This is a genomic window from Marinifilum fragile JCM 15579 (assembly GCF_001310955.1).
Classification (GTDB): domain Bacteria; phylum Bacteroidota; class Bacteroidia; order Bacteroidales; family Marinifilaceae; genus Marinifilum; species Marinifilum fragile.
In genome coordinates this window covers 1-57671 of sequence record NZ_BAZX01000005.1, presented here as the reverse complement: position 1 = coordinate 57671, position 57671 = coordinate 1, and the positions used below count along the sequence as shown (strand labels likewise).

General features: G+C 35.5%; 49 protein-coding genes (1 of these 49 running past the window's edge). 29 read left to right on the top strand and 20 right to left on the bottom strand.

Annotated elements, in window-relative coordinates; all coding sequences use genetic code 11:
- Both JCM15579_RS06070 and JCM15579_RS06065 read right to left on the bottom strand, forming a co-directional pair.
- Positions 1-164, bottom strand: the 5' portion of a protein-coding gene (locus tag JCM15579_RS06070) for a sensor histidine kinase (protein WP_054717225.1). Its footprint begins 1186 nt before the window's first position; 164 of the gene's 1350 nt are visible here — the first part of the coding sequence; the start codon lies at positions 162-164; the stop codon falls past the left edge of the window.
- Complete coding sequence (locus tag JCM15579_RS06065; protein ID WP_054717222.1) at positions 154-1524, bottom strand: sigma-54-dependent transcriptional regulator; 1371 nt, start codon at positions 1522-1524, stop codon at positions 154-156. Before JCM15579_RS06065 ends, JCM15579_RS06070 begins: the two co-directional genes overlap by 11 nt.
- 180 nt (positions 1525-1704) lie before the next feature.
- Here JCM15579_RS06065 and JCM15579_RS06060 point away from each other — a divergent pair, with 180 nt between their 5' ends.
- The 4 genes from JCM15579_RS06060 to JCM15579_RS06050 are packed head-to-tail and all read left to right on the top strand — an operon-like array spanning position 1705 to position 7266.
- Complete coding sequence (locus tag JCM15579_RS06060) at positions 1705-2244, top strand: ABC transporter ATP-binding protein (protein WP_245625846.1); 540 nt, start codon at positions 1705-1707, stop codon at positions 2242-2244.
- Positions 2244-2414 (top strand): hypothetical protein, encoded by a 171-nt coding sequence (locus tag JCM15579_RS21375; protein ID WP_245625845.1) that lies wholly within the window; start codon positions 2244-2246, stop codon positions 2412-2414. The genes JCM15579_RS06060 and JCM15579_RS21375 overlap by 1 nt, the downstream gene beginning before the upstream one ends.
- 32 nt (positions 2415-2446) lie before the next feature.
- Positions 2447-4804: an ABC transporter permease gene (locus JCM15579_RS06055; RefSeq protein WP_054717220.1), complete on the top strand. Its 2358-nt coding sequence runs from the start codon at positions 2447-2449 to the stop codon at positions 4802-4804.
- Between the two features lie 50 nt (positions 4805-4854).
- Positions 4855-7266 (top strand): ABC transporter permease, encoded by a 2412-nt coding sequence (locus tag JCM15579_RS06050; protein ID WP_054717219.1) that lies wholly within the window; start codon positions 4855-4857, stop codon positions 7264-7266.
- Between the two features lie 52 nt (positions 7267-7318).
- Here the strand turns inward: JCM15579_RS06050 and JCM15579_RS06045 are convergent, their stop codons facing one another.
- Positions 7319-7687: a putative zinc-binding protein gene (locus tag JCM15579_RS06045; RefSeq protein WP_054717218.1), complete on the bottom strand. Its 369-nt coding sequence runs from the start codon at positions 7685-7687 to the stop codon at positions 7319-7321.
- Positions 7688-7705: 18 nt separating this feature from the next.
- On the bottom strand, positions 7706-8866 hold the full coding sequence (locus tag JCM15579_RS06040; protein ID WP_054717211.1) for an adenylate kinase: 1161 nt from the start codon (positions 8864-8866) through the stop codon (positions 7706-7708).
- 242 nt (positions 8867-9108) lie between these two features.
- On the opposite strand from JCM15579_RS06040, the gene JCM15579_RS06035 reads away from it, so the two are divergent.
- From JCM15579_RS06035 to JCM15579_RS06010, 7 genes are all read left to right on the top strand, one after another.
- Complete coding sequence (locus tag JCM15579_RS06035) at positions 9109-10008, top strand: 4Fe-4S dicluster domain-containing protein (protein ID WP_054717210.1); 900 nt, start codon at positions 9109-9111, stop codon at positions 10006-10008.
- A 35-nt stretch (positions 10009-10043) separates the two neighbouring features.
- On the top strand, positions 10044-10868 hold the full coding sequence (gene nrfD, locus JCM15579_RS20685) for an NrfD/PsrC family molybdoenzyme membrane anchor subunit (RefSeq protein WP_218186076.1): 825 nt from the start codon (positions 10044-10046) through the stop codon (positions 10866-10868).
- A 20-nt stretch (positions 10869-10888) separates the two neighbouring features.
- Positions 10889-11386, top strand: coding sequence for an NrfD/PsrC family molybdoenzyme membrane anchor subunit (locus JCM15579_RS20680; RefSeq protein WP_218186075.1), 498 nt, complete (start codon positions 10889-10891; stop codon positions 11384-11386).
- Complete coding sequence (locus JCM15579_RS06025; RefSeq protein WP_054717209.1) at positions 11367-12011, top strand: hypothetical protein; 645 nt, start codon at positions 11367-11369, stop codon at positions 12009-12011. The genes JCM15579_RS20680 and JCM15579_RS06025 overlap by 20 nt, the downstream gene beginning before the upstream one ends.
- Positions 12012-12053: 42 nt before the next feature.
- Positions 12054-12458, top strand: a complete 405-nt coding sequence (locus tag JCM15579_RS06020; protein ID WP_083464560.1) for a c-type cytochrome — start codon at positions 12054-12056, stop codon at positions 12456-12458.
- Positions 12459-12582: 124 nt separating this feature from the next.
- Positions 12583-14277 carry a hypothetical protein gene (locus tag JCM15579_RS06015; protein ID WP_054717191.1) on the top strand — a complete coding sequence of 565 codons (1695 nt, stop codon included), beginning with the start codon at positions 12583-12585 and terminating at the stop codon, positions 14275-14277.
- Between the two features lie 131 nt (positions 14278-14408).
- Complete coding sequence (locus JCM15579_RS06010; RefSeq protein ID WP_054717189.1) at positions 14409-15914, top strand: cytochrome c3 family protein; 1506 nt, start codon at positions 14409-14411, stop codon at positions 15912-15914.
- A 79-nt stretch (positions 15915-15993) separates the two neighbouring features.
- Here JCM15579_RS06010 and JCM15579_RS06005 read toward each other — a convergent pair whose 3' ends face one another.
- A complete protein-coding gene (locus JCM15579_RS06005; RefSeq protein ID WP_054717186.1) occupies positions 15994-18201 on the bottom strand; it encodes a DUF3857 domain-containing protein in 2208 nt (735 codons plus the stop codon).
- Positions 18202-18305: 104 nt separating this feature from the next.
- Positions 18306-20222: a transglutaminase-like domain-containing protein gene (locus JCM15579_RS06000; RefSeq protein ID WP_172677373.1), complete on the bottom strand. Its 1917-nt coding sequence runs from the start codon at positions 20220-20222 to the stop codon at positions 18306-18308.
- Positions 20223-20379: 157 nt separating this feature from the next.
- Between JCM15579_RS06000 and JCM15579_RS05995 the strand changes: the two genes are divergently transcribed.
- Positions 20380-20778 (top strand): DUF8840 domain-containing protein, encoded by a 399-nt coding sequence (locus JCM15579_RS05995; protein WP_054717180.1) that lies wholly within the window; start codon positions 20380-20382, stop codon positions 20776-20778.
- A 10-nt stretch (positions 20779-20788) separates the two neighbouring features.
- Positions 20789-21433 carry a pyridoxamine 5'-phosphate oxidase gene (pdxH, locus tag JCM15579_RS05990; protein ID WP_245625844.1) on the top strand — a complete coding sequence of 215 codons (645 nt, stop codon included), beginning with the start codon at positions 20789-20791 and terminating at the stop codon, positions 21431-21433.
- 182 nt (positions 21434-21615) lie between these two features.
- On the opposite strand, the gene JCM15579_RS05985 is transcribed toward pdxH, so the two are convergent.
- Positions 21616-22539, bottom strand: a complete 924-nt coding sequence (locus JCM15579_RS05985) for a PfkB family carbohydrate kinase (protein ID WP_172677372.1) — start codon at positions 22537-22539, stop codon at positions 21616-21618.
- Positions 22540-22908: 369 nt separating this feature from the next.
- On the opposite strand from JCM15579_RS05985, the gene JCM15579_RS05980 reads away from it, so the two are divergent.
- Positions 22909-26397 carry a PPi-type phosphoenolpyruvate carboxykinase family protein gene (locus tag JCM15579_RS05980; protein ID WP_054717176.1) on the top strand — a complete coding sequence of 1163 codons (3489 nt, stop codon included), beginning with the start codon at positions 22909-22911 and terminating at the stop codon, positions 26395-26397.
- Positions 26398-26958: 561 nt separating this feature from the next.
- Here JCM15579_RS05980 and JCM15579_RS05975 read toward each other — a convergent pair.
- The 6 genes from JCM15579_RS05975 to JCM15579_RS05950 form a co-directional block, all read right to left on the bottom strand.
- Entirely contained in the window at positions 26959-28191 is a 1233-nt protein-coding gene (locus tag JCM15579_RS05975; protein ID WP_054717172.1) for a DcaP family trimeric outer membrane transporter, read from the bottom strand.
- Between the two features lie 193 nt (positions 28192-28384).
- Entirely contained in the window at positions 28385-31207 is a 2823-nt protein-coding gene (locus JCM15579_RS05970) for an FAD-binding and (Fe-S)-binding domain-containing protein (protein WP_054717169.1), read from the bottom strand.
- 229 nt (positions 31208-31436) lie between these two features.
- Positions 31437-33095: an L-lactate permease gene (locus tag JCM15579_RS05965; RefSeq protein WP_054717166.1), complete on the bottom strand. Its 1659-nt coding sequence runs from the start codon at positions 33093-33095 to the stop codon at positions 31437-31439.
- A gap of 170 nt (positions 33096-33265) precedes the next feature.
- On the bottom strand, positions 33266-33457 hold the full coding sequence (locus JCM15579_RS05960; protein ID WP_054717163.1) for a hypothetical protein: 192 nt from the start codon (positions 33455-33457) through the stop codon (positions 33266-33268).
- Positions 33458-33476: 19 nt separating this feature from the next.
- Positions 33477-35621, bottom strand: a complete 2145-nt coding sequence (gene ldhH / locus JCM15579_RS05955; protein ID WP_054717160.1) for an L-lactate dehydrogenase (quinone) large subunit LdhH — start codon at positions 35619-35621, stop codon at positions 33477-33479.
- Positions 35622-35630: 9 nt separating this feature from the next.
- Complete coding sequence (locus JCM15579_RS05950) at positions 35631-36104, bottom strand: LutC/YkgG family protein (RefSeq protein ID WP_054717157.1); 474 nt, start codon at positions 36102-36104, stop codon at positions 35631-35633.
- Positions 36105-36620: 516 nt separating this feature from the next.
- Between JCM15579_RS05950 and JCM15579_RS05945 the strand changes: the two genes are divergently transcribed.
- From JCM15579_RS05945 to JCM15579_RS05905, 9 genes are all read left to right on the top strand, one after another.
- Positions 36621-37364 carry a hypothetical protein gene (locus JCM15579_RS05945; protein WP_157471355.1) on the top strand — a complete coding sequence of 248 codons (744 nt, stop codon included), beginning with the start codon at positions 36621-36623 and terminating at the stop codon, positions 37362-37364.
- A gap of 297 nt (positions 37365-37661) precedes the next feature.
- Positions 37662-38438, top strand: coding sequence for a PKD domain-containing protein (locus tag JCM15579_RS05940; protein ID WP_054717151.1), 777 nt, complete (start codon positions 37662-37664; stop codon positions 38436-38438).
- 154 nt (positions 38439-38592) lie between these two features.
- On the top strand, positions 38593-39696 hold the full coding sequence (locus JCM15579_RS05935) for a TlpA disulfide reductase family protein (RefSeq protein WP_054717148.1): 1104 nt from the start codon (positions 38593-38595) through the stop codon (positions 39694-39696).
- A 220-nt stretch (positions 39697-39916) separates the two neighbouring features.
- Positions 39917-40384: an IS200/IS605 family transposase gene (tnpA, locus tag JCM15579_RS05930; protein WP_054717145.1), complete on the top strand. Its 468-nt coding sequence runs from the start codon at positions 39917-39919 to the stop codon at positions 40382-40384.
- Positions 40385-40523: 139 nt separating this feature from the next.
- The gene (locus tag JCM15579_RS05925; RefSeq protein WP_054717142.1) at positions 40524-41801 is read left to right on the top strand and encodes a DUF4932 domain-containing protein; all 1278 of its coding nucleotides are present in this window, start codon (positions 40524-40526) and stop codon (positions 41799-41801) included.
- Between the two features lie 225 nt (positions 41802-42026).
- Positions 42027-42302 (top strand): hypothetical protein, encoded by a 276-nt coding sequence (locus tag JCM15579_RS05920; protein ID WP_054717139.1) that lies wholly within the window; start codon positions 42027-42029, stop codon positions 42300-42302.
- A 163-nt stretch (positions 42303-42465) separates the two neighbouring features.
- Entirely contained in the window at positions 42466-42723 is a 258-nt protein-coding gene (locus JCM15579_RS05915; RefSeq protein WP_054717137.1) for a putative signal transducing protein, read from the top strand.
- 204 nt (positions 42724-42927) lie between these two features.
- Complete coding sequence (gene lgt, locus JCM15579_RS05910; RefSeq protein ID WP_054717135.1) at positions 42928-43770, top strand: prolipoprotein diacylglyceryl transferase; 843 nt, start codon at positions 42928-42930, stop codon at positions 43768-43770.
- A gap of 11 nt (positions 43771-43781) precedes the next feature.
- Complete coding sequence (locus JCM15579_RS05905) at positions 43782-44003, top strand: hypothetical protein (RefSeq protein WP_054717133.1); 222 nt, start codon at positions 43782-43784, stop codon at positions 44001-44003.
- A gap of 124 nt (positions 44004-44127) precedes the next feature.
- Here JCM15579_RS05905 and JCM15579_RS05900 read toward each other — a convergent pair whose 3' ends face one another.
- The gene (locus tag JCM15579_RS05900; protein WP_054717131.1) at positions 44128-44814 is read right to left on the bottom strand and encodes a hypothetical protein; all 687 of its coding nucleotides are present in this window, start codon (positions 44812-44814) and stop codon (positions 44128-44130) included.
- Positions 44815-44970: 156 nt separating this feature from the next.
- The gene (locus JCM15579_RS05895; RefSeq protein ID WP_054717130.1) at positions 44971-46815 is read right to left on the bottom strand and encodes a helix-turn-helix domain-containing protein; all 1845 of its coding nucleotides are present in this window, start codon (positions 46813-46815) and stop codon (positions 44971-44973) included.
- A 260-nt stretch (positions 46816-47075) separates the two neighbouring features.
- Here JCM15579_RS05895 and JCM15579_RS05890 point away from each other — a divergent pair, with 260 nt between their 5' ends.
- The 5 genes from JCM15579_RS05890 to JCM15579_RS05870 all read left to right on the top strand — a co-directional run bounded on the left by JCM15579_RS05890 (position 47076) and on the right by JCM15579_RS05870 (position 51529).
- Complete coding sequence (locus JCM15579_RS05890; RefSeq protein WP_054717128.1) at positions 47076-47768, top strand: rubredoxin-like domain-containing protein; 693 nt, start codon at positions 47076-47078, stop codon at positions 47766-47768.
- Positions 47713-49407 (top strand): beta-N-acetylhexosaminidase, encoded by a 1695-nt coding sequence (locus JCM15579_RS05885; protein WP_054717126.1) that lies wholly within the window; start codon positions 47713-47715, stop codon positions 49405-49407. Before JCM15579_RS05890 ends, JCM15579_RS05885 begins: the two co-directional genes overlap by 56 nt.
- 112 nt (positions 49408-49519) lie before the next feature.
- Positions 49520-50107, top strand: a complete 588-nt coding sequence (locus JCM15579_RS05880) for a Crp/Fnr family transcriptional regulator (RefSeq protein WP_054717124.1) — start codon at positions 49520-49522, stop codon at positions 50105-50107.
- Positions 50108-50292: 185 nt separating this feature from the next.
- Positions 50293-50856, top strand: a complete 564-nt coding sequence (locus tag JCM15579_RS05875) for a YceI family protein (protein WP_054717121.1) — start codon at positions 50293-50295, stop codon at positions 50854-50856.
- Positions 50857-50917: 61 nt separating this feature from the next.
- A complete protein-coding gene (locus JCM15579_RS05870; protein ID WP_054717118.1) occupies positions 50918-51529 on the top strand; it encodes an FMN-dependent NADH-azoreductase in 612 nt (203 codons plus the stop codon).
- A 61-nt stretch (positions 51530-51590) separates the two neighbouring features.
- Here JCM15579_RS05870 and JCM15579_RS05865 read toward each other — a convergent pair whose 3' ends face one another.
- A complete protein-coding gene (locus JCM15579_RS05865) occupies positions 51591-52259 on the bottom strand; it encodes an NAD(P)H-dependent oxidoreductase (RefSeq protein WP_054717115.1) in 669 nt (222 codons plus the stop codon).
- 137 nt (positions 52260-52396) lie between these two features.
- On the opposite strand from JCM15579_RS05865, the gene JCM15579_RS05860 reads away from it, so the two are divergent.
- Entirely contained in the window at positions 52397-52747 is a 351-nt protein-coding gene (locus tag JCM15579_RS05860; protein WP_054717112.1) for a winged helix-turn-helix transcriptional regulator, read from the top strand.
- Between the two features lie 30 nt (positions 52748-52777).
- On the opposite strand, the gene JCM15579_RS05855 is transcribed toward JCM15579_RS05860, so the two are convergent.
- From JCM15579_RS05855 to JCM15579_RS05840, 4 genes are all read right to left on the bottom strand, one after another.
- A complete protein-coding gene (locus tag JCM15579_RS05855; RefSeq protein ID WP_054717109.1) occupies positions 52778-53293 on the bottom strand; it encodes an LUD domain-containing protein in 516 nt (171 codons plus the stop codon).
- A 291-nt stretch (positions 53294-53584) separates the two neighbouring features.
- The gene (locus tag JCM15579_RS05850; RefSeq protein WP_054717106.1) at positions 53585-55030 is read right to left on the bottom strand and encodes a sigma-54-dependent transcriptional regulator; all 1446 of its coding nucleotides are present in this window, start codon (positions 55028-55030) and stop codon (positions 53585-53587) included.
- A gap of 24 nt (positions 55031-55054) precedes the next feature.
- Positions 55055-56431: a GAF domain-containing sensor histidine kinase gene (locus JCM15579_RS05845; RefSeq protein WP_054717103.1), complete on the bottom strand. Its 1377-nt coding sequence runs from the start codon at positions 56429-56431 to the stop codon at positions 55055-55057.
- Positions 56359-57297 (bottom strand): ABC transporter substrate-binding protein, encoded by a 939-nt coding sequence (locus JCM15579_RS05840; protein WP_054717100.1) that lies wholly within the window; start codon positions 57295-57297, stop codon positions 56359-56361. The genes JCM15579_RS05845 and JCM15579_RS05840 overlap by 73 nt, the downstream gene beginning before the upstream one ends.
- Positions 57298-57671: the final 374 nt, after the last annotated feature.

Here is a 57671-nt window from a genome sequence, read left to right as displayed (position 1 = left end):
ACATAGTGCAATAAATAAACAATTTGCAACACCCAGAACACAGCCAAGCTGTAGGTTGTAACCACCATATATTCTCTCGATTGAACATACAGAAACAATACAGGGGTAAGCGATATAAAAATAACCTGTATTATTATTCCAATATAGAATCGTCTATAAATCATACTTTTTGATTTTATCGTACAAGGTTGAACGATTAATTCCTAACTCTTTTGCTGCCATGCTCATATTTCCTCCCGTAAACTGAATGGCTTTTTTTATCAATATCCGTTCATTTTCTATTAGATTAAAACTATCAGGCATTACTTCAGCTTTTTTTAGTGATTCCCCAATGACAATATCCTCAGCATTCAGTTTAGTCGAATCATTTAAGATTACCGTCTTCTCGATGATATGTTGTAATTCTCTGATATTTCCTGGCCACGCATGCTTCTCCAGCTTCACTATGGCAGATTTATTCATCTTCATGCTTTCCTTAGCATATTGTTTTGTAAATTTTTCCAGGTAAAAATGTGATATTTCAGCGATATCTTCCGATCGTTCTTTTAAAGATGGCAACTCTAGTGATATGGTATTAATACGATACAACAAATCCTCTCGAAACAATCCATCAGCAACCATTTTATGCAAATTGCAATTTGTTGCTGCAATAATTCTAACATCAATCTGTATAGGAGTACTACCGCCTACAGGAATTACTTCCTTTCGCTGAATCACAGTCAACAACTTTGTTTGTAAATGCAAAGGAACATTTCCAATTTCATCTAAAAACAAAGTTCCTCCCGATGCCAACTCAAATCTACCCATCCGGTCTTCTTTAGCATCCGTAAAAGCCCCTTTCCTGTGTCCAAACAATTCACTCTCGAACAAAGATTCTGAAATTGCACCCAAATCAACATGAACAAACACCTGATCATTTCTCGTCGAACGCAAATGCACTTCTCGTGCAATCACCTCTTTCCCTGTTCCATTCTCTCCTGTAATTAGAATATTGGCATCGGTGGCGGCAACTTTATCCACCGTATGAAAAACCTCTTGCATTTTAGCAGATCTTCCGATTACAAAGCTTTTGTTTTTATTGATTTCCTGATTTAATCTCTTCTGCTTCGACTTCAAACTCTTTATCTCCATTTTAGAACAACGAAGTTGATAAGCCGCCAATAGAGTTGATAGAATATGCTTTTCATCCCAAGATTTTTGCACAAAATCAACAGCTCCCTCTTTCATAGCTCTAACTGCCAACTCGATATCACCGTATGCTGTAATAAATACTACACAAGCATTTTTATCGAAATCCAGTATTTGCTTTAACCAATAAAGTCCTTCATTTCCGGAATTAATACCTGCTTTAAAATTCATATCCAGCAGGATAACATCATATTCCTTCTCTCTTAGTTTTGATACAAGAACATTAGGATTCTTAATTGTATCAATCAATTCAAAGTGTGATTTTAAAAATAATTGAAAAGCAAATAACAATTCTTCATTATCATCTACGATTAGAAGTCTTCCTTTTTGTGGCATAAAAAGATGTATCGATTAGTTTCATTTTCAAAGTTAACAGATTGTTGTAATTCACAACATGAGGTGTTGGAAATTCCAACACAAAACATTTCAACAAAACTCTAACTTTTTGATTTTCTGGTATTATTTTATTTGGCACGCCAATTGGCATTAGAAAAGCGAACCTATAAATTGAAAATAATGATAACTACAAAAGACCTTTGCAAAGTTTTTAGAACGGAAGAAGTAGAAACATCAGCGTTACGTGATGTTAATCTTCATATTCAAAGAGGAGAATTTGCAGCTATTATGGGACCATCAGGATGTGGCAAATCAACCCTTTTAAATATTATCGGATTATTAGATAATCCCAGCAATGGAAACTACATTTTTAACAACACTGATGTAACTGAAAAATCGGAGAAGCAAAGAACTCATTTTAGAAAAGGAAATATTGGTTTTATTTTTCAGAGTTTCAACCTAATTGATGAATTGACAGTTTTTGAAAATGTTGAGCTTCCTTTAATCTATATGGGATTGGCTACATCAAAAAGAAAAGCCAAAGTGAACGAAGTTCTTGAGAGAATGAATATTTCACATAGAGCAAAACACTACCCTCAGCAATTATCGGGCGGACAGCAACAACGTGTTGCCATCGCAAGGGCTGTAGTGACTAATCCCAAACTAATATTGGCCGATGAGCTACTGGTAACCTTGATTCGAGCAATGGTACTGAAGTAATGGAATTGCTAAAGGAACTAAATCAATCAGGAACTACTATTGTTATGGTAACTCACTCGGTAAGAGATTCGGAATATGCTGATAGGGTAATTCATTTGTTTGATGGAAAAGTGGTGTCAGAAAACAAACAAAAACAGAATTCGAAAGAACTTATCAAAGAAGAATTATAATTCTTACTTTTAATCCAAACAAACTTTACAATATGTTTTTCTACAAGCTTAAACTTGCCATAAGAAGTCTTGCCAAAGGCAAGCTTAACTCTTTTATCAATATTTTTGGTCTTGCAGTTGGTATGGCTGCAGTCATACTAATTTCCATATTCATTCAATACGAGTTGAGCTACGATAAATTCAACTCCAAATATGACAGAATTCACCGTTTGATTTCTCAATTGGGGAAAGAAACAGCAAATGACCATGCCATTTGTCGAAGAATAAACCACGAGGAATACAAGGGAAATATCCCAGGACTAGAAGAAATAACCCAATTGTACAGAGGATGGGAATGTGAAATTCACCATGAAGATAAAAGGTTCTTTGGGTTCAAATTTCATTTTGTAGATGACAATTTCACTAAGGTTTTTGATATCGATTTCCTTCATGGCAATCCCGAGACGGCATTGGAAGACACTAAAAGTGTTGTTCTGTCTGAAAAAGCAGCTAAAACTATTTTTGGCAGGACTGATGTGCTTGGCTCCTTAATAAACCTTAACGGAGTTGACTGTACCGTTTCCGGAGTTACCAAAAACTTACCTAAAAATTCGCACTATGATTTTGAAGTATTGGCTCCATTGGAATACATCTATCCTATCAATTCAAAATCGGGCCTAGAGTTTTTCACCTATGCATTGGTAAAAGAAGGTGCAGATCAGGAAGCTTGTTTAAATAGCGTATTAAAGGAATACCGTAAAAGTATTGATGGATTTCAACAATATGGATACAAAACAGGAGCCTATTTTCAAAAACTAAGTGACGTCCACCTGCATTCTGCACACTTGCATAGTATTGGACCAAAAGGAGATATCAATATAGTATTGACCTACATTTTTCTGGCCAATTTAATTCTTTCCATTGCCATCATAAACTTCATCAACATCATGACTGTACAGTATGAAGGCAAAATCAAGGAAATTGGCATGAGAAAAACCATAGGTGCAACCCGATGGCAGTTAATCAAGTTATTTGTGGGTAAATCCATACTTCTCACCTTTATTGCTTTGGTTTTGGGAATAATTTTAGCAGAAATATTCCTTCCACATTTTAATCAATTGGTGTACAGGGATCTTACACTTGCCTACTCGTCGAACTTACTTTTAAGCATTGGCTTACCGGCATTGGCATTGGCAGTTGGTGTTTTATCAGGTGTTTACCCAGCAATATTTATCTCACGCCCTTCTCCTTCTGTAGCATTGCAAGGTGGTGGTTTAAAGATGAATGGGAAAAACATACTCACCAAAGTATTGGTCATCTTTCAGTTCACGGTTTCAATTACTTTAATTGCATCTCTATTTGTTCTGAACAAACAGATAAACTATTTGAAAAATGCAGATTTAGGTTTCAAACCTGAAAAAGTACTGGCCATTGAGAACATGAATGCAAAAATTAACCAGTCATATTTCTCTATAAAGGAAGAGTTACTAAAACTACCTTTAATCAGATTTGTATCTGCTTCAGATCATATACCAGGCGGTGGAACCAGTGGACAAGGATTTACTGTTATGGGAGAAGAAGAAAACAAACAAAAATCTTTCAATTCATACAGAATACAACCAGATTATTTCAAGACTACAGGAATTGAACTTAGCCAGGGACGTGCCTTTAAGGAGACAGGTAAAATGCATGAAAAAGGCATCATTATTAATGAAACAGGAGCAAAATTATTGAATCAAGATGATGTAATAGGTTTAAACGTTGAATACAAAGGACAGGTCCAGGAAATCATAGGTGTAGTAAAAGATTTCCATTTTCAATCGCTACGTACTCAAGTAAAACCATTGATGTTTACACACAATAGCTTTAACATGATTAGTGACATTTTGATTCGTTACCAAGGAGATGACCTTCAACAAGTATTGGAAGAGGTGACCAATGTAATTCGCAAATTCGATCCGGGATATGTATTGGATTACACAATCATTGAGAAATATAATCGAGATAAATATGGTGCTGAAGAAAGGTCAATGACGTTTATGAGTTATTCATCCATCATATCATTGGTATTGGCATTGCTTGGACTTTACGCTCTATCCCTTTTCATGGTACAAAAACGCACCAAAGAGATTGGAATCCGAAAAGTGAATGGTGCTACCGAATGGCAAATCACCTCTATGTTATTTTCTATTTTCTCAAGATGGTTAGGCATTGCTTTCCTGATTGCAGTACCAATATCATATTTCATCATGAAGTATTGGCTGGAGCAGTTTGCATATCGTATTGATATCGGAATTCTTCCTTTTGTAATTGCCGGTTTTGTAACAGCTCTTTTTGCCTTGCTAACCGTAGGAAGACAAACCTGGAAAGCTGCGAATCAAAATCCTGTTGAATCTTTACGTTACGAATAAACATTGATTTGCAAAATCAAACTAATTACTAACCTCTGACAACTATAAATATGATTTGGAATAATCTTAAAATTGCCTTTAGAAATCTTTGGCGAAATAAAATATACTCCTTTATAAATCTTTTTGGACTGGCCATTGGTTTAGCTGGTTGCATTGTACTATCCTTATATGTTATAGATGAATACAGTTACGACAAGCACAACAAAAATCACAGTCGAATTTACAGGATGAACACCTCAATTAAAATGAATGAATTCGAATTGACTCATCCAACTTCATCACCGGTTTTGGCTGCAACCTTAATAGAGGATTTTCCGGAAGTAATTGATGCTTGTAGAATTGTTGAGCTCTTTGAACCAACTGTCATTAAATCAGAAGAGAAAGGTTTTACGGAGAAGAATTTTTATTGGACCGATCCTTCCATCATCAAAATTTTTGACCTCCAAATCCTGAAAGGAAATGGAGAACAAACACTTGCAAATCCTTATCAGGCAATCATTTCTGAAAAGACCGCTTTAAAATATTTTGGGACAATTGATGTAATTGGCAAACAGGTTAAAATGGAAGATTTCGGTAAAGATCAGGCTTACACAATATCGGCTGTAGCAACAGATTTGCCTTACAATTCACACTTTCATTTCCATTTTTTAACCTCTTTCAAAACCAGTTTTAAAAACGAGGTAACCAGTCATTATAACGATGGAGCCTACACCTATGTTCTTTTAGATAAAAAGGCAAACGGAGAAGCATTTATGAAAAAAGTACCGGGCTTGGTAAAAAGGTATATTGAACCGGCATTAAAGAGTATCAGAAACATGAGTCTAAAAGAGTTGGAATCCAATGGCGATTATTACCGAATGTTTGCCATGCCTTTAGCTGATATCCATCTGCACTCCACTTCCATATATGAATTGGAAAAGAATGGAGATGTCAATAATGTGTACATATTTCTGTTCAGTTCAATTCTGATATTATTGATTGCCTGCATCAATTTCACCAACCTGAGTACGGCAAAATCAGCACAAAGAGCAAAGGAAATTGGCGTTCGAAAAAGTTTAGGATCAACCAGAAAAAGATTGATCCTGCAATTCTTGTCTGAATCGATACTTTTAAGCTTTGTAGCCTTACTGGTTGCACTTTTACTGGTGGAACTAATGATTCCAGTGATAAACTCCCTACTTGACAAACAGTTAGGAAAACTCTATTACTCAACTCCTGAACTGATTCTACTTTTCCTTGGGATTGCACTGTTTACAGGATTATTTGCAGGTAGTTATTCTGCTTTTTACCTATCAAAATTCGATCCTGCCAAAGTATTAAAAGGGGAATTGAAATCGGGTAAGGGTAAATCACCTCTTCGTCAAAGCCTCGTAAGTTTCCAGTTCTGTATCACCATATTTCTATTTGTTAGTACCTTAATTGCCTACCAACAAATGGACTTCATCAAACAAAAGGATTTGGGATTCGATAAAGAAGATCTTTTAATCGTTAGAAATGTACAAAGCCTGAGTGCAAAGGAAGCCTTCAAAGAAGCATTTCTTAAAAACAGCAATGTGGTTGATGCCTCTTTAACCAACAATATTCCGGGAGGTTTTTACGATGGTTTCTCCATGTGGAAAACCACTGGTGATGATCAAAATCCATATTCAACCAGATATACGACAGCAGATTTTGATTTTGCAAAAACAATGGATATGAAGATGACTGTTGGGAGATATTTCTCTAAAGATCGTTCTTCTGACAAAGATGGTTTAGTGGTAAATGAAGCCCTGGTGAAAGATATGAACTTAAGCAATCCTGTTGGAACAGTTGTTAAAACACATATGGGAAACAAAACCATTATTGGTGTGGTAAAGGACTTTCATTATGTATCTCTGCACATGAAAATTGGGCCCTTGGTATTTTTACATCCCGAAGGATTACCGCAATCATATCTTGCAATTAAATACCGAAAAGGTCAGAAGAAAGAGGTGCTTAACCTGTTAAAATACAACTGGAGCCAACAGGCATCAGGATCTCCTTTAGATTACTTTTTTATGGGAGATCAATTTGCCAGTCTCCATAAAAACGAGAACAATACCATGCAGCTTTTCTCCATATTTTCCATTCTATCCATTCTGATTACATGTTTGGGCTTATTGGGATTGAGCTCATTTACAACTGAGCAGAGAACCAAAGAGATTGGCGTAAGAAAAGTTTTGGGCGCAAGCGATTTTAGCATTCTACACATGCTAAACAAGGACATTTTAAAATGGATGCTATTTGCCATTGTCATTGCCAGTCCAATTGCATGGTATATCATGCACAACTGGCTAGAAGCCTTTGCATATCGCACAACAATAGAATGGTATATTTTTATTATTTCCGGTGCAACTGCCATGATACTAGCAATGGCAACCATCAGTTTGCAGGCATGGTTGGCTACAAGGAAAGATCCTGTAGAGGCATTACGATACGAATAGTTACTTCAAAATAAAAACTCCCGAGAATCTTATTCCTTCGGGAGTTTTTATCTTATAACAGATCACTGGCAACTTTATAAATGGCATTAATTCGGTGTTCTTCGGCAGGTGAACTTCCCTTCACATAACCTAAATCACTCAAGCGCAAATGCGTAAAGTTTTCCAAATTATTGCGCTCCATTGTTAATTTACCACAATCCAAATTACAACCATCAATTACCAAACAGTCTGAATTCTTAACCGAATCAATCATTTGAGGGATTCCTGCACCAACAAAAGCCAAACATTTCATTTGTGCAAGTTTGTTCTTGTTCATCTTCCTAGCAACCAAATCGGTTAATTCACCAACGTCTGCAGCTCCAGAACAGGCAAATACAACTTTTGGACTCTTTTTTTCGCAATCGCATTTTTTATCACTCATCATTCAGGATTATTAGAGTTATTGAATATCATCCTTAATTTCATTTGCAATCCGATCAAAAACCTCATCAAACTCTCCCACTCCATCCACCTTCATTACCCCATGAAGTTGATTGTATTTCTCAATCACAGGAACCGTTTTATGCTCATGCTCCTGCAATCGCTTCACAATTTTTGAAGTTTCGGTATCGTAAGGCATACATCTATTAGTTTTACTTCTGGCATCTAACCTGTTAATTAATTCAAGCGTAGGCACCTCAATTTCTATAATCTTACTAATCGACGAATTGTGTTTTTTTAATAAACCATCCAAAATATAGGATTGCACTAAAGTTCTTGGAAAGCCTTTGAAAATAAATCCTTTCACACCATTGGAGCTTTCTATCTTCTTTTCAATCAACTGAACAACAATCTCGTCTGGCACCAATTCTCCATTCTCATACAATTTAATAATATGTTTACCTATTTCAGAACCACTTTTAATTTCATGATCCAACATTTGTCCCGTAGCAACATATTCCAAACCAAACTCTTTGGCCAAGGCTATGCCTTGTGATCCTCTTCCTGATCCTGGATATCCAAACAATACAACATTGTACAAGCTCTTGGCAAGTTCTTCATTAATTACTTTCTGGATTTCCAGATTTACCTTATCAATGGATTGATTTCCATTAATCCCATAATAAATTCCTTTGTCTTTGTAAAATTGAAGAACTGGTAATGTCTTATCCCTATACTCTCTCAACCTGTTTCTTATAACAGCTTCATTGTCATCTGATCTTCCTGAAGTTTTACCTCTATTCAATAATCTTGAAACCGATATTTCCTCTTCTACTTCCAAACTTATCAAACAATTTAAGGAAGTATTTAGTTTTATCATCAAACCTTCCAGAATATAGGTCTGAATATAAGTTCTGGGAAATCCATCGAACAAAAATCCATTTGCATCCGGATTCTCGGTAATGGTTTTTTCAATAATCTGTACAATAATCTCATCGGAAACTAAGCCTCCAGACGCAATTATACTTTGTGCCTCCAATCCTAATTTACTCCTTTCCTTTATTTCTTTTCTCAAAAGATCTCCCGTAGAAATGTAAAACAGATTGTATTTCTTAATCAAGAATTCAGACTGTGTCCCTTTTCCTGCACCAGGAGGACCGAATAAAGCAATATTTATCATATTGGTAAGCATTTGAATTAATGAACTTTCCTAAAAACAACTATTAAAATAGCATTTCCGCACCTAAAATTCAAGAAACAGATATTTTTTAACAAAATTCAAAAGTCACCATAAATCCCAATCACCTTTTTCTTCTTCATATGAAGATCAAAAAAAATTTTTCCTCACAGACTAAATTTCTTATATTAAAGATATCCAACCCAATACAATCTTTTTTTTCCTACACTTTGAATCATTTACATATGAAAATGCAAAACAAAAGGAACAAAAGCCGTCGAAAATTCTTACAGTCAAGTGGAATAATTGGAGTAAGTACACTTCTTGGAGTACAAGCATTCCCTCTTTCCTCCTGCTCAAAAAAAACGGAATCATCTCAAACCATTAAAGTACTCACTCCTGAAGGAAAGCTTATGGAAGTTGAAGCCGATCAACTGCAAGAAATTCACCACCACAAACCTGTTTCAAACAAAGAATCGCGTAAGGGAATTCCTGGAAAAAAATTTGTTATGGTAGTTGATCTGGCAAAATGTAAAAACGCAAGAGAATGTGTAAAAGCCTGTGAAGCACATCATAATTTGCCACCAGATCGCCCTTTTATCAAGGTATTAAAAATACAAGATAATCCACATTCATCACCTTACTGGATGCCAAAAAAATGTTTTCAATGTGACAATCCTCCCTGCGTTAAGGTTTGTCCGGTTGGTGCTACATTCAAACGATCTGATGGCATTGTTCTTATCGATAATCAGCTATGTATTGGTTGCCGATTCTGCATGGCAGCCTGTCCTTACTCTGCCAGGGTTTTTAATTGGGGAAAACCAAAGCCTATAGGCAATAGTAAGCATGCCCATTATTCTCCCGAAACAAGTACACCAAGCCAGGTCGGAACAGTTGAAAAATGTGATTTCTGCCCAGATCATTTGCGGGAAGGGAAACTTCCACCATGTATTACAGCATGTCCGAACGGGGTTTTATACTTTGGAGATGCCAATGAAGATGCTGTTACCAATGGTGTTGATACAGTTCGTTTGAGTAAACTCTTAAAAGACAAAGCAGGTTACCGATATCTAGAAGAGCTCGGCACTGAGCCAAATGTTTACTATCTCCCTCCGGTTGATCGACTTTTCCCATTTAAAGAATAATAACAAATTGTAGATCAAAAATTCTCCCAAACAATATGGAATCAATTCTTAAAACCAAAGAAAACCAACAAATTTTGAATGATTTGACAACTCCTGTTCTCAAGTCAGGACGAAATTTCAAATTTCTTATGCTGGTATTATCGATAGTTATTGCGTTAGGAATTTTCGCATACTACAAACAACTTAAACATGGCTTAATTGTTACTGCAATGCGTGATTATACTTCTTGGGGAATATACATATCCAACTTTGTATTTTTTGTAGCTGTAAGTTTGGTTGGCTCTTTAATCAGTTCCATTCTCAAGCTTGCCAATGCAAAATGGTCGTACCCTTTAACACGGATTGCTGAAATGGTGGCAGTAGCCTCTATTATTTGTGCTAGTATTATAATTATTGTGGACATGGGACGCCCCGATCGATTTTTCCATGTTATTACACATGGCCGCATTCAATCCCCCATCATCTGGGATGTTATTGTTATCATTACTTATCTGGTAATTAGTATTCTTTTATTGCTACTGCCTCTTCTTCCCGATTTGGCCATTTGCAGGGATCAGCTAAATGGAATCCCTCAATGGAAAAAAAGACTTTATAAGGCTATTTCATTGAATTGGAAAGGCAGTCCTATTCAACAAAAAAGGTTACACAGGGCCTCCTCTATTCTGGAAATAATGGTCATTCCAGTAGCTTTTGCCATACACACTATAACGTCGTGGTTATTTGCTACTACATGGCGCCCTGGTTGGGACAGCACCAATCTGGGGCCTATTTTGTTTCCGGGGCTTTTATGCTTGGAGCAGCAGTTATTGTTATTGCAATGTACTTTGTTCGAAGGAATTTCAACCTTCAGAACTATCTAACACACGAACATTTTGACAAAATGGGAAAAATCCTGGTATTGTTATCTCTTGTCTATTTGTACTTTAACATTAATGAATATCTGGGACCCGCTTTTAAAATGGTAGGAGTCGAAGGAGAGCATATTACTGAACTTTTCTCAGGAAAATATTCTGCCATGTACTGGTTTGTTCAGATCATAGGTCTAATTCTACCCATCATCATCCTACTTTTCCGACGTGGAAGAAGACCACTTATCATGTTACTGGTTTCTTTCCTAGTAATCTTGGGTGCATGGCTTAAGAGATTTTTAATTGTAATTCCATCTTTACAACACCCCTACTTACCAATTCAGGACGTGGACGAATCCTACCTCCATTATTATCCCACATGGGAAGAATGGGCGATCACTTTTGCCACATTTGCTGGAGTAATACTTATGGTAAGTTTGATGATGAAAATTTTTCCTGTTATACCTATTACAGAATCCATAAATAATCGATCATCCAAAATCGCAGACAATGTTACATCAAAAAAATAATCTCTTACCCATTAAAGGTGTACTGTATCAAACCACCAAAAGGCTTGTTATTGTAATTTTCTTTTTGGGTTTCGTTACGGAAGTATTCGCACAGGAAAGAGGGACTAAAATTGAGCTTCACTTCTCTGATACGGATTCAGTCAAGCTAATTACTGCAATTGTACGGGAACAACACCCTGTGGGTATGGGAGCTCCTGTAGCAGGGATCGACCTGTACTTTTACGTACAAAGAAGCTTTAGCCTTCTACCTATTGGAAGTGTTTTCAACACAACGGATGAATCGGGGAAAGTGGAAATTGAATTCCCTTCAGATCTTCCTGGCGACACTGAGGGAAATGTCATACTATTGGTAAAAATTGAAGATACTCCACCCTACCGGGATACCACAATACAAGAAACCATCTCCTGGGGAATACCCCTGGTAATTGATGAACAGCAAAATAAAAGAAGCTTGTGGGCTGCAAGGGCAAATGCGCCAATGAGCCTTATCTTGCTGGTAAACTCTATTCTATTGGTTGTATGGGGAATAATTGGTTACATTCTCTTTCAACTATATATGATTTACAAAGAGGAATCTGCCTCTGTTAAAAAAGTCGGACAAGATAAAAGTTCCGACAACAAATAAATTCGAAGCTAAAATTTTTCACAATTTAAAAGAATCAACATCATGAAAAATCCAATCAATGTATTATTAATTCTTCTGCTTTCAGCATTGTCACTTGCGTGGATTGAATATCAGGCTAAACCGTGGAAGGTGCCAGACAAGTATGTAAATCTCAAGAATCCTTATGTCAATAAAACAGACGCGAAATTTGTAGGAAAAACATTATACAAAGTCCACTGCAGTTCCTGTCACGGCAAACAAGGTCTGGGTGACGGAGTAAAAGCTAAACGACTTAAGTCTGCCGTACCTAATTTTTCTCTTCAGGATTTTCAGAAGCAAAAGGACGGGGAACTTTATTTTAAATCTTTCATAGGAAGAGATGAAATGCCCAATTTTGAGAAAAAAATCCCAAAAGAAGAGGATCGTTGGCAATTGGTCAATTATATGCGAACATTAAAAAAGGAATGAGGAACTTTTTCTTCATTCCTAAAGCAATGATATAACATATAACAGGCGTAACACATCAACTTATCATCCTACTTTGCCAAAGCAGATAATATAGAATTACATTCAAGCTTAGAGGGATCGAATTATGACTCAATCGAATCAAACTAATCGTTCTGACAATGATTCATTGCTAAAGAGAATACAATTGTTAGAACAACGGATTTCAAGAATTGAAGAATACCTGGGAAACTTACAGTTTAGGAAAGGAGTATTATCTTCTTCACCTGATTTTCCCGAGAAAAAAGCATCTCCCTCAGGAATTGAACAAACTGAGAATGGTATTGAATTCAAGGTTGGGGAATTTGGCTTGGCCTGGTTGGGAAGTATTGTTCTTTTAATAGGGATTATCTTTTTAATGAACTATTCAAAAGACATAGGTCATCCTATTGTTTCAAGCCTAATTGGATATTTTTCTGTTCTGTGTGTGTTCGCCTTATCTCATGTGCTCAGAAAGAACTTCTCTCATTTGTCTTTCATGCTTCAGCTTAGTGCACACCTGCTTCTGTACTATGTAAGTTTATTATTGCATTTTTTTACTCCCCAACCAGTTATCTCACAGTCTTGGATTGTTATCTCACTACTTCTGATTATATCAGGAATTCAGATTTACCTTGCCGTAAAAAAACAGTCAAAACTTTACGGTGGTATGGGCATACTTCTATGTCTTTTAACTGCAGTCTTCTCTGAGTCATTGCAGCTACAGTTCTCTTTACTGCTTTTTACTTCGTGTATCACATTATTTTTTCTACTTCGATATTCCTGGTGGCACATTTTTTTATTCTTTCTATTCCTGGTTTATTTTTCCCATTTGTCATTTTTATTGGGGAATCCAATAATGGAACATTCTATAAGACAGATAAGCAGTCATGGGTTTAATCTCCTTTATTTATTGTGCTATTTTGGAGTCTATTCATTAATTGCTCCACTAAGAAGAAAACTATCCATCTCAGACAATCTTTTTCTTCTTCTTCTGATCTGGAATGGAATATGCTTCACTGTTATGCTGGTAATGAATGTAATCTTCTTTTATCAGGATAATTATATTGGAATTTTTGGAATACTCGCACTCCTATCTCTAATCTTTTCTGTTATCCTGAAATCCATGGAGAGTAGTCAATTTGAAATGTCCTTCTATGCTTGTTTTGGTTTCATGGCATTAAGTGTCTCCGTTTATGGTTATTCTCAACTCCCCAATACTTTTTTATGGCTTGCTCTTCAAAGTTTACTGGTGGTTTCGATAGCACTTTGGTTTAAATCCAGATTAATTACCATTGTTAATACAATATTATTCCTGGGAATTCTTATAAGTTATTTAGCTTATAAAAATCCTACCGGAATGATCAGCTTTACCTTTGCAATAGTTTCATTTGGTTCCGCTCGCATCCTCAATTGGAAGAAGGAACGTCTAAGTTTACGAACAGATCTTATGCGTAACATGTACCTGGGAGCACTCTTAACAATGATGCTTTACGGTCTATACCATGCTATCCCACAGGAATACACCACTCTTTGCTGGACAGCTACTGCAGGATTGTTCTTTTTGACAAGCATATTACTTAAAAACTTCAAATACCGATGGTTGGCAATCTGCACTCTATTTATAACCGTTGTATATCTTTTATTCGTTGATCTGGCGCATTTGGAGCTGGGGTATCGGGTAATCGCCTTTTTCTTCTTGGCAAGTATTTCTTTAGGAGTTTCACTGTACTATACCAAGAGAATCAAAAAACACAAAGACAGTTCCGAAAACAGTCCAAAAGATGGAAACAAAGCATCTTAAATGAATTTAAGTACCATGGAGTTCATCTTCCTTATAGCGGCTTATTTTTACCAATATTAAATTTAAACTAGCCCTATAAATTGCATAATCTCACGGATTTAAATAAATTACAGTAAACTAATCTCTTCAAAATGAAACTACCTAAATCTTTTTACAATTGGACCTCGGTTCTGGGAGCAAGTATTGCGACAATTGCCTTTTTTCTTATCGTATTCTTTTTTGTAATCTCTGTAATCTTCGATCAGGGAAGTTCCTATATGGGGTTAATCATTTATATAGTGCTTCCAGTTATCATGGTTATTGGAATGATATTGATTCCAATCGGTATGATAATGCAAATTCGCAAACGCAGCAAGCTAGAATTTATTACAGGAACACAAAGATGGCCCAGAGTTGATTTAAACGATCAGAAACATCGAAATGCATTTTCGCTTTTTGTCATCATCAGCTTTATTTTTCTTTTTCTTTCATCCATTGGTAGCTACGAAGCCTTTGTTTACAGCGAATCTGTAGCATTTTGCGGCACGCTTTGTCACGAAGTTATGGAACCGGAATATGTAACTTACCAGCAGTCTGCACATGCCAGAGTTGCCTGTGTTGAATGCCATGTAGGAGAAGGAGCTGATTGGTTTGTTCGTTCAAAACTAAGTGGATTGTACCAGGTTTATGCCGTTATCTCTGACAATTTTCCACGTCCCGTTCCCACACCAATTGCCAACTTACGACCTGCCCAGGAAACCTGTGAACACTGTCACTGGCCGGAAAAATTCTACCCTAAACGCTTTAAAAAACAACGAAATTTCCTTGCCGACAGTCTGAATACTGAATGGAACATTCAGCTTCTAATGAAAACAGGTCCTGATCACCATACTCAACAGCTTTCTGAAGGAATTCACTGGCATATCAACCCTAATATCAAAATAGAATTCATGACAACTGATGAGAAAAATGAGTTCATACAATGGGTGAAGTATACCAACTTAAAAACAGGAGAAGAGCACATCTACAAAGACCAAATGATGGAACCAGACTCTGCATTTTATGCCGATGCAAAACTTCATACTATGGATTGCATGGATTGCCACAACCGCCCGTCACACGTATATCTATCTCCTCCTGATTTTATCGATATAGCTTTAGCCGATGGCAGTATCAATAATAAAATTCCTTTCATAAAAATGGCTGCAATGGAAGCTTTAAAATCACCTTACAGTACGAAAGATAGTGCCAATCTGATTATAGAACAGACAGTCTTAGATTTCTATAAGGAAAAATACCCTAAACTTTCTTCCACTTTTAAAGAAGATATTAGTCAAGCTATTGAGGGAATTAAAATGGCTTATCACAAGAATAATTTTCCTGCCATGAAAGTGCGCTGGGATGTTTACCCTGATCATAAAAGCCACATGGAATCGCAAGGATGCTTTCGTTGTCACGATAACATGCATGCAACAGAAGAAGGACGCATCATTTCAAAAGATTGTAATCTCTGTCATACCATAACTTCACAAGGAAAAGTAGATTCATTACAGTTTGCTATTTCTGGAAAAAGTTTGGAATTTAAACATCCGGTTGATATTGGAACTGACTGGAAGGATTACAATTGCACTGAATGTCATGCTTATTTATATCCTTAAAAAAAATATCTAATATTGTCCTGTAATTACAAAATAGACTAAAACTAACAGAGCCAACAATTGCGTTGGCTCTGTTTTCTTATTCTTGGGTAACTATATTATCCTGCCTTTGTTGAATGACGATTTGCTTTTCGCACAGATTTGAGATCTTTGCAAAAAAGTTGCGAACTTTATCCCATTCTTCCACAGGCAAATGACTATTTTTGATACCTACTTCAAATTGGATAATCACCTTATTGGCCTGTTTCTCACTATTTGACTTGATATAAAAATAATCATCCTCCCAATTGTCTTGCAGTTCCTTGATTCCTTTCGCATCAAAACCTTCGGGTAACTCTAGTTCAAGCTCATACGACATCACCTCCTTATTTTTGAAATGGATATCGAGCATACGATCCTTTTGTAAAAATTCTTCCCCCAGTGTTTTTTTCATGAATCTGCCTACACTCAACAAACTTCTTTCTCCAAACTGGGAAACATAGGAAGAGCTCTCCCAGATAACCTTAAAATTAAGCGATGAAGAGTCAGTCCAACGCCCCGATGAAATCAACTTGAAATCAACCACATTACAGTTTTGAATTCCATAAAATTCTTGTAAATATTTTTCAAGACTTTCTGTTCTCTTCTTCTGTTCATCAGCAAACCTTACTCCCAGCTTTTCATTAAAAGCCCTTAATTGTTCTGGTTTTCTTCTCTTATCCCTATCGTTAATAAATTTACCATACTGATCAGTTTTAAACTCATCGAAAAATACCTTATTGGTCATCACCAGTGTATCCCATTCTAATTTCGAAGAACCAGTAATTGTAAATTCCGACTCAATTATTAAAGTTTCATTTTCCGGATCGAATTTTAGTTTAGATACAATATTTTCTTCATTCTCACTCTTTAATTCTGGAAAAGTATATATTGACACAACTGGATTTTCCCCTATGGATGGCACTGCATATGCTTTTATCTCACTTAGCAAGTCAGGTATTTCTGATGGCAGGCTGTACGGATTTATCTTTGTAATTAGGATAGGGTGCTCCTCTCCCTTCACATGTAAACCTAAATTCAACTCATCCAGAAAAAGTAAATCATCCAATTCTCCAATATACTTGGGCATAATGTACAGCAAGTCGTGTTTTATCTCATACATTTTTAAAATTCTACTAATACCACCAACTGTACTATACATCGTAAACCAATTGTAATAATTAGTTCTCTGATTCTTCACAAAAAACTGCTGCTGACACCAATACTCACGTAAAAAGAAATAGATATCATGAACAAGTTTTTCTACATTCTCAGGTCTTTCTTTTCCATACTTTGAGATAATATATTTCTTCAATACAGGATAAAAAGTACCAGCTCCAGCCGTATTTACAGATTTTGCCAGTTTTGCCAAGCCTTGAGGATAGGCAGTATTTTTCATTTTTAATCTCTCACCTAAAAAGTCAGCATATGACACTGGGTATGCAAAAGCCCCACCAGGGAAAAAAGCTTGAAATTTTATGCATGGAAGCTCAGAATAAGGAAAAGCCAAAATTTCATTCTCAAACTTCTCTCTCTCTTCATCAATCAAATGATATTTAACTGCCTTTGATACATCCGTATCTATTTCTTTCATCAAAGGAGCATCATTAACCGATCTGCAATTCAGGTAGCATTTCCGAGCGATTTCCAATGTTAACTCTTGCCTTACAATGGGATGATTATCATTTAGAAAATATCGTACCGGATCAAACATATAGAATTGATCCATTGAAAACCTTCTTTCCATACAGTAATAATAGTCAATCACATCGCCCTTTTCCAGATTAGGTATGGCTATTTTTTGATAGCCCACCTTCCTATTTCGGTGCTTTACCTCCGTATGAATCTTATCAGACTCTCCCACTATTTGCTCACTCCCGTCAGCTTTAATCACCTTAATACCATAATAGTAATGAAGATTGGAAGATCCCCAGAAGAGGCTGTAGTATTTTTGACTCTCAGCAAATGAAAACTCAGAATAACTTTTAATGGCCTTATCATCTATTACTTTTATTCTTTTGTGGGTATGATACTGCTCTTCCAAAAACGATAAAAGAGGTATTTTCTTCACCCAGTAGTAGGTTTCCTTGTTCAGAATAACGGCTGATTCATCCTTCCATTTTTCAGGGATGTCGATTTTCGTCCACTGCTCCGATCTGTTCTCCCAGAATTGATTTCTTAATTGTTCCGCACGCAACGAGTCGGTTTGTCCGTATGACATTCCAAGCATCGAAATTAATGCTAATCCAAATAGTATGATATTCTTCATTTTATCTATTTATTTTTTCATTCTAATGCCATATTAACATCTAATTTACAATAGATAAACAAGTATTCCCTCATGAATTTTATAATTATTTAATCATGTTCGCTTCATCTATTTTTTTCCTTCAAGATAATTTTCTGCTTTCTTGATTTATGCTGGTAATCGAACAATTTTGCAAGGTCTTTTATTTGTTCCTGTTTGTAGATTTTATAAGGAATATACAAATGCGATTTAAATTTTACCAAATTGCCATCCAACAAATATTCCATCCTGTAAAAAGCATCGTCAAATTCAAAAACTAATGGCTTTGGTAAATAGCACAACTCCATAGATTCCGGAATTTCCAAGGTCGTCTCATTCAATTGGTTTATGACTTGAGAAAACCTTATATGCCTGCTTTTAGAAGTATCTTTATCAAAATTGATTTCAGGCATTAAATTGGCAATTCCAATATATCGCTCATCTGCAATTTGTCTTAAAGCATTGTTTTTTAACATGATTCCTGTTAAACTCAAATTTGAATCTCTGTCAAAAGTCGCGGGCAATGCACTAAGGGAATCCAAAAGTAAATTATCTTCCTTGCACATTAGTTCACTAATATTCTTCTCCTGCTCCGATCTTGATAATTGTGATAAACTCATATAGAAATGCCTTTTTGCTTCCCCTTGCAGCTGAAATTTCAGCTTACCACTCAAATTATTTCCCTTCAATTTTAGTTGATAGTGGTATGTTTCGCTGGAAATATCCTCTGCACTCCTTCTCACCGTATCAATTACAAAAGAGTTTCCATTTTCTATGAGAATTTCCTTGCCATTAATCCTGCTGGCCGTTTCACCCAACTTCAAATACTTTTCAGTGGCATCCAGATAATATTTTCTTTTACCCTGATAAAGCACACAAATCATATGGTTATCAACTGCAATGGAAGGCTCTTTATATGTATAGGGCAAATCCTGGGTGCCTAACCATGCCAGGCGCGCATCATATCCAAGGCTAGTAAGCATGGCTTTCAACAAATTCGACATCCCTTTGCAATCGCCATATTTGTTCTCATAAACGGATAAGGCATTTTGCGGACAAAAACCATCTATTCCTTGTTCAAAAGCAATGTATCTTATCTTATCCTGAACCCAGTAAAAAACCTTTTTGATACTATCAAGTTGATTAGAAGCTCCAGAAACCACATCCGAGCTAATCGCTTTAAACTTTTCCAAATCGTATTGCTCTGGCCCTCTCATTTCCTTATACCATTTATACAACTGGTCTACATTTTTCAAAATAGGCTTCCACTCTCCATCCACTGTTCTATACCGATTGTATAAAAACAGAAGATGCGGATGCACATTTGCATAACCTGGAAAATAATCAGATTGGAAAGGAGCGTTTAAGTTTCTGCCAGTATAACGATAAAGAACATCTCCATCAGGTAGTGAATCTACTTCACATGTTAGATCTACATGATCAGAATTATACAATTTCACTTTTATATCCAACCAGGCAGGAACCAATACTTCAATTTCTCTATTCGCCGTGAACAATTTCATATCTGACATGTAGGCTCTGGTATAAAAACGTAAGTCGTCGGTAATACTTTTCACTTCAAATTTCCCATACTGGTCACTTGGTTTGATATTTCTTGAGAAGTAATAATATTTGCTATCGCTCTGAAAAATCCCTGGTGTATTACTATCTCCTATCACTGGCTTTATGCTTTTTCGTCCTGAGCCACCAGCATAGAATTTGTAATCTGTGATTTGCTTATGAGAACTAACAAAATAGTGTCTCATTACCAAGTTATTTTGCAAAGGAACAATACGACACAAATCGGTCTCTTTCACAACCGGCATCCCCCCACTTTTAGACCTTTCAAAAGTGATTGTAGTTTTCCAGTATTCAATAAGAGCATCTTTCTCTTGACTCTCGTCAAGTAACTCATAACTAGATTTGAGTTCAACCTGCGCTTTCAAATCGCAATTAAAACCCAAGAAAACAATTAGAACAGTAAAACAAAATTTTCTATACACATCAGACATATTATAAAACCGATCCTTTTAATAAATAACTCCAAAATAATCATATTTATATTGACTAGAGTATGTCTTATAAACTTTTTACTTTAAGAAAACTATTTGGATTTGTTTTAATTAAAGAGGATATTCGCAGTAAAGAACAAATCGAAATATGAGTAAGAGAAGGTTGACAGGTGAAGAACTTCATGAATTGGGAATCAAGTGGGTTTACAAGCACATCAAAAATGAGTTTGAAATCCTATCTGTAAATATTGAATTTGACAAGAATCCTCAAATTCTAGCAAGAAAAGACGATGAAATGCATTTTATTGTAGTAAAGACTAGCACATATCCTGATGTTGGATCTCTAACTTCAGTTGCTGCCGAAGAAATTATTAAGCATGCAGATAAACACAAAGCTAAGATTCTATTTGCTCACGTTGGTGTAGCAAATGCTGATGCTAAAGATGAATCAGGAATGCAATTCCCTGAAAAAGATGGTCAGTATTATATTAATTACACAGGACTGACAATAGAACCAAATATCTTGCTTGACCCAACCAATAACTAAGATCGGGATTATGACAATGAAAGAAGAATTTAAACGCATTAGGCATGAATATGGAAAAAAAGAATTGCTAGAATCAGATATCAATTCGAATCCATTCGAACAGTTTAAAATTTGGTTTTCTGAAGCGGTAGAACAGAACCTACCTGATGTTAATGCAATGTGTTTGTCCACAGTATCGAGTAATGGCAGACCATCATCAAGAATATTATTATTGAAAGAATTTGATGAAAATGGATTTTGCTTTTTTACAAACTACAATAGCAAAAAAGGCAAAGAACTTGAGAACAACCCTTTTGCAAGCTTGGTTTTCTTTTGGCCTGAATTAGAGCGCCAGATTAGAATTGAGGGGAAAATTGAAATGCTAAACGCTAAAAAATCTGACACTTATTTTAACGAAAGACCAGTGGGTAGCAGAACTGCTGCTGCTATATCTCCACAAAGTAAAGTAATTGCTAACCGTGACGAATTGGATAAGATGGTTATGGAATTTATTGAAAAACATGGAGAAAATTTCGCAAGGCCAGATTTCTGGGGAGGATACAAATTGGTTCCTGATTTATTTGAATTCTGGCAAGGAAGAAAAAATCGATTAAATGACAGAATTGAATACAAAATTGAGAAAAACTCGTGGATTCATCGAAGACTTGCCCCTTAAAAAGTAATCTTCGTCACCATTATTTATACGTTGATATAATAAACCAAGAAAAGCGAATTTCCCAGGGTTACCTTTTACTTATCTCAAGAATATAGTTATGAGATGAATTGGCTAAAAGTATTCTTCTCACTCAGTAAATTGTATGTAGTTAATTCACCCTTCCCAGTCCAGGAAGGGTGTTTTTATTTCTTGATTTTATGAGCAAACTCAAGCGAAACAAAATTATCATAGCTCATGCATACATGTTGAGAACAGCAAACAGCAAACTCTACCATTTCCTGTATTTGTTCTTTTCCTAGAAACACAATATCCTTTTTGCCAATATTGGCAGTAACAATAGTGTAAGCTATGGAAGCATTAAAGGTATCTCCCGCTCCTACCGTACTTACGGGTTTTATCTGCGGTACCGAAAATGAATGCAATTTGTCTGTATATACAAATACTCCATTTTTATTTGCCGTATAAATCAACAAAGCTGTTGAAAAACTCTTCAGCCAATCCTTTGCCTCCTTTACCGATTTTACTCCACCAATCAACTCAAAATCTTCGTTCGAAGCCTTTACAATATCGGCTAATTCCATATTTTCCTTAATGTATGGAAGCACGTCTTCCAACAAAGGCAGGTGCTGCGCTCTAAAATTAGGATCGTAAATAATTATAACACCTTTCTCTTTACAGGATTTTAAAAACTTTACCAACTCAAATCTTAGCTCTTGCTTTATTGCCAAAAAAGAACCAAAAAGTATTACATCATCCTTTTTTACGTCATCAGGGAACTCAATACAGGATTTCTTTCCTGCCCGGGTTTTATAAAAAGCATAGTCTGCATTTCGTTGATCATCTAGAAAAGCCAAGGCCAAATTTGAGTTTGTATCATTAAAACGCGATATCTTCTGAGTATCAACGTCATTTTGCTTAAGAAACTTGATAATCTGCATTCCTACACGATCCTCTCCCAATTCACTAATTAAGGATACATCAATACCCAATCGTCCTAAGCTAACCGATGAATTTAAAAATGAACCTCCAGGTCTTGCCTCTATAGGTTTATCATCTTCAAAAAACAGATCCAAAACACAATCTCCAATGGTATATACTTTTCTCATTACATATTCAATTAAACTCAACATTTCAAAATTATAGAAAATGACCAATGAATTAATAAAATCATCAAATTAGACTCTTTTTTTGCTAAAGGAATGTGAAAAAAATGACCTATTTTTGTAAAAAGTCGACTCTCGCAAGCCTATTTTTAATAAATCTCTGAAAATCCTATAATTTAGATTAAATCTAAACTAAGCGCGAACAATCAAGATTAAATCGTTTTCGATTCATCCAATTTTATCTAACTAAAAATAGCAAGGTTAAATTGAAGGGATTGTGTCTATAGTGTGGAATGCAGGAATTTTTGCCAAGTGAAAAAATAAAGTATTTTTGATTCCGTCATTCCCTAAGCAAACAAAAATTGGAGACATATGCAAAGTAAAAAACCAAGCGAAATTAATAAGAAGGTTAAGGGTAGTCAAAAAGACTTAATCCGTTATATCAACCTTCAATTGGCTTCTATGGGGCAACCTATTTACAAAGGAGATTCCCAAGAGGGGAAAAAGCAATTATCTGATCCGAAATTTATTGAACTGACTGAAAGCTTAATTCAAAACTACAGAGCTAAATCACGTTTATTAGCGGATCATCTTTGCCCTGCCGACCAACGTATACAGAACTTTCTGAATGATTATTTAAAAGATGTAGACGATGAAGTTGCACAACTTCCTACTAATACATTTATTCTTGACCAACCTGGAATTGCAAGAGAATTAAGTTTGCCTCCAAACAAGGATGAACACATTACAGAACTTTTAAGTTCTTATAGAATAAAACAAGGTGTACTTCACAACCCAAAACACGACAGAAGAACTACCAAAGGATCATTCCATATTGTAGAGGGCAGTCTTCCTGTACCTTTGGATAAAATCGAAGTACCTAAAATAGCATTTTCAAAATTCTTAAAAGCAGCACTTACTCCTTCTGCAGAAACCAAGCAATTGCCTTTTACTTCTGCTCAAGAAGATAAAGCCGAATTGATGGTATCTCTTTTACTTCGCCCAATTGTTTGTCCTGAAGTAAAAGATGTAATTAGCCAAAAATCTATGGAAGTAAGATTTTTTGCTCCTGGTAGCCTTGTAAGCAACTTGGACTTTGTAGAATCAATCTTCGGTAACGCTGGTGATCCAAACATCCCTGCTAACGATGCTGGTTTGGATATTGAACACTGGACAGGACATACCGGATGTATTATTTTGGCTCCACAATTGACCAATCTTACCAAGAAAGAGTTAGGTTTACCTCATTACGATGATGCTACAGAGCGTCAGAAAAGAGATGGTGTTTGCTGGATCAAAGAAGACGAACTTTACAACAACGGTACTGCATTTAAATTAACTTGCCGAAGCGAGAATGGTGTTGTAGTAACTTTAATTGCTGATAACTATTTCGGATACTCGAAAAAAGAGATCAAAACACAAATCAGTTTCTCTGCTAACTTGTATGGCTTAGCTGAAGAAGAGCATGCTGGTGGAGCTATCGCCTTCCCAAGAAAGAATTTAGGAGACAGCTTTAGCGGATCATTGTTCATGAAGAACGTTTTGAAAAAGCAATACAGCTACGATGAAGTAGTAAAAGAATTTGGTGCAACCATGGATGTATATCCTGAAGGATTTGCTACTGATAAGGAGTATCCAAACATTTATTATATCAATGAAAATGCAAACATCGATCTTTACCAAAGTAAAGTAAGCTGGGAAAAAGATGGAAAAGAAGAAAGCATTCGATTACTGCCAGATCATTACTATGTACATCCATCTGGATATAAAATGCACATGGAGAAACATCCAACTGCTCCATCTTGGAGATTGGTAAGCACTGCTTCAGAAGGTACTTTCTGTCATAAGCCATGTACTGTGTCAGGTGGAGGAAAGTCGGAAATTTCTAAATCACTTCTGAATGCTATTATTTATAGTTCGTTCTATGTACAAGACATGGAGAAAGACTTTAACCTAGCTGATGAAGTAATTAATCATGATTATACAAAACGTTGGAAAGATCACCCAGATAGAACAGAACCATCAAGATCTTTATTAAGTTCTAATCGTTCTTTAGGATCTGTGGTGAAATTATTAACTCCTTCAAAATATTATACCAAAGAGTACAATGAATTCCTTAATACAATTCCAGATCACGTTAAGGCATTGGTGTTATTCGTTAAGAGATTCTATCGTCCGGAACGTACCGACAGCAACTGGAGAGATTACTTCTCGGTTGACGTAATCAACGGTAGAAAAGGTCACGAATTGTTATTCAACAACCGCAAGATTGTTGCCAGCTACTTACGAGTAGGATTCGCTAATGACAACTCATGGTATTTGAACAAATTGCGTCAAGACTTTATTGCTGCAGCTAAAATTCAAATGGAAGATGATATTACTGCTTCTGTAGTACTTCCTGCAAATCAGTTGAAAAATCTTAACGAAATATACAGTAACAAGAGTGTTAAGATTACAACCAACTGTGAGAAAAGATTCTTCCAGCGTCCTGACGAAGCAATTCACAGAGGATACGATAAAGAAGCTGAGGCAGATCTATCGATGAGAAATAACTTTACATCAAACTACGAACCATTGACTACTGAAGATGGTAAGGAATTAATTGCTGATGCAATTGGTTTTGACATGTATACCAAACCAATTCAGGAAGTGATTAAACGTGGAGCTGATAGTAAAAAGTCTAACTATTTTATTTCTCCTTCACACCCTAGAATTGTAGATGGTGCACCATCTAAAAATCCTAGATACCTTCAGATCAGACCTGATTTGGTAAACCCAATTGATGATCGTTTGGCTGAGGTAGGAATTCGTCTTGCAAGAAGAATTCCATTGGATCAAGCGGTATATCATCCAGTAAATGCAGTTCTTCCAGGAAGAAGAAACAATCCGCCAGAAAAAGAATCTGGAATTCGTGCATTGAGTGTTTACAATCCAATCCACTACCAGGAATTGCCTGAATTGTTCATGGACTTCATCTGTAGTTTAACTGGTAAATCTCCATCAACAACCGGAGCGGGTACCGAGGGAGCATTAACAAAAGGTCCTTTTAATATGTTGTCGCCAACTACCGACCTGAACAATGCCTTACTTTCTTATATCCTTACCGGATATCAAGGATTCTCATCGGCAGCAGGTCATGTAGGAATCGAGAACAGATTCGACCATGATGTTTCATTGTTGATTCCTGAATTGTGGTGTCGTTTGAAAGAAGAAAATCGTGATCCTAAATTGTTAATCAATGAAGGCTCATTGGAAAAATTAAATGATTTCGAATACAATGGAGAAAAAATCTATGCTTCTCGATTAGGATATCGTATTACTGAAGAGTTCTTGTTCCGTTATATGAATCGTATCTTCGATGAGCCTCAAAATGTTTTCAACGAAAGAATGTTGAAGCCAGAGATTCAAGATATGGAGTCATATGTAGATGGTATTAAAAACATTTGCGAAGCTCAAGAAAAAGTTGCAATAAACTACTTTAAGGATAATAGTGTTGATGCTGCGATTCCTCCATTGAAGATTCTATTAAGCATTATGGCTTACGGCGAATACGAAGGAAAAGAGATTTCTGATCCTGAATTGCGTAAACAATTCGATCGTGATGTAGTAATCAATTCTGATTGGTACAAAGAAAGATTGAAACGCAAGCAACAAATCGATATTGAATTCTACGAAAAGCAAATTGCATACATTGAATCATTCATGACCGAGAGATTGAATGCTGAATGGAGCGAAGATCTAAGTCTTGCCGATAGATATGCAAAAGCCAAGAAGGATCTAGAACACGTTAAATCCGCTAAATACCTTGAAAGTTTAGTAGGTACAATTGGTGCTGATCCTTTATTCAGAAAAGCTGAATAATTAAACCTTCGATAATAAACAAAAAGGGTAACTCATTTCCATATGGGTTGCCCTTTTATTTTTAATTACAATTAGCTGTGATCATCTAGGTATATCCTAAAAATAAAATTTTAAATTGTTATTTATTTTGCAAAATAAGATGGGACTATAAAAAAGAAAAAAGCCCGTGACATAGGGGAATCACGGGCAACAATTCTAAAGGGTTAATTAACCTACTAACCAACCTTACGGTTGAACCTTTAACTCATTACTACCTTTCGGTAGGAATTAGACTTTAAAGATAAAAGATTTTTTCAAATTTTAACATTTTTAAACAATTATTTAAACTTTTATATTTATTCTATACAAACCATAATTAATAAATTGATTTTTTAAACTTCTCCATGTAACAGCTTGGCACAATCCAGTTATTTATTATAACACTCTCTTTTAGACTATTATAAGAACAGTCACAACAAAAGCCCCAAGCATTAAACTTGAGGCTTTGTAAAAACACCAGTATATTTATACTAGCTAAACGTACAAAAATTGAAAACAGGCTTTCTTAGTCTTATATTTTTGTTAAAAAGAGTATTTTAAGTGTACCATGAAACGAGCGCTTCCTACTTCCGACGAATCTGCAACCTTACCATTTAATTGAGTTGTTCCGTAAGCAGCTGCAGTATATAAAGCTTGTGTACCAATCATGAACTTACCCGAATACCACTCTACTCTTGGACCAAATTGATATACGTAATCGATATTGGAACCACGGCTATACAATCCCACAAAACCATTGGCATCTGTAGCCAAATCATCTCTTGCACCAAGATTCTTAGTATATCCTGCAAATAATCCGTAACGAACATTACCTGTAGTTGTGTAAATATCAGACCAAATAGATTGTGTGGTAATATTTGTATATTCGTAATCTCCATTTGCTTTTACGTTCTTCACACCATAACCACCTAACATCACAAAGTTGTACATGTTTTGACCATAAATGGTATGAAGGTTCCAAACCACCTTATCAGATTTCACAGTCATCCATGCATTCATTTGAACGCTTGATAACATTTCATCTGTTTTTGCTCCCAATGGATTTTCAATCATTGGTTTTAAAAATTTAACTCCTGCAGTTGCACCTAAAGTAAATCCTTTGGCAAAATCGTATTTTACCTGAGCCGATAGTTCAGGAATGCTTGCCTGCTGCACATATTTTACATTTGCACCATCAGGTCCAGTAGATTTAAAATCCAATTCAGATAAGGCAGCGATAAATGCATACCCCTTATCGAATTTACGAGTGTAACGGAACTGAGGAGCTCTTCCCAATACATTAAATGGAAGACCTCCACCCCAATGCAGTACATTAGGGAAACAAGAAGTAACAAACATTGGATGCCAATACTTACCTGCCAATAATTCATCTTTTCCCCAATCAAGTTTAATAAATGCATGTCTTAAGCGAAATAAACCTGATTTATCGTTTGATGTTCCTACAAAATCTCCTTGAATGGTAGCAGAACCTTTGGCTCCAAATGCCTGAAAACCTGTTATACCAACATTTAATCTAGAATGAATTGAAGTCATGAACAATTCAGAACGATCATTTAAATCTTCTCCATTGATATCGTAAGATTTGGCTGCTGGATAAAGAATAACATCACCTTCACGAGCATTTACTGTTTTTCTTGTATCAAAAATCGCTTCTGCAGAAACAAATCCACCAAGTTTAACTTTTATATCTTCTTTTTTCTGAGCAATGCTTACCAATGGCAACAAGCTCAATGCTATTGCAAATAAATTTTTCATGTGTTTAGATTTTCATATTAAGGTCACATGAACTCACAGGAAATTTTAATCTTCAAGATTAAATTTTACATGTTCGATCCATGCTGTTTTATGGGCTAAAGCTTGAAACAGGACGTACCCCGATTCGGCATGCAAGTAAATATCTTTACAGAATACGCCTGTTTCAATCTTAAAATCAATCAAATAGGTTTTATTATTTAGCTGTGGTTACACGATCAACCAAGTAGATAATAGATTGATAGGAAACCCCACTATTCATAGTCAGTCCAATCTCACATGTTCTACTTGTTGAATATCCGTGCTTCACATCTGCAGGATGCTGAATTTTCAAATCACGCAATCCATGATCATTCAATTCCGGATGAGTAAATCCACGGTCACCAGCAAAACCACAACAGTTTGTATCAGGTTTTACTACATTCTTAGCACACTTTTGTGCCAATTCAACCAACTTACCATCCACACCCAGTTTTTTCGCAGAACAAACTGCAAATACTGAAACTGTTTCGTCAACAGGAGTGAAATTCAAATGATCAGCTAAATAATCAGTAATAAATTCAATAGGTTCGTATAATTTCAATTTAGGTTCCATGTTTTCTTTCATGGTATACAAGCAAGGACTCATATCACAAAGAACGGGATACTTTCCATTCTCACTAGCCTTCAGAAGAGCTGCTTCCAGAGCATTAGACTTCTTCATACCTGCTTCCTTGAAACCTTTACTTAAGAATGCCATACCACAACAATGGCTATTTAAATCTTCTGGGTAAATGATTTCATAACCAGCTTTTTTAATTAGCTCTTCCGTTTTCTTGGTCAAAGCAATCTTCTCATCGTAATCCTTCGATGTTCCCATACTACGATTGATACATGATGGGAAATAAACCACCTTTTTAGGATTTGATTTATCCACAGTTGGAGGAACTATTTTTGGTGCTCCCTTAGGAAATGCCTTGTTCCAACGAGGTATTGCATTTCCCGAAACGGCTCTCATACCACCTGCTATACCACCCATTAAACCTGAGCCTAATATAGAGTGGAAAAAGTTTACTGTGTTCAAACCTGTTTTGGCGTACGATTGAACCTTGTCCATATTGTCCGCACACCACATGGCAATTTTCTTAGCCTTAGGTGAAGCCTCATCTGCACGAAGTTCTTTTACCAATTTACCAGTGTCAATTTTTACAGGACAAGCAAGAGCACATAAACTATCGGTAGCACAAAGCTGCATTGCTTCATAATCAAAGTTCTTGATTAGAGTAGCCAATTCGTGCGGTTTTTCACCACTCGCTTTTAGTCGGCTAATTTCACGATAAGTTGCAATTCTCTGGCGAGGACTTAATGTCAAGTTATGCGATACACATGATGGCTCACAGAAACCACACTCCATACACTTGTCTACTTTTTCGTGCGCTGGTGGAAGAGGTTTTAAATCCTTCAGGTGGGCCTGCTTATCCGCATTTAAAATCACACCAGGGTTAATCAAATATCTTGGGTCAAAAATCTCCTTGATTTGCTTCATTAACTTATAAGCATCGGTTCCCCACTCCATTTCAACATATGGAGCCATGTTACGACCTGTTCCATGCTCTGCTTTTAGTGCACCATCGTAACGTTCTACAACCAATACAGCCAATTTGTCCATGAACTCAGCATAACGATCAATCTCTTCTTGAGTACCAAAATCCTGAGTGAAAACAAAGTGAAGGTTACCTTCCAGTGCATGACCAAAAATTACAGCCTCAGAGTATCCATACTTCTTAAACAAATCTTGTAAATCAAGAGTCGCCTCCGCCAATTTTGGCACAGGGAAACAAACATCCTCGATAATTACGGTAGTACCCGTTTTTCGCATACCACCAACTGTTGGCAACAAACCTTTACGGATTTTCCAAAGCATCGCAAACTCAGATGGAACATCTGTAAATTCAATTGGAATCTCAACAGGAATCTCTTTGATAGAATTTTTGATAATATCAATTTGCTTGTACAATACATCATTGCTTTCGGCTCTGGTTTCAACCAAAACTGCCGATGCACCTTCCGATAATCCCTTCAAGTAAGTTGGAACTCCCTCATCATCTTCAACAGAACGAAGAGCAGCACGGTCCATAAGTTCTACTGCTGCAACCGGCTCCGATTTAAGAGTTGATACTGCACGACATGCTTTCTCAATATCTGGGAAAATCATTAATGAAGAAGCCTTGTGTTTGTGCTCAACAACGGTTTTATATACCAACTCAGAAATAAATCCAAGTGTACCTTCAGAACCAATCATGATGTGAGCCAAAATATCAAAAGGATCAGTGTAATCGATTAAAGCATTCAAGCTGTACCCGGTTGTGTTCTTCATTTTGAACTTATCGCGGATACGATTGTGTAAAGTCTCATTTGCTTTAACATCTTTCGCAAGATTCTCCAAATCACTCAAAAGTTTTGCATGAGTCTTTTTAAATGAAGCCTTACTTTCCTCACTTGATGTATCTAGAATCGCTCCATCGTGTAAAACAACACGAATAGAATCTAATGTTTTGTATGAATTTTCGGAGGTACCACAACACATTCCTGAAGCATTATTGGCTGCAATACCACCAATCATCGCAGCATTAATGGAAGCCGGATCTGGTCCAATTTTCTTGCCATAAGGTGCAAGAATCGCATTGGCTCTACCACCTGTAATACCAGGCTGTAAACGAATGGCTGCACCATCATTTAAAATGCTATGCTTTTTCCAATGATCACCAGCAACAACCAATACAGAATCACTAATTGCCTGACCCGATAAACTTGTACCTGCTGCACGATAGGTAACCGGAATATCCAAATCATTACACTCACGCATAATCAAACTTACCTCTTCCTCATTTTTCGATTTGATTACCAATTTTGGGATCAAACGGTAAAAACTAGCGTCAGTTCCCCATGCTAAAGTATGCAATGGATCATGAAACATTCGTTTCTTATCAATACTTCTTACTAATCTATCGTATAGTGTTTTATATTCTCCTGTTAACATTTATCTTCTATTTTTGATTTTGTCACACAAATACAATTGGTAACTTGTATGACAAATGTACATTTTTTTCTTAACTCAGTAATTGAGCTTATCCAAAAAGTTTGACCTTCCTCTCTACTCTTGCTGGGGAAGCCTTTTGAACCCTAACCACGAAACAACAAACACTTCAAGGCTTCTTCAACACGATAATTACACCTTAAAAACAACTTTCCGGATAAGCTCTAAATTGCTATAATGGCAATGGATTAAAGCCGGTAGAAATTAGTACTACCACTACAATCATCACCATTAAATAATATATAAATGCAGGAATTGCGTTACGTCTGATAATTGTTCCTTCTGCACCGATACATCCCACCGTGGCACAAACTGCCACAACATTGTTTACACAAATCATATTACCCAATGCAGCACCAATCGTTTGAACTGCAACAATCAATACCTGAGGAATTCCCAAAATAGTAGCTGTTTCGAATTGCAGAGAAGCAAACAATAAATTAGATACAGTAGCTGAACCTGACATAAAAGAACCCAATACCCCAACAATTGGTGAAATAACCGGATATGCATTACCGGATAAATCGGCAACGGCAGTTGCCATGGTAGTTAGCATACTGTCTAAACCTGCTCCGTTTGTACCCGACTTTAACATTAATTGAACCATTGCAACACCCGCTAACAAAGCGATAGCAGCACCATTTATTTGCTTGAAAGTTGTTTTCCAAGATGTTACAACTTGCTTCTTGCTCATTCCGTGCATTACATTCGTAATTAATGCAACCAATATGAATGGAATGGTACCAGGGAGATAAGCCCACTTTAATACGTAGGTTAAGCCTTCGATACCCAATACGTTTGATAAAGTAATCGTTTGCGCTGCTAACCATCCTTTTAATCCAAGAGATGGAATACGAGTCACAACTAAAATAACAGCAATTAGTACATATGGCATCCAAGCTTTTACCAAGCCCATTTTTGCCTCACCGGTATCACCACCGTTATCATTCGATTTCCAATTTGCTTCCCATTCTGATTTTGGAGGGAAATCCCAAGTCTTTTTAGGAACTAAAAATCCACGCTTAGCAGCAAAAATAACAATACCTAATCCGATAAATGCTCCAAGTAAAGAAGGTAGGTCAGGACCTAAAGTAGATGCAATCAATACGTAAGGAATGCCAAACGCCAAACCTGCAAAAATTGCGAAAGGAGCTGCAGCCAAAGCTGGTTTAATCGATCTTTCTTTGCCAAAGAACTTGGTCATGATCATGATACCCAAAAGAGGAACAAAAATACCAACCAAAGCATTAGGAATAGCAATCCATTTGGTTAAAGCCAATTTAAATACCTCAGGATTAGCTGCTACATCGGCAAGATTTTGTTCCAAGGTAACCATTGCACCACCACTAATAGGCGTACCAACCGCACCATAAGGAACAGGAACCGAGTTAAAAATAAGAGCAACCATAGCAGCGGCCAAAGGAGGGAATCCTAAACCCACCAAAAGTGGTCCTGCCAAAGCAGCCGGAGTACCAAAGCCGGCAGCACCTTCGATAAAAGCACCGAACATGAAACCAATAATAATTGCTTGTATACGTCTATCGTTTGTAATCCCATTAAAACCGTTGTTGATGGTGGTCATTGCACCGGACAGCTTCATGGTATTTAAAATTAAAATCGCTCCGAAAATAATAATAAGGATGTCGAAAGCTTTTAGGAAGCCAAATACCGAATATCCAAGAATGTGGTGAATATCAATTTTCCATACTCCAAACGCCACTGCTATTGCCACTAATAACGAAAGCGGCAAAGCCTTCTTGGCTCCCCAGTTAAAGCCAACCATTAACACTATGGTTAAAAGAATTGGCGAAAAAGCTAATAATGCATTCATAATAAAATAATTTAGGTTTTAGTTTGCCTTGATAAGAAAATTCCAGTAATTCCTTTTTCGCATTGTATTTAAAAAAGGGCCTGCCCAAAGCAGGCTCCTTTTAAAACTCAATAGTTATGTCAATAACTGCTAACAAAGGGGTTATACAAATGATAATCTTCTCTGAGACATTAGTTTGTACTAGATTTATTATCTGTAGCAAATGGGTTAGATTTACTATAGTTTTTTAATATTGAATTGCTATTTCGAAGCGGATCTCCTACAATAGTGGTATTGTGCATTAACATGTCAAGAGCCACTAACTTTTGTTTCAAGTCTTTTAAACTCTCCTCTAGTTGTATTCTATTGTTTTTTAAATCCATAATTCGAATGTTTTAACATTTAAACAATTTCCAGGTAGTTCTCGATAAACTCTGTCAGGTGAAGTACTTTTACAGGCACTTTCTTGTGCATCAAACCACCATTAATTTGCATCACACAACCCGGACAATCGGTAACCAATAGTTCAGCCTGGCTAGCCTCAATGTTCTCAATTTTCTTGTTTAATATTCCGTTGGAAATGCTTGCAAAATCCAGAGAGTAAGTACCACCAAATCCACAACACACATTGCTATCGGTAAGTGGAACAAATTGTTTTCCTATTAAATTAGAAAGGAATGATTCTGCCGAATAGCCTAATGAACGAGAATCGTGACAAGGTGTATGGTAAGTCACCTTCTTGTTTCCTTTAACCTTGAACTTGATGTTATTTTCCTCCAAAAACTTACCAATTGGAGTTACCATATCGCCTAACATCGAAGCTTTCTTATATCTATTTGGGTCTTCTTTTGTGAAATCTAAAAACTCATGCTTAATAGCGCCACCACAAGTAGGACACAACACTAGCAATGCTTCGTAATCCTTAGGCTCTTGCAGGTTATCAAGCGTATTAAAAATCATGGTTTTGGCATTATCAGGATCGCCAGAAGCAATTGCAGGAATACCACAACAAGCTGCTTTTTTAGGAATATCAACCTGAATACCGCTCTTCTGCAATAGTTTTACCATGGCCAATCCCATTTCAGGATAGAAATACTCTACCGCACAACCTGGGTAAAAGAATACTTTTCGGTCTGAAGTAAATTGATCGAAACCATCTTTATAGAATCGCTTGCTAAATGTTTTAGAAGCCAAAGCCGGGAATTTTCTGAAATCCATTTCCTTCGGTAACATTGGCACAGTACCAATAATTTTTTCATCATTGGTTTTGCAAGTCTTTGTTAATGGAAATTGGAAATTTGCCCCCATTGAAAGAACAGATTTCATTCTATCCGGCTTTGCTACCAAGTTCTTAAATACCTTCTTCTTTATAGGATTGATTCCATACTTCTTCCCTACTACCAATTTCAAATCGGAAATCAAACTTTGTAAATCGATACCCGATGGACAGTTGAAAGAACAAGCTCTACAACCAATACACATCTTCAGAATATCTTTTGCCGCTTCGTCGCCCTGGTAAAGAGCCGTTAAAATCAAACCAATAGAACCGATATAACGATCGCCATAAACATGACCACCAACCATTTCGTAGGCCGGACAGATGTTGGCACAACTACCACAACGTACACACTTTAATGCTTCTTTAAATTTTGGATGCTCGAAAAATGCCAAACGTCCATTATCTAAGAATACATAGTGCGTTTCCTTGATCCCTTCTTCGTTTTTATAGGATGGAGTACGTCCTTTAATCCATGTAGTATATGAGGTAATGGTTTGCCCGGTTGCACTCTTTGGCAATACACGAACGATATCCAATGCCTGGTTAAAATCATCGCACAATTTTTCGTAACCCACCAATACAATATGCACCGGAGGAACAGTTGATGACAAACGTGCGTTACCCTCGTTGGTAACCAAACCGATGGTTCCGGTACTGGCTACAGCAACATTAGCTCCAGTCATACCCACACCTGATTTGAAATACGATTCGCGCAAGAAACGACGAGCAATTTCAACCATTGCTTTAATATCATCCGGATCAACCTCTTCGCCTGTGTAATCGGCAAAGATTTTAGCAACTTGCTGACGAGTTTTGTGAATGGCAGGCATTACCATATGTGATGGATGCTCGTTTGCCAACTGCAAAATCCACTCTCCCAAATCAGTCTCGATGGGTTGCAATCCTTCTTTTTCCAAATAATGGTTCAATAGAATCTCTTCCGAAGTCATCGATTTTGACTTCACCATGTATTTGGCATTGTGTTTTTTCATTACATCAGCAATGTATTTGCAAGCGTCCTCGCCAGTTTTCGCCTGAAATACCTTACAACCATGTTTCTCTACATTTTCGCGAAACTGGTTGAATTGCTGCATTACTTTATTTAAATCTCTGTCTTTTAAATCGTGAACGCGAGTTCTTAGCGATTCAAAATCCAGTCCTTTATATGCATTTTCTTTTGATGCTTTATAAGCAGAAGCAAAATTCTTTAGGTTTTTATATAAAACCTCATCTTGCAATTTCTCGTTTATCTGATCGTGTATCTTCATAGCTGCTTCTTATAAATCATTCAAAATGTATACTGTCATCTCCTTAGGTCCGTGTACTCCCACTGTTAGTACACGCTCAATATCGGCTGTTCTACTTGCTCCGGTAATGAATGCAACGTATCCGCCCATATCTGCTGTTCTTTCTTCAAGAAAATCGGCCACATGGTTTAATGTGCTTACCAATTTGCTTAGTGGCATTACCACCAAAAGTTTTTCGGCAAGACATGTAGCCAACCTTTTATTTTCTTCGCAACTATCAAGCACAACCGTACCCGTTTCTGCTATACCATAATCAACTTCTACCAGTGCAGTTCCAATTCCTTCCTCACCAGCTCTAATGTCTTTTTTAAGATTAAAACTTGGCACGTCAACGTAGTCAAATCTTTCTTTCTTAAGTAGCATCGAAAATTCATCGTTGGATAGAACCAAATTCTCACTACCTACTAGTTCTGACTTTTCTATAAATCTTTCTAAATCATTCATCGGATTAAGTTATTGTTAGAATAAATCGTTAGGATCGAATTATTGTTGCCCACTCTCTAACCAAGCCTAATGCCAAAAAAAACTGCACAAGACTATTCAGAATCATTCAAAATATTTACTCTTGATTTACTGAACTTTAGACATTCGAAAAGGTTTTCAATAGCCACACTTCAATCGATTTCGAAAGTGTTCAATTTTGAACAATAGATATTTGTAGGATGTGCCATTCTGAACAATTGCGCCATTTTGAACACCAATTTTCATACTATTTTGGAAAGTGAGCAAAATCGGCAACACGAAAAAAACCAAGAGAGAATTGCCAGGTAATTTAAGAGTAAGAAGTCTTCTTTTACTTATCAGTATTTGAACCTACAGTAAAATGGTAGATTTTGCATTTTTTAACAGAAAATATCTTAAAAACATTTTAAACATTAACATATTCTTTGTAATTTAATGAACTTAAAGCAATTATTTAATATTAACCGGTCATATTTTTCGACCATAAAAGTTTAAAAAATGTCAGATACGACTACTACAAAGACTATGGAAGAATTGGTAATGGAAATTCCTATTGAGAAAGTGGTACAACCTACTATTCCTGTAGATATCACCATCGGTGAAGCTGCCGACTTACACCGATATGCTACCGAAGACAAAGAAGCATTAATGGCTCGTGGTTTAAATCCTGATTTAATTGATGAGCTTACACCAAGAGCAAAATTTTTACAAGACAAGCAATCGGAATGGAATGCAGTTTACCAATCGGCATTAACCAACACCAAAGAGTGGGAAGCTAAAATTAATGAAGCCAGCCTACTACAACGTGAGTTAAAATACGACTTTCAGTTTGCATTGCGCAACAACAAAGAGGCTTTACGCAAACTAAGAAATATTATCGATGGTAGTGGCAACACCGATCTAATGCAGGATATGAGCGATTATCCTAAGCTGGCTGCTGAGTATTCTGATGAGTTTGCTGCCATAAACTTTGACAACAACAAATTGACTCGAGCCGATGCTCTATCGCACGAATTGTTCGATTTGCGCGACAAGGTTGATGGAACTAAAAACAGCAGCAAAAAACAAGAAAAGCAAATGCGTGACAGAGCCTATACTTACCTTAAAGAATTGGTAGATGAGATTCGTGCATATGGTAAATATGCTTTCTGGGATGATGAAAACAGGCAAAAGAAGTATTCGAGTGAGTATATAAGAATTAAGAACAATAAAAATAACAATTCGGATAAAGTCGAAAACTAGCTACAAAGCCTAAATCTGCTGACTTGTTTTTAATCAGGAGGGTGTAATTGGGTATCAGAAGTACCTATTCTCCTATCAGGAAGCTTATTTTTTAATCAGGAGCATAGTTTTAGAAATCAGAAGTATAAAAATACCTATCAGAAGGCTAAAAATAAAATCTGAAATATTGATATCACAAACTGAAATAAGATTTTACCCCATGAGAGGCTTAGCTTCTCATTAGAACTCTATAGTTAACTAACCGTTAAAAATTCAAGAAATCTTATCTGAAGATCATTTAAATAAATACAAAAACAAATGAAAACAATCAATTCCATTTTATTTATTCTTACCGCTATTGCTCTTATTAGCTGTGAAAAAGACAATGACATAGTTCCTCCCGAAATACAAGTTGAGTTTAAGATAGACTACCCATTGATTGGTGTTAATTGGGATGTTAAACTAACCAACTTAAGTGATAGATCAAACATTACACAATTTGAATGGGATTTTGGAGATGGCAGCAAACCAAAAATAATGTCAAGTACGAATTCTAATATACCCCAACATTACTATTCTAAAGCAGGAGAATATGAAATTAAATTAACGGGGATTCAAGAGGATGGAACAAGAAAAAGTTATAAACAAACTTTAAGAGTTGGAGAAGCTTACCTAGATCAAGTTGAAATTAACAGAATAAGTGAATACAAAAATGATGACCCAACACAAAAATGGGATATCGAAAAAGAGAATGAAAATAGTTTTCCAGAATTGCAACTTTTTATAGAAGTTGATAACAAAACAGCTTATGAGTCTCAAGTATATTCCAATTTAAGTTGGAAAAATTTTCCGCTAACCATCAAAGTTCCTTCCGTAAAATTATACCTCCAAGAAAGTGGTGTTCCATCATGGGGCTCGCAACAACAATTTTATTTGTATGATGTAGATTTAGATGCTGAAGAATTGATGATAGCTCCAAAAATATGCTCAATTTTAGTTCAACGTTCGCTAGAAGAAGATTACGATTTAGGAAAAGGTAGCGTTTTAGTTGAATCTGGTGATTACTTATTTCACTTTTATTACTTTTTGAAATAGAATAAAACCTAAGGTTAATTCTTAAAGAAGGTAATACTTTATAAGAAGCCTTGCTTTTCAATAGCAAACTAACAATAGAAACATCCCATGCTTTGGTGTGGGGTGTTTATTTATGAAGAACATTCCCAATATCGAACAATTTAAACGAACTATTATGAGAAAAGCGATTATTTACTCCTGTATTGTTTTGTTGACATTAAGTGCTTTTAAGAATAAAGAGAATAGAATTAAAATCAATGGAAACATTACAGGTTATCCTGACAGTACTATGGTTGTTTTAATGAATTTTGAAATCAACAAGGGCATTGACACCACTTATATTGTAGACAACAAATTTTATTGTTCTGCCATCAACAGCAAAACTGTTCCAGGAGGTATTTTCATAGGGGAAGGACGCAAGGCGGAGTATTTGTTCCTTTTCTTGGAGGATGTAGACATAGCTATTGAAGGTAAAAAAGGAGAAATTAAATACGCCAAGCTTGAAGGTGGTGAATTGCAAAAGCAGAATAGCGATTATCTAAAATCAGTACTCCCACTAGAGCTTCAAATGGATAGTATTCAAAAGGAATTAATAGGTGCTATGGAGGAAAGAGATATGGAAAAAGCAAAATCTCTATCTAAGCAACAATCTAAAATTATAACAGAAAGAATTACAGCTGGAGCACAGTATGTTGAAGAAAATCCAGATAAACTTTACAGTGCTTTTATGCTGAAAGGCTTTACTGGTGGACTTCCAAAATCGAAAATAAGGTCCTTGTATGAAAACTTATCCCCTAAAGTAAAGCAATCAGAGTATGCCCAATCCATCTCGAAGTGGTTAGACTTGAACAAGCAAGTTAAAGTTGGCGATATGGCTGAAAATTTTGAATTGAACGACACACATGGAAATATGGTAAGCTTAAAAGATTTCGAAGGCAAGTTTGTATTGTTGGAATTCTGGAAAGCAGGTTGTCCTGGCTGCAGAACTGCAAACAAAACTCTGGTAAGCGAATACGAAAAGTACAAAAACAAAGATTTTATTATCGTCAACATATCTTCGGATAAAAATGAAAATCATTGGAAAAAAGCTACCAAAGAAGATGCTATTTCATGGCCTTCTTTACTTGACAACAATACAAAAGAAGGCAATGTAGGAACCAGATATGGTGTTACACTAATTCCTACAAATATTCTAATAGATCCATCTGGAAGAATTATAGCTAAAGATTTAAAAGGCGAAAAATTAGGAGAATTTCTTAAAAAGATATTTGGGGCATAGATGTATCAGCAAAGGATGATTATAAAATTTCAGGGCTACGCCCCTAAGCTTAATTTCTCATTATAAGTGCTACGAAGAATGCAGGACTACATCCCTTTATAAAAATATTGGAACACCAGACTTAAAATGAGAGCATAGGCGCATTAGCGCTCAAATCTTCGTAGAAAAACAAGCTTTGAAACAAGCTAAGGGGCGTTAGCCTGATATTAAATAATAAACCATAGCAAACACATACACACAATTGTACATTCAATACATTTTTTCAGTAAAAGGTCGAGAGAACCTAATTAAAAATCATTTTAAGGATGAGCTGGAAAAAATAATGTGTGGTATTATTAGCAATCACAATTGTAAAACCTATGCTATTTATTGCAATCCAGACCATGCACATGTTTTTGTAGGAATGAATCCAACTCTCTCTCCTGCTAAATTGATGGAGCAATTAAAATCAGGATCTTCAAAATGGTTGAATGATAAAAAATATATTCCAAGTAAATTTTCGTGGCAGGATGGGTATGGTGCTTTTACTTATTCAAAATCGCACATAGACCAAGTGGTTAAGTATGTTTTAAACCAAAAAGAACATCATAAAAAACAAACGTTTAAAGATGAATATTTATCGTTTTTGAAAAAGTTTGAGGTCGATTATAATTTAAAATATTTATTTGAATGGTATGATAATGTATAAATTTCAGAGCTACGCCCCTAAATCACAATTTGCATCTCATATTCTACGAAGAGTACAGGACTACGTCCCTTACCCCATATAGTTAAAAGATTTTTGCTCTAGCAAACAAAATAAACAACTAACCAACAAACACCTTAACATGAAACCCAAAACAAGATTACTAATACTATTACTGATTGTAGTAACAAGCATCAGCTCCTTTGCGCAAAACAATTTAAGTCCGAAATACGATGAACGAGTGGAATTGCTAAGTGTGGTATTTCGATTGGCAAAATCGCAGGAATATATTAACAATACAGTTAAGCTACATGCTGATGTTACAGATAAATACTTTAACAAGTATAGCAATCATGAAGTGGTAAAGCTAGCCCAAAAACTTAAAAAGAAACGAGGTATTGGCTATGATGCTGTTATGTCGATGGCCATTCATCTGGAAATAAAAAACAACTCGGTCTATTTTAATCCACAACTGAATAAAGAGGGTTTGGATGATCGTTGGGGGAATTATTCTGAAGAATTTGTTCTGGCCCTTCGTCGTTTCTACCTTGAAAGTAAGTTTAATACATTCTTTAAAGCCAATCAAAAAATGTATGATTTGGCCGGTGAACGCTTTGAGCTTGTTTCCAATGAAATTAAGATTGAATGGTTCGAAAAGTTTTTTGGCTACAAGCCCAAAGGTAAATACCATATCGTTGTAGGCTTGCTGCATCGTGGCAACTATGGTCCAAAGTATGTAACAAAATCAGGTGAAGAAAATATGTACTCCATTTTAAGTGCTTACAAGGTTGACAGTACCGGACATCCAGTTTTTGAGAAGTACCAAAAGGGCACATTGGTACATGAATTCTGCCATTCGTTTTGCAACCCATTGGGTAAAAAATATTTCCCGGATATGGAATCGAAAGCCTCTGATTTATTTGCTTCGGTTTCCACTATAATGAGAAGACAAGCCTATGGATCGGCACAAACCATGATTAATGAAATATTGGTGAGAGCTTCTACGATCAAGTATTTTGAAGACAATGGAGCCAGTAAAGATGTAGTAGCGAAGTTGCTTACTGCTGAAAAAGCAAAAGGTTTTCTTTGGATAGATGAACTGTATAAAGCTTTGGATCGATATTCATCAAACAGGTCAAAATACCCTACACTAAATGATTTTATGCCAGAAATTGTAAAGATTCAGAACAAGCTCTCGGTAGATGAATTGTTAAGCGAGTTTAAAAGCAACTGCCCAAAGATTATTCATACATCGCTGAAACAGGGAACCAACAATGTAAGCACTTCTTTAAAAGAGATTATTGTTGAGTACGATAAACCGATGGCCAGCTATGGAATAAGTGATAAAGCAAACAGCCTAAAATGGATTTGGGATGGCAAAACAAAGAAAGAACCATTCTGTGTATTCGTGTTGAACTAGAACCTAACACCAGGTATTTACTTGATTTTCGTTCTATTTTTAACGAGGACAAAGAAGGGTTTCCTTTACTTGAAAATTTTGAATTGGATTTTACAACTGGGAAATAAGCATGCGTTATAGCATATCGAAACCTATGCATCCTGATTGTTATCTTTTTTAAGTATCTTGTAACATACTGTTGCCAATCGTACAATTCATCATTTAACCTCTATAAAACACTACAATATGACACTAAAAGAATTATTCGATATCGCGAAGATGCAGCTGCAAGATTTAACCGATCTGGATACTCCTGATTTTAGATTAGAGCAAGCTGAAATGCTAAAAGAGGAAGACATTTGGGAAATTGTAGTATCCTATTTGATTAAGGATACCAATAAAAACACCATTCCATCAGCAGCTTTGACTTCTGAACATCATTTTCAGAGGGTATACAAAAAGCTCAGAATTGACAATGATAAAAATGTGGTTGGTTTCTATATGTATGATAGCAGAAAGTGATTCTACTTGAATTCAGCAAATTAAATATGCCCCCATGCTAACAACGAATTATTATTGGTGTTGTCAAGGGGGATTTTGTTTATAAATAATTTTAGCGATACATTTTTAATGTTTAATTGATTTGGTAACTTGGCAATTGCCAAAAAACAATAACATCTAATACATGAAAACAACACGATTAATGACATGTGAATCGCCAATAGAAGCCAATATTATAAAAGGGCGATTAGAAAATGAGGGAATTAGATGCTTTGTGACAAATGAGAATTTCTCAAATTTGATGCCTAATTACAATAGAATATTAGGTTCGGGAGCTGAACTTATGATCGATCAGGACGATTACCAGAAAGCTGTTGAGATATTAGAATTGAACTCTCATAAAGAAATACTTTGTCCTAATTGTAATTCGAACAATATTTAAAATGAACTTGGGTAAAAACTGGTTTAAAAAGGCTGTTGTTATCGTAATCTCTTTATTTTCTTCTGTTCCTTTTAACAATATTAACAGTACATATTTGTGCAAAGAGTGCAACACAGAGTTTAAAAATAGGTAGAAGTAATAACGAAATGAATTCTTCAACATTCTATCACAAATAATACAGAAAACAAACGCTAAAAACCAATAATGATTCTAACACAAATTCACTGGAATCCAGATCCAGAAATCATCAATATTTTAGGCATATCCATACGATATTACAGTTTACTATTTCTAAGTGGAATCCTATTATCGATTACTGTTTTGAAATGGATTTTTAAACAGGAAAAACTACCAGAAGCCAACTTAGAAAAGCTATCAATGTATGGAATAATTGGAATTCTGCTTGGTGCCCGACTAGGACATTGTTTATTTTACGAGCCTAGCTATTACTTTAATCATCCCTTGGAAATGCTTTTGCCAATTCAGTTTACAAGCAGTGGTGGATTTGAGTTTACAGGCTATAGAGGATTGGCCAGTCATGGTGGTGCTTTGGGTTTAATCATTGCCTTGTTTATTTATTCGCGCAAGACCAAACATGCCATTCTAGACACCATCGATTTAATTGCCGTGGTTACAGGCTTAGGAGCTGGTTTTATCCGTTTGGCCAATTTAATGAACTCGGAGATTGTTGGTGTGCCTAGTACAAAACCATGGGCTTTTGTATTCGAGAGAATCGATACCATTCCCCGTCATCCAGCACAATTGTACGAAGCAATCTGTTACTTCTTGATTTTTGCTTTTATGCTGTTTTTGTATAAAACCAAGAGAGCGCAACTAAAAAATGGAGTATACTTTGGAACTGTGCTGCTTCTCATATTTACAGCTCGCTTTTTTATTGAGTTTATTAAAGAAAATCAGGTAGCATTTGAATCAGGTATGCAATTCAACATGGGGCAATTGCTGAGTATACCATACATTATTGTTGGGCTTGGATTTATCACATACGGGATAAGCAAAACCAAAAAGCAATTAAGTTTGCAAATTTAAATCATAGAAACATGAGGAGCAATAAGATAATAATTGATGTGCTGTTTATTGTCCTGACAGCAGTCATTTTAACAGGATTGGATTACCTTGAATTATTGGAGAAAAATATCGGCTATGCTTTAATTCCAATTTTAGCAACCTATTTTCTGGGACAGCAAGTTGAGAGAAGATATAGTAACTTTAAAACTTGTAACTCCATCAACAATCCTTATCTCCTGAAAAATGATTTGTAAAAGAAGAGTTATGATCTGAATATCGTGAAGAAAAGTTTTATTATCCAACCATAAAAGAGGCTGTCATTTACAAACAGCCTCACAAATTGAAATGGTGTCAATCATTGGTTTTGTAACCTGAATCTCACTTGTTTAATTTATACTTTCCAACACCTGATCCATAAGGACTGCTATAGGTATCGTAAAAATAGAATGGTACTTCGCCAGTATTCACAACTTTAATGAGAATCAAGTCTGGCCAATCGTAGGATACCTGTCCAATTATAACACCATCCTCATTGTACCAAGTATCGCCAATAAGATAATCAGTAGATCTTTTGGCAACTAGTTTTCTAAAGTGTGACCATTTTACGCCATCTTTATCCATTCTAAATTTAAAAGTAATCCAGCCGTTTGAATCAGTCCAATCAATAGGATAAACTCCTTCTTTTGAAATTAATTCATCGTTCCAGTGCATTACCAATTTACAATCCAACAAATCAGCAGGCATAAAATACATTAAATAGGGATACATCTGTAATAAGTCATTCCAGAAATCAACACCTTCACCTTTGTACGGTGGATGTTTGTAGTGTGGAAAATTCTGGAACATATGGTCAGCCAGAATAGCGTTAATTAAATAATCATCAAAATGATGTGCATTCCAATTGAATCCCCATTCATCAAAACCGGTAAATTCTGACTTGCCATTTTTTAAAGTAACTTCTTCCTGTTCTATTTGAGCTTCTGGTTCTACAAATAGTTCCTCATCACATGCAATAAAAACCAAGGTAAAAATTGCAATAATAATTAATAGATAATTTTTCTTCATTTGTTCAGATTTTTAGTGAATACTTCATTCACAAATTTCTGAAATAGACTTGTTTCTTACTTAGCAATTTTGAAGCACAATTTTCTAATTATGAAGCAAAAATATCATTAGTGTAGCGTTAGATTACTTTTGATTAAACACTGTATTTAAATACATTTAATAATCTAATTCTACATTCAATTTACTTGCAATAGCTTTAAATCTTGGTTCATCGTACAAGTTTTTAAATATAGGATTCATCATTAGTATAGGTAGATCTTCGTTTCTATACTCATATGCATACTCCAAATACTCAAGTGCTCCTTCTTTTTTATTTACCAGCAGGTGTGCCATGGCAATTATTGAAGGGTTAGAACAATACAAATTAGAACCACCTGTAGCTTTACTCAGCCAATAATTTATTGAGTTTTTAAAATTTTCCTGTGCAAAATAATCTGCCATATGATGATTTCCCATAATTTTATGTAGTTCTAACCACGCCTCTTTAGCTTTTTCAGGTTCTCCGTTAAAAAAATAAGCAAAGCCTATTCCATCCCAAGCAAAACCATAGTTAGGAAATAACTCTAATACCTGCTTAAACTTGCTGATTGCTTTATTATAATGTCCCGCTATCATGTATCTTCTTGCAACCAAGCTGCATATGGATGGATTTAAAGGATCGTAGTGTTCTGCTAAAATAATTTCGTCGATAGATTTAGAATAATCTCCCTTTATTAAATAATAATTGGATAAAAGCACATGTCCGTATGGGTGGTTTGGATTTAATTCAAGTCCTCTCTTTGCCATCTTTTTCATTTGTTCCCAATCCCAATCAAACTTACAAAAGATGTTTCCCTTTGTGATATAGACTTCAGCAAGATTTTCATCTAATTCCATCGCCTTTTCCAGTGCATTTTGAATAGCCAACCTACAATCCTTTCTGTTTTTTAATTTTTCTTCATTGTTTCTAATAAGTTTATTCATGCTAATGTAACAGTTGGCTAAAGCGGCATAGGAAGGTGCATAGTCAGAATCTATCAATATGGCCTCTTGCAAATACTCAATGGCTCTTTGAATTGATTTAGGGTTCTGCTGCTGCAGTAAATACTTCCCCTTTAAATAATTATCTACAGCCTTTGAATCAATATTAGTTTTTTGACTTTTGACATTAGATCTACCAATTAAGATATTCATTTCTTCTGCTATTGCACTGGAAATCTCATCAGCAACAAAAAACACATCTTTTATTTTTACATCGTATTTTTTAGCCCATAAATGTCTCTCAAGTGGAGAAGGAGAAATCAACTGAACTGTTACCCGAATACTATCGGCATAATACATAACAGAACCTTCCAATAATAAATCAACACCTAGTTTTTTAGCTATTCCAGCATACACTTCATCTGATTCTTGAAACAACATTGCTGATCCTCTGGAAATTACTCTTATTTTTTTAAGTTTTGATAATTCCAGAGTTATAGCATCCATTAACCCAATGGACATATAATCCATGTTCTTATCCTCTGATAAATCAAGCAATGGTAATACCGCAATTGATTGTATGCTTTGCTCTTTCTTCTCTGATGATAAAATCAGATATCTCGCTCCAAAAACTGCAAAAATAACAACCAGAAATACTAAGGATAGTTTAGGATATAGATTGGATTTTAGTTTAGGTTGTTCTTGTGGTAGTTCTTTATTCCTTATAAAATGTCCTGGTGTAATCCCAAATCGATCGTGAAAACATTTATTGAAATAAGAAGGACTACTAAATCCAACCTCATAAGAAATTTCTGAGATGGTACATTTTCCCTGTTCTAATAGTTTTACAGCTTCTTCTAAACGAACTTCACGAATTAAATAATTGGCTGATTTGCCAGTTAAAGCCTTCACCTTTCTAAAAAAATGTGAACGACTCACCCCCATCTCTGCAGCTATTTCCTGTACTCCAAATTTCTCCTTACTAATATTCTTCAAAATCACTTCGCGGATTTTATCCAAAAATTCGGGATCATTATTCATTTTTACAGATGTTTAAGCCTCATATAAGTTACAACATTTTATTCGTAAGAATTGAGTTTCGTTTTTCTTTCCTATCTTCTTTTTATATTGATTACTTTATAAGTCATACTTTCAATAAATCACTCAAACCAAAAATTTATAGTTCCCCACTAATAGATTTATTTATAATAATTCCAGAAAAAGTTTCCTTAAAATTAGACTTCTTATTTTGTTTGATTTGGTATTTTTATGCGTTCTATGACCTAAAAAATTAACCAATTATGAAGGAAAATCAAGAAGAAAAATTGTATATCTGTAAGCCTTGTGGATATGTAATGAAAGAAAGTGAGCTACAGGATGTATGCCCCGCTTGTGGTTTACCTAAGAAAGTATTTGAACAATACAAAGAAAGAATGTCTCCTGGGCGTAGTAGAATTTTACATTTGGATTTGCATCCTATTGCAGTTCACTTCCCTCAAACCACTTTGGTTTTTGCTTTACAGGCATTGTTGATCAATCTATTCTTTCCAAATTTCTATCCTGAAATTTTATTGGGCACAGCAAAATTCTCGGCAGTAATTTTTCCATTTACTGTTTTTGGTGCTTTTTTAAGTGGAATGATTGATGGAAAATTGCGTTTTAAATCGGTAACTACTCCTATTCTTAAAAAGAAAATCATATACAGCAGCATAATGCTTGTTGCATCCTTTTTTACACCATTTTTGGCTTGGAAAGGAATTGATGATTTACAATCGAAGATTCTGTTGTTGATATGCGGAACTATCGCCCTAATCTGTGGTATTGTGCTAGGTCATGCCGGCAAAAGATTAATGAATATTGGTATTGGGTGGTGCTGTTACCATTTTTGGAAAGAAGTTTTAAAGGATAATATTTTACTATTTAAGCGTTCAGATAATAATGAAGAATCTACTATTAACATTGGCATGCATTTTAACTCTTGCCTCCTGCGATAATAAAATGAAGAATTACGTCAATTCTGATCAGGATTATGCCATCATACCTAAACCAATTGATTTACAAGTTAAAAATGGTCGGTTTATTATCGATCAAAATACTAAAGTAAAAGGTGACAAAAACCTGGAAGCCGAAGGTCATTATCTTGCAGAGATTTTATCCCTTTCAACAGGTAAAGAAATTGTATTTTCAGATAAAGCTAAGGGCAATATCAATTTGATCATAGATTCTTCGTTGAAATCCGACGAAGCTTACACTTTATACGTTGATTACAATGAGGTTAAAATTAGTGGTAAAACCGCCAAAGGTGTATTCTATGGTATACAAAGTCTACGTCAACTAATTCAAAAGAAAGACCTTTGGGGAAATGAATCTGCTGCGATTGCCAGTATTCCTGCTACTCTTATCAATGATGCCCCAAGATATGCGTACAGAGGCATGCATTTGGATGTAGCCCGACATTTCTTTTCAGTAGATTTTATCAAACGATACATTGATATTTTGGCAATGCACAAAATGAATTCATTTCACTGGCATTTAACCGAAGATCAAGGCTGGCGAATCGAAATCAAGAAATATCCAAAACTAACCGAAATAGGTGCATCGAGAAATGGAACCATTGTAGGCAATTTCCCTGGGAGTGAAAATGACAACCTAAAATATGATGGCTATTATACTCAGGAAGAGGTAAAAGAAGTTATTGCTTATGCAGCTAAAAATCACATCACTGTAATTCCGGAGATTGAACTTCCTGGTCACAGCAGTGCTGCTATTGCCGCCTACCCTTTCTTAAGTTGTTTTCCGAAAGAAAATAGCATTGTTCCAAAGAATATGATTTCCAAAGGATCAAAAGAAGTGCAAAAAAATGGAACACCTAAAATTGTCCAGGAATCTTGGGGTGTATATGATGATGTTTATTGCGCTGGAAAGGAAAAAACATTTGAGGTACTGGAAAATATCCTAAGTGAAGTAATTGAATTGTTCCCATCGAAATACATCCACATTGGCGGCGATGAGTGTCCGAAAGGAAACTGGAAAAGATGTCCACATTGTCAGAAAAGAAAAAAAGAGCTCGGCTTAAAAGACGAACATGAACTACAAAGCTACTTTATCCAAAGAATAGAGAAGTTTGTGAACAGCAAAGGAAGAAACATTATTGGATGGGATGAAATTCTGGAAGGAGGTTTGGCTCCAAATGCTACCGTGATGTCGTGGAGAGGCAATAAAGGTGGTATTGACGCTGCCAATGCTGATCACAACGTAATCATGTCGCCAAATTCTCATTGCTACTTTGATCATTATCAAGCCAAAGACAGAACAAATGAACCTATTGCAATTGGCGGTTTTCTTCCTGTAGAAAAGGTTTATTCTTTCGATCCTACTCCAGATGAATTGGAATCAAGCAAACACAAATACATTTTAGGTGGACAAGCAAATTTATGGACAGAATACATCGGATCTGAAGAATATGCCGAATATATGCTGTTACCAAGATTAACTGCCCTTTCGGAATCATTGTGGTCGCAGAAAAAAATGAAAAACTGGGATGATTTTAAAGTGAGATTATCCACTTTCAGAAAGAAATATGACGAATTGGGTTTAAACTACGCCAAACATGTTTTCGAGAACAAAGAGTAAACTCCAAATAAAAGAATAAATTAAGAAGGCAATTTCCAATTATGGAAGTTGCCTTCTTGCATAATTCAACTCTCACATCTATTTTTAGAGTTCAAGAAAGAAATCAATTGCAATGACTACTCCTGAAGAAAACAAACTTATCTACTACGTAAAAAAATGGGTGAACATCACCAAGAATGATGAATCAGCTATTTTATCCGCATTTGAACAAGCTACGATTAGAAAGAAAAAAGATCTCCTGGTACCAGGAGAAATCTGCAAGTACAATTATTTCATTGTAAAAGGATGCATGCGCACTTATTATATAGATGATAAAGGAGTTGAGCACATTTATCATCTTAGGTTTGATAATAATTGGATTGGTGATCTTGAAAGTTTTTTCAGTAAAAAACCATCGAAGTACTACATCGAAGCACTCGAGGACACTCAATACATTCGCATTTCGAAAGATCGATTAGATCAGTTGTATGATGAAGTTCCTGCTTTTGATCGTTACTTTAGAATCCTTTTTCAAAAGGCCTATGTTAACACGCTAAAGCGATTAAATGCGAATATGTGGGAACCTGCCATTGACAGATACAACGATATGCTAAAGGAACATCCGGATATGTTTCAGAGAGTTCCACTTACATATATTGCCTCTTATCTTGGAATAACACCGGAAAGTCTTAGCCGAATCAGAAAGAAAAATAATCGATAGGCTTATTAATTTTTACAATACCCCACTACTCCTATTATCTAAATTTTTCAAACTTCACTTGACATAGATCAATTTTATTTCTTAACACAAGTCAAGTACTTCAATCTTTCATGCATTTACATTTGTATTAAAAGAAATTCAAATCAAAAGAATTCAATTTTAATACAAGAAATAAATTATAAGTCATGAAAAAAGTAAGTTTATTATTAGTGCTATTGTTTGTAACTGGGATATCGGTATTTGCTCAAAAAAACGAAGTTAAGATTAATGAATCTCAAGTTAAATGGACTGGAACAAAAATAGGTGGATCTCATAATGGGGAAATCAAAATTGAACATGGATTCCTTTCTTTAAAAAATGATCAAATTGTTGGTGGTGAAATCGTAATGGACATGAATAGTATTACCGTTACTGACATTGAAGACAAAGGATACAATCAAAAATTAGTTGGCCATTTAAAGTCAGATGATTTCTTTGGAGTTGAAAAATTTTCAAACTCTAAATTTGTAATCAGAAAATCAACAAAATTTGCAGGTGGTAAGGCCAAAGTTACCGGAGAACTAACCATCAAAGGTAAAACTGAAAGCTTAAGCTTTGATGTTTTTAAAGATGGAAACAGTTACACCACACAACTCAAGGTTGACCGATCAAAATTTGATGTTCGTTACGGTTCAAACTCATTTTTTGACAATTTAGGTGATAAAGCCATTGGAGATATTTTCACTCTTGATATTACACTTATCATCTAATTCCTCATCAAATTTAGCATGGGATTACTCCCATGCTATCCATTAAAAAAGCAAGAAGATCATGAATATTTTAATTGTAAAATACCTACCATCAGGTAGTAAATCAAATACTCTTGGTTTATTAAACCACTTTCTAGAAAATTTAAGTACAACACACAATATTACGGAAGTTGACCTGGTTAAATCTCCTCCAAAATATTTCGATGAGCTTACATTAGGTGCATATACTAAAAGAAATTTTGGTGGAATACAGCTTGATTCAATAGAATCAGAAGCCATAAAGCCACTCGATGTCCTAAATGAACAATTTATAAATGCTGACTTGGTATTACTAGCTCTTCCTATGCACAATTTTTCATTACCTGGAATCGTAAAAGTATATTTAGATGCGATCATGCAAAGTGGTAAAGTATTCAAATATGATAATGGAGCTCCCGTTGGATTAATGAATAAAATGAAATTTGTAACACTTTATACAAGCGCAGGTAAATACTTGGGGGATTTTGATTTTCTAGATAATGTAAAAACTCTTCTAAAAATAGAACTCGACTTTATGGGCATTAAGGATTATGACTTTGTTCATGCCAGTAGTGGAAATCCTGATACTTTCGAATCAGAATTCACTAATGCAAAACAAAAAATTGATCAGATAATTCAAAGCTGGAACCTATAATCCACGAGAAATGAAATATAGTTATAAAAGGGAGATGTTAAAACATCTCCCTTTTAATAATTTATTTCACCCACTCAACTATTTCTTCCATAGGAAAACGTGATTGAGGAAACGGAGAGTCCTCTTTTCTATAGCCGAAAGCCACCATTGCTGCAACACCAAGCCTAGTGATATCAACAATTCCTTCATCACTCAATATTTCTTCAACCTTGCTCCTGTCGAATCCTTCAATTGGGCATGAATCAATTCCAATTTGAGCCGCTGCGGTCATCATATTTGCAAATGGCAAATAAACCTGCTTACAAGCCCAGTCAAAAATTTTACGATCATCCGTTAAATCGAACTCATTATCCATAAAGTTGCCAAAGAATTTTAACTTCATCTCTTCAATATCAGCTGGAAGTTTATCAACTTCTTGCGATTTGTATTTTAGATATTCCGATCCAACGCGCATTTCATCACCTTTACGAGCCAAAAGAATTACAAAGTGACTTGCCGAAGCCAATTGCTTTTGTGCTCCCCAACTTGGTTCTGACAATTTCTCACGTAAGTCTTTATTTTGCACTACTATAAATTTCCAAGGCTCCCATCCAAATGAACTTGGAGAACGTCTTCCAACCTCAAGAATAAACTCAAAATCATCATCAGAGATTTTATGATTCTCTTCAAAAACTTTTATTGCACGACGATATGCATGCGCTTTTAATATTTCTTCTTTTCTTTCTTTCATACGATTTTATTTTTTTCTTGCATCAAAAATATCGCATATCTATCTTTGCGACAAGTACATACTTTTTTCATATATAGTATCTTTTTAGATACTATAACTGAATATCAATATATTACATCGCAGAAAAAAAATTAAATATGACTAAAAAAAATTCAGATGCTCCAATTTGTGCTTTAGATTATGCGTTTAGAAGAATAGGTGGGAAACACAAAGCTCGTATTCTTTGGTACATCTATCAGCAAAATAATGTGTTAAGATATGGGGAACTTAAAAAAATGGTTCAGAATATTACATCAAAGATGTTAACCCAAACTTTACGCGAATTGGAGGAAGATAATTTGCTTAATCGAAAAGTTTATCCTGTTGTTCCACCAAAAGTAGAGTACTCGCTTACCGAAACTGGGAAAGAATTGATCCCATTTATAGAACATATTGGTGCGTGGGGCCGTGCCCAAATGGAGAAAGAGAAGATTAAAGTTGAAAATTAAAAAAGGACGAATAATCATTCGCCCCATATTTTATAAATCTTCAATTACATAAACTAAAGTCTTAATTGTTTTAGATGAAAAACTCAAGCCTTTATTGCTCCCAGAACTTGTTACACTGGCAATGCCTCTGCCTACATCAATGGCTTTTTTCCCTTTAATCAATTCCAAATCATCCATCGAGTGTAATATTTTACTAGAAGGAACTATAATGTGTAGGGTTTCTGCCAAAAATATGGTCAGGAATTGATCTGAATCCTGAGTATCAATGATCAATTTTCCTGAATCAGCAATTGCATATTCCGCTTCAATTATTGCATTTTTAGCATTACTAATCTCACATGATTTTTTGTGCAGGTCAATACTATTCAAGCGAATAAATTCAAACTGAACGTTTTCCTTGCTTGCTGCTTCAATAAATAATTCCTGATCTACTTTAAGAGAGTCATTCCCCAATTGGTTTGAATTCGCTAAAAATGAATCCAAAAGGTCTCTCCTGTTTTCTGTCGAAAATAAATTTTGTTGCTGTGTAAATGTTCTGACTTCCATACCTTTTAGATTTTAATTAAAACTACCATCTAAAAGGCAAAAGGAATGCCAAAGAATGATTATAAAAGTTAAGAAAATTCAACTTTCGTTAAATTATTGATATACTGCTGATTAACAACTAACACTAAGTCTGTTTTTTCACATCAAAAGTGCTCAATTCTGCACACATAATTCTAAGATTGTGACAAATTCGCCCAATTGGGCCAAATCGCACATTTAATGCTGATTAAAAAGTGTGAATATTCTCCCCGACTGTGGATTTTTTTCACATTTTAAGAAAGCTTAAAAACGCTACAATTTATTCATTCTGCTACGAAGTGCACTTCTGGTTATTCCCAAATATTCTGCAGTTTTGGATTTGTTGTTATCGAACTTTTTTAATGCCTTTCTAACTATTTCCAATTCCAATTGCTCAATATGAAGTTCATTTTCAGGCAGTACAATTCGCCCTGGAATAAGCGGCTGATCGCCTGCTGCGATCTCTTCATCTTCTGCCTGAAGAAATCTAATGTGCTCAAGTTTTAATTCGATATCATTATACAAGAGTGTCGCTCTTTCAATGGTGTTTTTTAATTCACGAATATTTCCTGGCCAATTGTAATCCTTAAGTATCGATTGAGCTTCCTTACTTATAAACTTAAATTTTCGACCTCGCTTTTTGGCATATTGATCTAAAAAGATCTGTGAAAATGACAGAATAGCTTCTTTTCTTTCTTTCAGAGATGGAATATATAAACGACCAGTATTCAATCGGTAATACAAATCGCTTCGGAAGGTTTTTTCTGAAACCATTTCCTTTAAATTCCGATTGGTCGCACAAATAATTCGCACATCCAAATCAATAGCGTGACTACCACCAACGCGGTACATCTCTTTTTGCTGCAATACTCTCAAAAGTTTTGGTTGCATATCCAGAGGCATTTCTCCAATTTCATCGAGGAATAATGTTCCGCCTTGTGCCAACTCTAATTTACCAGGTTTACCTTCCTTTTTCGCACCTGTAAAAGCTCCATCTGCATAACCAAACAACTCACTTTCGAACAAAGTTGGAGAAATAGCCGAACAGTTTATCGAAATGAAAGGTTTCATGGTATCCGATTCGTGACCGAAATGAACCAATCTTGCCATTACTTCCTTACCAGTACCCGTTTCTCCTTCAATCAATACCGGAACCGAACGATCTTCATGAAATTGTTCTGCCATTCGAACTACTCCACGCATAGCATCCGAAAACACACCTATTTTACCAACCGACGTAATTTCCCGAATGGTGGTCTCGTAATAATGGATTCTTTCTGCCTCATCCTTTTTAACGGAACTTATTTCTTTTTCGAAATTTTCCTTTAAATCCCGATTCTCAGTTTTTAATCTAATATTCTCAGCAACCCGTTCAATTAGTATTGCCAATTCTTCAATATTAACAGGTTTTAGAAGATAATCATAAGCACCTCCTCGTAAGGCTTCAATGGAGGTTTCCATATCACCAAAGCCAGTCATAATCACAACTTCTATAGCTTTACCTTCTTCGGTGCTTTTAATTCTCTTCAATAATTCCAATCCCGAAATACCAGGCATTCTCATGTCGGATATTACCATTCGATAATCTTCCGTTTGCATTAATCTTAATGCTTCCTCTCCATTATGGCATAAACTAATCTGATGTCCCAATTGCTCCTCAATGAATTCGGCAACTGCAGTACCACTGGAAATATCATCATCAACAATTAATATCCTCATGATTAATAGTTTTATATAGAAAACTTACTTTTGTAATTTAAATTTAACGATAAAGCTTGCACCTCCGTCAGCATTGTTATAGTTGGAAATGTCTCCTTGAAATCGATCAACAAAAGATTTTACAATGGCCATTCCTAACCCACTTCCAGATTCAGGCCCCTTGGTTGTAAACAATGGATCATATATTTTTTCCTGAATTTCTTCATCTATTCCTGTTCCATTGTCATGGATTTCAAAAATTCCATACTCTTTGTCCTTGCTCAGCCTTATTAAAATTCGTTTGGTTTCCTTTTTCACCTTATCAAGCGAATGAATCGAATTTACAACCAAATTAACAACAATTTGCTCAAACTGGATAAAATTGGAATACACTAAAATCTTTTCCGAAGGCAAATTACTTTGCAACTCAATACTATGATCATAAACTTGTCTTTTCACCAAAGATAAAGCACTATTAACTGCACTTAACATGTCAACCATCTCGCTTTCAACATCTCTAGGTTTTTCCCAAAACTTACGCATGTGTTTAATAATGGAATCAATTCGCTCAGTTCCTTCTGATATTGTTTTGATTTTACGAGTAAACATCTCAGGCAACTGTCCAGGGTTTCTTTTTTGCCAAAACAATACACTATCGGCAGTAATTTTTATGGCATTTAATGGTTGATTGATTTCATGAGTAATTCCTGCTGCCATAACTCCAATGGAAGTCAATCGAGAAGACTCTTCCAATAAACGAATGGCCTCCATATTTTTTTGTTCTGCCTCGATTCTTGCTTCCATCAACGAATTTCGTTCCCATGCATTGGCAATCATATTAACAGTACTAAAGAAGATGGAAATTTCATCTCTTGACCATTTGTATTGTTGGTTTTGAGAAAATCCCATTAAACCAACCACCTTTTTCTCAACAACTACGGGCAGTATTACCACTGATTTGATATTTCTCTTGCGATAATATTCTCTCTCCTTGCCTCCTAAATTGGAAAGATCATTGGAAACAATACTCCTATTTTTTTGTAAACGCGCAATAACATCCTCCAATTCCGAAAAATAAAACTGATCTACGTCTTTTATATTTTTCCCTTTAGTAGATACCCTACTTTTAATTTTCACCGCAGAATCATCGGATGACTGAATCGAAAAAAGACTTATGCGAGCTACATTCAATTCCTCGGTCATCAATTTTAAAACATCATCTAAAACATGTTTAAAATCGGCAGAAGCATTCAGTAAACGGCCAATTATACCAAGTAGTCGCTCATGTTTTACTGATATTTTTAACCTTTCTTTCTCTTTGATTAAAGCTCGTTCCGCCCTTATCCTTCTTATGATGCTCTCGAAAGAACCAAAATAATAACGGTAGAAATGGATAAAATTCCCAGAATAATATGTATCCACTCTTTGTGTTCACTATAAAATGATCGTGGAGAATTTCGAAGAAATGTTCCCTTGGGCAAAACGCCATAATCAATATTAAACCGTTTTATTTCATTATAATTTACAACATATTGATCCAAAGGTTCTCTGTAAATGGGAATTGAATCAATAGGAGTGCCATTTAGAATGTCATCTACCATTTTTGCAGCCATCTCACCATGAAAACTTCCTTTTACAATTTTCCCTCCAATTACACCATCACTTACATAGAATGACCAGACAATATAAACAGGAACTTTACTAGCAGGAATCAAAAGATCCAAATTATCCTGAAAGCTTATAAACTTCCCCTGCCTGTCTTTATTAAAAGTAAGCAATAAAATAGATGTATCACCTTTGACTTTTTTAACATCAGTCACCAATTCATCCATGGTTTTATCTTCGTAATAGATAAACTCCAATTGATCTTTATACTTGTTTTGTATATCAATCATGGATAACTTGTTGAGCTTACCCGTTGTAGTAACATTATCGTTGATTACAACAAGTTGTTTGGTATTGGGTCTTGTTTTAAGAATTAGGTCAATTACTCCATCCCAGTCAACCTCTTCGGCTACACCAGTAATATTTTTCATTCCTTCAATCATTTCATCTTTAAAATGATTGATTCCACAAAAAACGATTGGAGTATTCTTAAAGAATTTATCCCTATGATTGCGGACAAAAGAGAGTGCATTATTGTCAGATACAATAATGGCATCGTAATTTTCCTTCATCAGCTTCAAATCATACAATTCTATTAGCTTCTCGAGGTATTCGGGTGATGGATTTCTTTTGGTATCAAGGTATTCGTAATCAATCTCGTATTTATTCCCAACGGAATCCATCACAGCCTGAATACCCAGATTTACATTATCTGTCCAACGTAAACCTTGATGATAGGAATGAAGAACAAGTATTTTTTTCTGCTGTTGGAATAAGCAATAATTGAACTAAACAGAAAAAAAAAGATTAATAAATTGCGTAAACACCTCATATCATATTAGAATTGATAAGAAATACATGCCCAATATAAGGGAAATATCAACAATTTAGGCACGTCCTAAGATGTTACGCAGAAGTTTTAAAGAGGTTGTCAAACAGCAATCGTAAAAATAAATTTACTTCCCTTGCCCAATTCGCTTTCAACTCTCATCTCTCCACCATGTCTTTCAACAACTCATTTACTAAACGGAAATTGAATCCCCAAACCCAGGTTTCC

Excerpts from the sequence above, each read along its gene's own strand:
- JCM15579_RS06065 (WP_054717222.1), bottom strand. The coding sequence starts at position 1,524 with ATGCCACAAAAAGGAAGACTTCTAATCGTAGATGATAATGAAGAATTG.
- JCM15579_RS06060 (WP_245625846.1), top strand. The coding sequence starts at position 1,705 with ATGATAACTACAAAAGACCTTTGCAAAGTTTTTAGAACGGAAGAAGTA.
- JCM15579_RS21375 (WP_245625845.1), top strand. The coding sequence starts at position 2,244 with ATGGAATTGCTAAAGGAACTAAATCAATCAGGAACTACTATTGTTATG.
- JCM15579_RS06055 (WP_054717220.1), top strand. The coding sequence starts at position 2,447 with ATGTTTTTCTACAAGCTTAAACTTGCCATAAGAAGTCTTGCCAAAGGC.
- JCM15579_RS06050 (WP_054717219.1), top strand. The coding sequence starts at position 4,855 with ATGATTTGGAATAATCTTAAAATTGCCTTTAGAAATCTTTGGCGAAAT.
- JCM15579_RS06045 (WP_054717218.1), bottom strand. The coding sequence starts at position 7,687 with ATGAGTGATAAAAAATGCGATTGCGAAAAAAAGAGTCCAAAAGTTGTA.
- JCM15579_RS06040 (WP_054717211.1), bottom strand. The coding sequence starts at position 8,866 with ATGATAAATATTGCTTTATTCGGTCCTCCTGGTGCAGGAAAAGGGACA.
- JCM15579_RS06035 (WP_054717210.1), top strand. The coding sequence starts at position 9,109 with ATGAAAATGCAAAACAAAAGGAACAAAAGCCGTCGAAAATTCTTACAG.
- nrfD (WP_218186076.1), top strand. The coding sequence starts at position 10,044 with ATGGAATCAATTCTTAAAACCAAAGAAAACCAACAAATTTTGAATGAT.
- JCM15579_RS20680 (WP_218186075.1), top strand. The coding sequence starts at position 10,889 with ATGGGAAAAATCCTGGTATTGTTATCTCTTGTCTATTTGTACTTTAAC.
- JCM15579_RS06025 (WP_054717209.1), top strand. The coding sequence starts at position 11,367 with ATGTTACATCAAAAAAATAATCTCTTACCCATTAAAGGTGTACTGTAT.
- JCM15579_RS06020 (WP_083464560.1), top strand. The coding sequence starts at position 12,054 with ATGAAAAATCCAATCAATGTATTATTAATTCTTCTGCTTTCAGCATTG.
- JCM15579_RS06015 (WP_054717191.1), top strand. The coding sequence starts at position 12,583 with ATGACTCAATCGAATCAAACTAATCGTTCTGACAATGATTCATTGCTA.
- JCM15579_RS06010 (WP_054717189.1), top strand. The coding sequence starts at position 14,409 with ATGAAACTACCTAAATCTTTTTACAATTGGACCTCGGTTCTGGGAGCA.
- JCM15579_RS06005 (WP_054717186.1), bottom strand. The coding sequence starts at position 18,201 with ATGAAGAATATCATACTATTTGGATTAGCATTAATTTCGATGCTTGGA.
- JCM15579_RS05995 (WP_054717180.1), top strand. The coding sequence starts at position 20,380 with ATGAGTAAGAGAAGGTTGACAGGTGAAGAACTTCATGAATTGGGAATC.
- pdxH (WP_245625844.1), top strand. The coding sequence starts at position 20,789 with ATGACAATGAAAGAAGAATTTAAACGCATTAGGCATGAATATGGAAAA.
- JCM15579_RS05985 (WP_172677372.1), bottom strand. The coding sequence starts at position 22,539 with ATGAGAAAAGTATATACCATTGGAGATTGTGTTTTGGATCTGTTTTTT.
- JCM15579_RS05980 (WP_054717176.1), top strand. The coding sequence starts at position 22,909 with ATGCAAAGTAAAAAACCAAGCGAAATTAATAAGAAGGTTAAGGGTAGT.
- JCM15579_RS05975 (WP_054717172.1), bottom strand. The coding sequence starts at position 28,191 with ATGAAAAATTTATTTGCAATAGCATTGAGCTTGTTGCCATTGGTAAGC.
- JCM15579_RS05970 (WP_054717169.1), bottom strand. The coding sequence starts at position 31,207 with ATGTTAACAGGAGAATATAAAACACTATACGATAGATTAGTAAGAAGT.
- JCM15579_RS05965 (WP_054717166.1), bottom strand. The coding sequence starts at position 33,095 with ATGAATGCATTATTAGCTTTTTCGCCAATTCTTTTAACCATAGTGTTA.
- JCM15579_RS05960 (WP_054717163.1), bottom strand. The coding sequence starts at position 33,457 with ATGGATTTAAAAAACAATAGAATACAACTAGAGGAGAGTTTAAAAGAC.
- ldhH (WP_054717160.1), bottom strand. The coding sequence starts at position 35,621 with ATGAAGATACACGATCAGATAAACGAGAAATTGCAAGATGAGGTTTTA.
- JCM15579_RS05950 (WP_054717157.1), bottom strand. The coding sequence starts at position 36,104 with ATGAATGATTTAGAAAGATTTATAGAAAAGTCAGAACTAGTAGGTAGT.
- JCM15579_RS05945 (WP_157471355.1), top strand. The coding sequence starts at position 36,621 with ATGTCAGATACGACTACTACAAAGACTATGGAAGAATTGGTAATGGAA.
- JCM15579_RS05940 (WP_054717151.1), top strand. The coding sequence starts at position 37,662 with ATGAAAACAATCAATTCCATTTTATTTATTCTTACCGCTATTGCTCTT.
- JCM15579_RS05935 (WP_054717148.1), top strand. The coding sequence starts at position 38,593 with ATGAGAAAAGCGATTATTTACTCCTGTATTGTTTTGTTGACATTAAGT.
- JCM15579_RS05925 (WP_054717142.1), top strand. The coding sequence starts at position 40,524 with ATGAAACCCAAAACAAGATTACTAATACTATTACTGATTGTAGTAACA.
- JCM15579_RS05920 (WP_054717139.1), top strand. The coding sequence starts at position 42,027 with ATGACACTAAAAGAATTATTCGATATCGCGAAGATGCAGCTGCAAGAT.
- JCM15579_RS05915 (WP_054717137.1), top strand. The coding sequence starts at position 42,466 with ATGAAAACAACACGATTAATGACATGTGAATCGCCAATAGAAGCCAAT.
- lgt (WP_054717135.1), top strand. The coding sequence starts at position 42,928 with ATGATTCTAACACAAATTCACTGGAATCCAGATCCAGAAATCATCAAT.
- JCM15579_RS05905 (WP_054717133.1), top strand. The coding sequence starts at position 43,782 with ATGAGGAGCAATAAGATAATAATTGATGTGCTGTTTATTGTCCTGACA.
- JCM15579_RS05900 (WP_054717131.1), bottom strand. The coding sequence starts at position 44,814 with ATGAAGAAAAATTATCTATTAATTATTATTGCAATTTTTACCTTGGTT.
- JCM15579_RS05895 (WP_054717130.1), bottom strand. The coding sequence starts at position 46,815 with ATGAATAATGATCCCGAATTTTTGGATAAAATCCGCGAAGTGATTTTG.
- JCM15579_RS05890 (WP_054717128.1), top strand. The coding sequence starts at position 47,076 with ATGAAGGAAAATCAAGAAGAAAAATTGTATATCTGTAAGCCTTGTGGA.
- JCM15579_RS05885 (WP_054717126.1), top strand. The coding sequence starts at position 47,713 with ATGAAGAATCTACTATTAACATTGGCATGCATTTTAACTCTTGCCTCC.
- JCM15579_RS05880 (WP_054717124.1), top strand. The coding sequence starts at position 49,520 with ATGACTACTCCTGAAGAAAACAAACTTATCTACTACGTAAAAAAATGG.
- JCM15579_RS05875 (WP_054717121.1), top strand. The coding sequence starts at position 50,293 with ATGAAAAAAGTAAGTTTATTATTAGTGCTATTGTTTGTAACTGGGATA.
- JCM15579_RS05870 (WP_054717118.1), top strand. The coding sequence starts at position 50,918 with ATGAATATTTTAATTGTAAAATACCTACCATCAGGTAGTAAATCAAAT.
- JCM15579_RS05865 (WP_054717115.1), bottom strand. The coding sequence starts at position 52,259 with ATGAAAGAAAGAAAAGAAGAAATATTAAAAGCGCATGCATATCGTCGT.
- JCM15579_RS05860 (WP_054717112.1), top strand. The coding sequence starts at position 52,397 with ATGACTAAAAAAAATTCAGATGCTCCAATTTGTGCTTTAGATTATGCG.
- JCM15579_RS05855 (WP_054717109.1), bottom strand. The coding sequence starts at position 53,293 with ATGGAAGTCAGAACATTTACACAGCAACAAAATTTATTTTCGACAGAA.
- JCM15579_RS05850 (WP_054717106.1), bottom strand. The coding sequence starts at position 55,030 with ATGAGGATATTAATTGTTGATGATGATATTTCCAGTGGTACTGCAGTT.
- JCM15579_RS05840 (WP_054717100.1), bottom strand. The coding sequence starts at position 57,297 with ATGGATTCCGTTGGGAATAAATACGAGATTGATTACGAATACCTTGAT.